The organism is Paucibacter sp. DJ2R-2 (assembly GCF_025717675.1).
Lineage (GTDB): Bacteria > Pseudomonadota > Gammaproteobacteria > Burkholderiales > Burkholderiaceae_C > Paucibacter_A.
In genome coordinates, this window is record NZ_JAJIRT010000008.1 from 168,710 (window position 1) to 226,380 (window position 57,671).

A 57,671-nucleotide genomic window follows, 5' to 3' on the forward strand; every position below is an offset into this window, starting at 1 on the left:
CCCAGGCCGGCGCGCCCAGGCGCCAGACCCGACCTTGGGCGTCCTGCGCCTGGAGGCCACGGCCGGGTGATTCCTGCACCTGCTGCCAGGCTGGCTCGCCCCCCACAATTTCATCCTCTGCGGCCGGCTGTGCTGACCCACTTTGCACCAAGGCGCGCGAAAAAGGATGCTGCGACTGCCGCGCCAAACTGCGCGCCGCCGCCAGCAAGGTGGCCTCGCCCGCGGGTTCGCTGGCCGCCTGCGCCAGCAAGGCCATGCGGTCCTCGGTCAAGGTGCCGGTCTTGTCCAGCACCACCGTGTCGACCTTGCACAAGGTTTCCAGCAGATCCATATTCACCAGCAGCAGACCACGCCGGGCCAAGGCCCCGGTGGCCGCCAGCCGCGCAGCCGGCGCAGCCAAGGACAAGGCACAGGGGCAGGTGACGATCAGCACCGAGACAGCCACCCAGACCGCACGGCCGGGCTCGATGACACTCCACACCATGGCCGCGGCGCCCGCGAGCAGCAGCACCGCCCACAGGAAATAGCCCGCCACCCGGTCGGCCAACTCGATGGAAGCGGGGCGCTGGCTCATGGCCTCACGCATCAGGCGTTGAATCGCCTCATGCCGCGTGTCCGCGCCCACCCGGCTGATGCGCACCAGCAAGGGCGCCTGCAGATTCAGACTGGCAGCGACCACCTCATCACCCGCGGCCTTCGCCACCGGCAGGGACTCGCCACTCAGCAAGGCCTCGTTGGCAGCGCTGCTGCCACCTTCCACTCGACCGTCGGCCGGAAAAGCCTGGCCAGCCAAGACCCGCACCAGATCACCGACGCGCAGACGCATGGGTGCGACGCGGCTGACCGAACCATCGGCCTCGATGCGCTCAACGGCATCGGGCAAGGCCGAGTTGGCCGCCTCCAGGCTCGCAGCCGCCCGGTGCCGCGCCCGCAGCTCCAGCCAGCGCCCGGCCAGCAAGAAGCTGACGAACATGGTCAGCGAGTCGAAGTAAACCTCATGGCCAAACACGCCGCCGGGCTCGAACAAGGCTCCGCTGCTGGCCACAAAGGTGACGGCCAAACCCAGCGCCACCGGCACGTCCATACCTAAGCGGCGGGCGCGCAGCTGAAGCCAAGCGCCGCGAAAGAAAGGCCCGGCCGAGAACAGCAGCACCGGCAGGCTGAGCACCCAGCTGGCCCACTGCAGCAGACGGGCCAGATCGGGACTCAGATCGCCGGGCTCGGCAAAATAGGCCGGCGCGGCCATCATCATGACCTGCATCATCAGAAAAGCCGCCACGAACAAGCGCCAGACCGCCTGACGCTGCTCGCGCTCGCGCAAAGCCCGGGCCGGGGCGGCGACATCGGGGGCGGCGCCATAGCCGCTGCGCTCGATGCTGGCCAGCAAGTCCGCCAAGCGCGTCTGCTCTGGGCGCCAGCGCAGCGTCAGGCGGGCACTGGCGGCATTGACCGTGGCACCGACAACACCAGGCTGCACTTGCAAGGCGCGCTCGATGATGCCGGCGCAGGCGGCACAGTGCAGGCCGGACAGCTGGAACTGCGATTCAGCCAGAGCCGGCGAGGCCTCGGCTGGCGCCGCGGGCAACCAACGCGTGAAGGGCGCCAGCAAGTCAGGGTCATCCAGCGCCTGCACTGCGGCGCTGATCGTGGGGAGGGAGGCGATGGCGGAAGTCATAGGGCGGCGGGATGAACGTAATCTAGGTCACGCCCGCCCCCATCGTCATGACATTTATCAAGCCCATGTCGCTTGCGTGCCGCACAGACCCCACGAAAAAGCCGGCACAAGGCCGGCTTTCAAGGGGTGGCGGTCAAGCCGCCAGACTTCATCTCAAGAGCTCAAGCGAAATTGGCCTGAGCGAAGTCCCAGTTGACCAAGCTGTTCAGGAAGGTCTCGACGAACTTGGGGCGCAGATTGCGGTAGTCGATGTAGTAAGCGTGCTCCCACACGTCGATGGTCAACAGAGCGGTGTCAGCGGTGGTCAGCGGCGTGCCGGCAGCGCCGGTGTTGACGATGTCCAGCGAACCGTCGGCCTTCTTCACCAGCCAGGTCCAGCCGGAACCGAAGTTGCCCACGGCGCTCTTGGTGAAGGCTTCCTTGAAGGCGTCCAGGCTGCCCCACTTGGCGTTGATGGCCTCGGCCAAAGCGCCGGTCGGTGCGCCGCCGCCATTGGGCTTCATGCAGTTCCAGAAGAAGGTGTGGTTCCAGATCTGGGCGGCGTTGTTGTAGATCGGGCCGCTGGACTTCTTGACGATCTCTTCCAGGCTCAGGGCTTCGAACTCGGTGCCCTTTTGCAGATTGTTCAGGTTGACCACATAAGCGTTGTGGTGCTTGCCATGGTGGAACTCCAGCGTCTCGGCGCTGTAGTGAGGGGCCAGGGCGTCCTTGGCATAGGGCAGTGCGGGCAACAGATGTTCCATATCAACTCCTCAGGGCAGTATTGAGAAAAGAAAAAGGCGGGGGTGAAACGACTTTGCGGGCGATTGTAGGCAGGCTGGCTGCCTTTGACGGTGCGGCAGCGATAACCCTTCAAACCACGGGTTTCGCCAGACCCTCACGAGCCACTCGCCGCGGCCTTCGGCTTGAGCTCCAGCACCTGCATCTGCGCCTCGCCGTCGGCCAGCACGGCATGAACCTGCTGCCCGGGCTCGAGTTGCTGCACGGAGATCAGCGCCCTGCCCTGGCCATCATCCAGCCAGGCATAGCCGCGCGCCAGCACCTGCTGCGGGTCCAGCGCCAAGAGCCGGGCCTGCAAGGCGTCCAGCCGCAAAGCTTGGGCACGCAGCAGCTGCGGTGCGGCGCGGCGATGGCGCTGGGCCAGGTGATCCAGGCGCTGGACCTCGGCCGCCTGCACCCGAGGCAAGGCCTGACCCCAACGCTGGGCCAGCAGTGCCAGGCGACGGCGCTGGCGCGTCAGCACCTCGGTCGGCCGGGCCAGGCGCAGGGCCGCGCGGTCCAGACGCTGGGCCAGTCCGTCCAGGCGCTGCTCCAGGCGCCGGCTCAAGGCGTCCGAGATGGCGGCCAGGCGTTCCAGATGCGCTTCACGTGAGGGCGCGGCCAGCTCGGCCGCTGCGGTCGGCGTCGGCGCCCGCAAATCAGCCGCCAGGTCGGCCAGGGTGACATCGGTCTCATGGCCGACACCGCAGATCAGCGGCAAGGCACTCAAGGCCACGGCCTGGACCACCCGTTCGTCATTGAAGGCCCACAAGTCTTCCAGCGAGCCGCCGCCGCGCACCAACAACAAGGCGTCCACCTCGTGCCGCTCATTGGCCAGCTCCAGCGCCCGCACGATCTGCGGCGGCGCCTGCTCGCCCTGCACCAAGCAGGGGTAGATCAGCACCTCCACATGAGGCGCGCGGCGGGCCAGCGCCGTCAGCACATCATGCAGCGCCGCACCCGCACGCGAGGTGACCACGCCCAAGCGGCGCGGAAAGGCCGGCAGCGGCCGCTTGCGGTCGGCATCGAAATAGCCCTGCGCCTCCAGCCGCGCCTTCAAGCGCAAGAACTGTTCATATAGAGCACCCGCACCGGCCCGGCGCATGCTTTCGACAATGAACTGCAACTCGCCGCGCGGCTCGTACAGGGTGACCTTGCCGCGCAACTCGACCAGCATGCCCTCCGCCGGCGAGAAGTCCAAGAGGCCAGCGGCACGGCGAAACATGGCGCAGCGCAGCAAGGCACCCGAACCGCCAGAGTCCTTGAGGCTGAAATAGCAATGGCCGCTGCCCGCGCGCGTGAAGCCCGAAACCTCACCGCCCACAACACAGACGGAGAAGCGTGCCGCGAGGCTGTCGCTGACCGCGGTCAGCAAGGCTTGCACCCCCCACACCAAGCGCGGCGGCGGTGTCACGGACCGCTCAAACATCAGCGCCCACCCGGGAGAACTCCACAGCCACGGCCATCATGGGCCGCCCGGCTGAAGCGCACGTCACGGTGCCGTCACAGACACACAAAGCCTTGTTTTTCAAGTGTTTTTTCTGCTCAAAAAAGAGGCAATTTATCTAAGCCCCTGATTTTTCGGGCCTTGGCGCCCCGAAAAATCAGCTTGCCCACAAAGTTATCCACAGATGAAGTGGATGGTTCCAAGACCCAGACTTCGGCCCAACAACGGTGTCCGCAATCTGCCTCGTCGACTCGGGTAGAGACTCTCTCGAATGGCGCGCGCTTCGGGCCATAATCGCCCGCAATCGCGAGCCACCCATACGGGCCGGAGCACGCGGCAGGTTTTCCAGCAATCGCAGCATTCAACGACAGGGGTTGTCTTTGTTTTCGATCATACAAGCCGCCGGCTGGCCGATTTGGCCCCTGCTGATCTGTTCCGTTATTGCCCTGGCCCTGGTCATCGAGCGCTTTTCCAGCCTTCGCCGCAGCCGCATCGTGCCGCCGCGCCTGCTGGATGAGGTGCTGGGCATCAGCAGCCAGACCTTGCCCACGCCCGAGATGGTCAACCGCCTGGCCGAGCATTCCCTGCTCGGTGAGTTGCTGGCCTCCGGCCTGCGCGCCGTGACGCTGGAGCCGCAGATGCAAGAGGCCAAGCTGCGCCAGGTCTTCGAGCTGGCGGGCCGCCGAGCCATCCACCAGTTGGAGCGCTACCTCAACACCCTGGGCACCATCGCCACGGCAGCCCCCTTGCTGGGCCTGCTTGGCACGGTGGTCGGCATGATCGAGATCTTCGGCAGCCAGGCGCCCGGCGGAGGCAACCCAGCGCAGATGGCGCACGGCATCTCCATCGCGCTCTACAACACCGCATTCGGCCTGATGGTGGCGATTCCCTCGCTGATGTTCTACCGCTACTTCCGTGGCCGCGTGGAAGAGTATGTGCTGGAGTTGGAGCAAAGCGGCGAGCGTCTCTTGAACCAACTGCAACGCTACACGGCCTGAGTCCGCGCCGGAGTTGCCACGATGAAATTCAGACAGCGCCGCAGCGAAGAGCCGGAGATCAATCTGATCCCCTTCATCGACGTCCTCTTGGTGGTCCTGATCTTTTTGATGCTGTCCACCACCTACTCGAAGTTCACCGAGCTGCAGATTGCCCTGCCGGTGGCCAATGCCGAGCAGCTGAAGGAGAGGCCGCAGGAAATCATCATCGCCGTCTCGGCCGATGGACGCTATGTGATCAATGGTCAGGCCGTGGAAGGTCGCACCGTTGACCTGCTGACCGCCGCTCTGACCCAGGCCAGCCAAGGCCGGGCTGAGACCATGGTGATTGTTTCGGCCGACGCCTCGGCCGCTCACCAGTCGGTGATCAATGTCATGGACGCCGCACGCCGCGCTGGGCTGTCCCGCCTGACCTTCGCCGCCCAGACCAACGGCCAGTGATGGCCGGGCCGCGCGACCCTGCCGCCCCGGCCCTGGCCCGGCGGCTTGAACGCGAGTGGCTCAGCGGCGGGGCACTGTCCACCTGCCTGCTGCCGCTCTCGGGTCTGTACCGCCTGCTCTGGGCCGTGCGCAAGCTGCTGTACCGATTGGGCCTGAAGCGCGCGGAAACACTGCCGGTGCCGGTGATCGTGGTCGGCAACTGGATCGTCGGAGGCGCCGGTAAAACCCCGACCACCCTGGCGCTGCTCAATCTGCTGCAAGGCTGGGGCATGGCGGCCGGCGTGATCTCGCGCGGCTACGGCCGCGACAGCGACGAGGTCGCCTTGGTGCGGCGCGACAGCCCGGCGCGCGCCGTCGGTGATGAACCGCTGCTGATCCATTTGCGCAGCGGCGTACCCGTGGCCGTGGGCCGCGACCGGGTGGCCGCCGCGCGCGCCCTGCTGCAAGCCCACCCGCAGTTGCAAATCCTGATCAGCGACGACGGCCTGCAGCATGGCCGCCTGCCGCGCGCCTTGTCGATCCTGGTGTTCGACAGCCGCGGCATCGGCAATGGCCATGTGCTGCCCGCCGGCCCGCTGCGCCAACCCTTTCAAGCCCGGCTGCCGGCCGACCATCTGGTGCTTTACAACGCCGCCCAAGCCAGCACCGCCCTGCCCGGGCATCTGGCAAAGCGCACGCTCGGCGGTGCGGTGTCGCTGCAGGACTGGTGGGACGGCCAGCCGGCAAGTCCGGCCAGCTTGCAAGCCTTGCGCGGCCACTCCCTGGTCGCGGCAGCCGGCATGGCCCAGCCGGCGCGTTTTTTTGACATGCTGGAGGCCTGCGGCCTCGAGATCACGGAGCGCCACGCCCTACCCGACCATTTCGACTACGCCACCCGCCCCTGGCGCGCGGACGCAGGAGACGTGCTGGTGACGGAGAAAGATGCCGTCAAGCTGCGCCCGACGCCCGGTAGCAAGCCCGGCGGGCCACGGATCTGGGTGGTGACGCTAGACTTCCGGCCCGAACACGCTTTTGAGCAGGCTTTGCATGCACGCCTGACAGTCATGGGCTGCCAGACACGCGAGCCTGCTCACCGAACCTAGATGGGGATGACGATGGATAACCGTTTGCTGGAAATATTGGTCTGCCCCTTGTGCAAAGGCCCTCTGGAACATCTGCGCGGACCCGATGGCGGTCGCGAGCTGATCTGCAATGCCGACCGCCTCGCCTTTCCCGTGCGCGACGGCATTCCCGTAATGCTGGAGAACGAGGCCCGCGCCTACGACCCGGAGGCAGAAGGCAGCAAGCCCGCTGCGCCATGAGCTTCACTGTCATCGTGCCGGCGCGCCTGGCCTCCACCCGCCTGCCCAACAAGCCCTTGGCCGAAATCGAAGGCCTGCCCATGATCGTGCGCGTGGCGCAAAGGGCGGCAGCGTCCAAGGCCACGCGTGTGGTGGTGGCCAGCGATGCAGCCACCGTCGTGCAAGCCTGTGCCGCGCATGGCATCGAAGCGGTGTTGACGCGCGCAGACCATGTCTCGGGCAGCGACCGCCTGGCCGAAGCCTGCGAGCTGCTGGGCTTGGACGGCCAGGATCTGGTCGTCAATGTGCAAGGCGACGAGCCCCTGATTGAGCCGGCCATGATCGACGCTTGCGCAGAATTGCTGTGCCAGCGCCCGGAATGCGTGATGAGCACGGTCGCCCACGTGCTGGACGACACCCCGGAAGGCCAGGCCGAGTTCGCCAACCCCAATGTCGTCAAGGTCGTGACCGACAAGAACGGCCTGGCGCTTTACTTCTCCCGCGCTCACATTCCCTTCTGGCGCGATGGCCAGGCGCAAAACCCAGGCCAGCCCCAGCCGGGCACGGCCTTGCGCCATGTCGGCCTCTACGGCTATCTGGCCGGCTTCCTGCGCAGCTTCCCGCGGCTGCAGGTCAGTCCGCTGGAGCAGATCGAATCGCTGGAGCAGCTGCGTGTGCTCTGGCATGGCGAGCGCATTGCTGTGCACGTGAGTGAACAGCGGCCGGGCCCAGGCGTGGACACCCTCGAGGACCTCGAACGCGTGCGCAGCGTGTTCCGCGCACGGGCCTTGGGCGGGCGCTGAGGGCATCCCTCGAACCCTGGGGTTACCCTGAGGCAAGAAGCGGGGCCTGCGTCAGTCTGACGTAGGTCAGCGCGTGCTATCCTCGCCCGCTGTTGAAGAGGGCCCTGCGCGCCTTCCCTGCTGCATCAAGGAGACCCATGCGACTGATTCTTCTGGGCGCCCCCGGCGCCGGCAAAGGCACCCAAGCTGCCTTCATCTGCCAAAAATTCGGCATCCCGCAAATTTCCACCGGCGACATGCTGCGTGCCGCCGTCAAGGCCGGCACCGAGATGGGCCTGGCCGCCAAGAAGGTCATGGATGCAGGTGGCCTGGTCAGCGATGACATCATCATCGGCCTGGTCAAGGAACGCATCACCCAGCCGGATTGCGCCAAGGGCTTTTTGTTCGACGGCTTCCCCCGCACCATCCCTCAAGCTGACGCCATGAAGGCGGCCGGCGTGAAGCTGGACTATGTGCTGGAAATCGACGTCCCCGACAGCGCCATCATCGAGCGCATGAGTGGCCGCCGCGTCCATGTGGCCTCGGGCCGCACCTACCACGTCAAGTTCAACCCTCCCAAGGTGGAAGGTCGCGACGACGGCACCGGTGAAGAGCTGATCCAGCGCGACGACGACAAGGAAGAAACCGTCAAGAAGCGCCTCGAGGTGTATCAGGCCCAGACCCGTCCTCTGGTGGCCTACTACTCAAACTGGGCCGCCAGCGGCGAAGCCGGCGCCCCCCAGTACCGCTGCATCGAAGGCATCGGCTCGGTCGATGACATCACCCAGCGCGCTCTGGCAGCCCTGAGCTGAACATTTTTCCTTCTCGAGCAAAGCCGCTTCAATGCGGCTTTCTTTTGACCAATAATTGACGTTTACGTCAACGTCAACCAACCCTTCTTTCAAAGGATTGAACATGGACATCGCAGGCAAGGTTTTCATTGTCACCGGCGGCGCTTCGGGCCTCGGCGAGGGCACGGCACGCATGCTGACAGCGCACGGTGCCAAGGTCGTGATCGCCGACTTGCAGGTCGAGCGCGGCGAGGCCGTGGCAGCTGAACTGGGTGGCGCTTTCGTCAAGGCAGACGTCAGCCAGGAAGCCGACGGCCAGGCCGTGGTCGCCAAGGCCCTGAGCCTGGGCAAACTTTTCGGCCTGGTCAACTGCGCTGGCATCGCCCCGGCTGCCAAGACCGTGGGCAAGGACGGCGCCCATGCACTGGCCCTGTTCAGCAAGACCATCACGGTCAACCTGATCGGCAGCTTCAATATGATCCGTCTGGCCGCCGAAGCCATGAGCAAGAACGACCCGGAGCCCACCGGTGAGCGAGGCGTGCTGATCTCGACCGCGTCTGTGGCGGCCTATGACGGTCAGATCGGCCAGGCAGCCTATGCCGCCTCCAAGGGCGGCGTGGTCGGCATGACCTTGCCGATCGCCCGCGATCTGGCCCGCAACGGCATCCGCAACATGACCATCGCCCCCGGCATTTTTGGCACGCCCATGCTCTTTGGCATGCCACAAGAGGTACAGGACGCCCTGGCTGCCGGCGTCCCCTTCCCTTCGCGTCTGGGCACTCCGGCCGACTACGCAAAGCTGGTGCATCAGATCGTCACCAACGAGATGCTGAACGGCGAAGTGATCCGCCTCGACGGCGCCATCCGCCTGGCGCCGAAGTAAGCACAAAGCAGATCCGGCAAAACAAAAGGGCCCTGGCTGCGCGCCAGGGCCCTTTTTCGTTCGGCTGCCATCGCCGACTCAGGCCCGACCGGAGTCAGACCTGAGCCGGCAAATGCAGGCGAATGCTCAGCGCTTGGCGCTGCGAGCGTGGATGCTCCACAGGCGAGCCAGATCGGCCGCACCGTCGTTGCCCTTGACCGAACGCCACGCGGCTTGCGCCTTGGACGCCTCGCCGGCCATGGAGTGAGCCAGGCCCAGATAGAGCTTAGCGTCTTCCGGACGGGTCAGGTTGTCCTTCTCGATCGCTTGCTCGATGTACTTGACGCCCTTGGCAGCATCGCCACGGAAGGCGTAAGCCAAGCCCAGCGCGACCAGGGCATTGCCGTCCTTGGCAGCCAGCGCAGCCTTTTCAGCCTCCGGCAGAGCCGCCTTTGCTTCTGCAATGCGCTTCACCATCAGGTCGTTCAGGCGCTTGTGACGCTCGCCTTCCTTGCCTTGGCCCAGAACATTGGCGGCAAAGCCCTTGTCCACGACCTGCTTGCCTTCTTCAGGGAAACCGGCCTGCGCAGCGAGTTGGGCCATTTCCATATAGTCGTTGGCATCCTTGAGGTTGCCGGTGGCCAGCTTGAGGCGATAGACGTCCAGCGAGAAACGATCCGAGAAGCCCTTCTTGGTCTGGATGCCCGACAGCACCTGCGTCCACAGCTCCTTGCGCGGGTAGTAGTTCAGCAACTTGGAGATGGCCAGTTGCTCGGCATTGCCATCCTTCTGACGGATGGCGGCGCTCAGCAACAGGTTCAGCTTGTCCTGAGAGGGCGTGCGGCCTGCCTTTTCGTCGGCAGCAATTTCGGCTTCGGTGTCCTTGATGATGGACCCCATATCACCGGAATTGAACTGTGCCGAAGTCAGGACCTGCTTCATGGTGGGGCTGTTGCCGCCTTCCTTGAAGTAGCGCTGGGCCCAGGTCAGGGCGCGAGCATTGTCCTTGTTGCGCAAATAGGTGCCCGAGATGGACTCCATATAGCGCAGCTGTTCGGCGCCCGACAACTTGCCGCTGGCCTTCAGAGCCTCAAAGGCCTTGACCATGGAATCGGTGTCGCTGGCACCCGAAGCGGCGGCCATGCGCATCGCTTCGATGTTGTAGTTCTCGGTGGCATTGCGGCCGCTGACGGCTTCCGCTTCATGCACCTTGGCCAGCGCGTCCTTGTACTTGCCGGACTTGATCAAGGCGACGGCGTCTTTCAAAGCCTTGCCCACCTGAGGACGCACACCTTCGGCCTGCGCCTGGGCTTGCGCAAAGCCCAGCTCGCCTTGGGGCGCGCTGCCAAACACAAACGCCATGGTGCCAATAGCGACCGAGGCCAATGTCCTGATCTTCATCGTCTTCTACCCTCTTTGCGAAAAAAAACGCGCCGTCCTTGACGGACGGCGCGCTGTTCGTTTGACGTCTCAGCTCACGGCTTGCGCCGTCTCACTTGACGTACTGTTCGTTGCCGACCATGCCCATCTTCTTGACACCCAGTCGCTGCGCAGATGCCATGACGGCAGCCACGGCGCCATACTCGGCCAGCTTGTTGGGCTTGATGTGCACTTCAGCTTGATCTGCCTCGGCAGCCACTTCAGCCAATTTGGCTTCCACGGCTTCGTGGTTGGGCAGCTCGTTCTCGTCCCAATAGACCTTGCCATCGAAGTCGATCAGCACCACGTGGACCACAGGGTCCTTCAGCGGCACCGAGTTGCTCGGGGGGGGCATGTCCAGATTCACCGAGTGCAGCTGGATCGGGATCGTGATGATCAGCATCACGATCAGCACCAACATCACGTCGATCAGCGGCGTGGTGTTGACGTCCATCATGACTTCCGGCTCTTCACTGCCGGAGGAGCTACCTACATTCATTCCCATGCTATTCGCTCCTCGCTTCAACCACCGCGCGCAGGCGGCTCGGTGACGAAGCTGACTTTCATGATGCCGGCGCGTTGGCAGGCATAAACCACACGGCCCACGGATTCGTAGCGCGACTTGTCGTCACCACGAACATGCACCTCAGGCTGCGGATTCAGCACCGCCACCTTGCCCAGTCGTTGCACCAAGGCATCGACATCAGGCACCAGCTGCGTGTTCCAGTAGATCTCGCCGCTCTTGGTGACCGAGATATCGATGTTCTCAGGCTTGGTCACGCGGACGACGTTGGTTTCCTTAGGAAGCTCAACCTTGACCGTGCTGACCACCGCCGGGATGGTGATGAGGAAAATGATCAACAGCACCAACATCACGTCCACGAGGGGCGTGGTGTTGATGGTTGAGACCACTTCATCATCGCCGGAAGAAGATCCGACGTTCATTCCCATGATGGGTTCTCCGGGTCAGCGCTGATTAGCGCTTGGTCACTTGACGGTTGCCCATCAGGACACCGTGCAGGTCGCCAGCGAAGGCGCGCACTTGGCCCATCACCGTCTTGTTGCGGTTCACCAGCCAGTTGTAACCCAGCACAGCAGGAACCGCGACGCCCAGACCGATGGCGGTCATGATCAGCGCTTCACCCACAGGGCCGGCCACCTTGTCGATGGAAGCCTGGCCGGCCACGCCGATGGCGGTCAGCGCTTGCAGAATACCCCACACGGTACCGAACAGGCCGATGAACGGCGAGGTCGAACCGACGGTAGCCAGGAAGCCCAGACCGGTTTGCACGCGGCCTTGCACTTCAGCAACCGAGCGCTCGATGTTGGTCGACACCCAGGTGTTGTGATCGATGTTCTCGGTCAGAGCGCCTTCGTGGTGCTCAGAAGCCTCGATCGCATTGGCTGCGATGTAGCGGAATGCGCTGGCTTCCTTCAGGCCCTTGATGCCTTCGGCCAGGCTGGCCTTCTTGAAGAAGGTGGCGCGCACTTCCTTGGCTTCGTTGGACAGCTTCTGGGTGTCCCACAGCTTGGTGATCAGGATGTACCAGCTGCCCATGGACATGATCAGCAGCAGGGCCAGAACGCCCTTGGACACCATGTCGCCGTGGGCGATCATGGCCTGCAGGCCGTAGGGGTTGTCGATCGGCTTGGCGGCGGCTTGCGCCACGGGAGCAGCGTCGGCAGCAGGAGCAACTGCCTCGGTGGGTGCAGCAGCGGAAGCAGCAGCTTCTTGAGCTTGCACAGGCGAAACAGCCATTGCCGCAGCAAAAGCGATGGCGGCGAACAGGCCGGAAATACGAGAAATCATGGAGTCAACTCCTGCGAATGAAATCGAAATCGGTTTGAGAGAAATGGGGCCGGGCGATGCCCTGCCCCAATGTTGGGGTCTTGAAGAACTCTAGCTTGTCGCGGCCTTACTCGATGCGGAACTGGAATTCCTGCTCGAACACGTGGTCACCTGGACATTCATAGGTCTCGCGCAGCGCTTCCTCGATGGCCGCAATGATGGCTCGCTGAGCCTTGCGATCCACGCCAGGACGCAAGCTCTGCACCTCAATGCTGGCCACGCGGCCGGACTTCACTGTCGCGGTCACCTTGTACAAGGCTTCACCACTCCAGTTCACCGAAGGCACTTCCGGCTTGCCCATCTTGGTGCAAACCATGCCGGCGGTCTTGGGACCCGTGCGAACCGGTGCCGGCGCAGGCGCTGCAGCCGCAGCTGGCGGAGGAGCCGGGCGAACGGGAGCGGCAGCAGGCGGAGCGACCTGGGTCGACTGGATAGCCGGCGCAGGAGGCGTGGGTGCCGTGACCTGGAATTCCGGGGGCGGAATGAATGGCGGCGGCGGAGCCTTCAAGTCCGGCGGCGGAGGCACGATCTTTTCCGGCTCCGGCGGCGGCTTGACCTTCTCTTCAATCACCTTGGTCTCGATGGGACCCTTGACCGCCTCAATGGCTTTCCGGGCCAGTCCACTTGCCAACGCCCACGCGATCAACACGTGGATCATCACCACGATGCCGATACCCGTAAAGCGTGACGAGCCTTGCTTATCCTGCGCAAAGTTCATGCGCGCTCCTTCTTAAGACTGCGAAATTCTTTCATCAAGACACGTGGGGTTCAGCCCCTGCGCAGCGCCCGTCTCGAACCTTTGAGTGCCGCATGGTACCGAACAGATGCATCTCATCAAACAGGGATGAAACACTGCTGGGATCGGCACCAACGACGACTCCTACAACAAAAATGCCCGTCAGCTTGCGACCACGGGCTTCGGCCTGGCTTCCACCCATTCGGCGAACCGAAACCGGGTAAATGCTCAAACGCCTGCGATCATAAACGAGTTCCAAAGACCGCCTGACATGGGGCTTACCCGAAGAACCGGGCTTGCGGCAAGTGCTGCAAAGCACCCCGAGGCTGGCCCGCCACGAAGGGTTCGATTCCTCACTGGTATTTTAGTGGTATCCAGGAACTCAAGCCACCAGCAAAGCCTAGGGTTTACGAGAATCAGCGCGAAACAAGCTCTGGCCCGACAGCAAAAAAAACGCGGCCACAAGGGCCGCGTTTTCATCCTCTCGCGAGGCGCATGAAACGATCAGTACGACAGGCTGGCGCGAACCAGCAGTGTGCGGCCGTAAGCGTCGGTCAGACGGGGGTCATAACCTTGCTGGAACACGGTGCCTTGGTTCGAGAACGGCGGCTTGGTGTCGAACAGGTTCTTCACGCCAACGGTGAACTTGGTGTGCTTGATGCCGCTCCAGGTCACCGACAGATCGGCCAGGGTGTAAGCCTTGACGTTGTTGAGGTACTTGTCCTCCACCGCGTTCTGGTCCACATAGCCCGACTTGTGGCTCAGACCGAAGTTGGTGCTGAAGTCACCCAGACGCCAGTTCACGGTCACCGCATGTTGCCAACGCAGCACCGGGCTCGAGTCGGTGTACTTGCCGACGTTCTGGATGAACGGATCACCCTTGTCACGCTGGTACTCATAACTACGAACATAGGTGGCTTCCCAGCCCAGCTGGAAGCGACCCATGGCATTGTTGAAGGCGTAACCTGCAGCGAAGTCGAAACCATCGGTATTGACATCGCCCAGGTTGTCGTTCAGCGCAACCACATAGCCCAGGGCATTGGAGTTCTTCCACTCAGGCGTATTGCAACGATCCAGAGTTGCTTGCATCTCCGAGCTCAAGTCCTTGCAACGCTTGTAGCGCGATGCGTACTTGGCCGGGTCACCGAAGATCGCCTGCTCGGACACGGCCGAGATGGAGTTGGTGATCTTGATGTTCCAGTAGTCGATCGAAGCCGTCAGGCCCTTGACCGGCTCGAAGGCCAGGCCCAGCGAGAAGGTCTTGGACTTTTCAGGCTTCAGCTCGGTGTTGCCACCGGACTGGATCTGACCTTGCTGACCGCAGTCGCGGGACTCAACGCCACCAGGCTGCACCACGCCGCCCTTGCACAGAACCGGATCGTCGTACGGATCGCCTGTGAAGCTGACGGCTTGCGGGCCATAGACCTCATCCAGGGAAGGTGCGCGGAAGCCCGTGTTGTAGGAGGCACGCACATTGACGTTCTTCACCGGGGTCCAGCGAATCGCGGCCTTGGGGTTGAAGGTCGAACCGAAGTCAGAGTACTTGTCGAAGCGACCGGCGAAGGTCAGCTCGATGTCCTTGCTGACCGGGAACAGCCACTCGGTGCTCAGCGCAGAGATCTTGCGATCGCCGCTCACGTGGTAAGGCGCCACGCCCAGGGAAGGCACGTTCTCCACGATGCTGTCGACAGTGTCATTGCGGTACTTGTCCTTGCGGAACTCGGCACCCACCGACACGCCGACCGGACCACCGGCCATGTCCCACAGCTGGGTCGAAGCATTGAAGTCCAAGCCTTGGCTGCTGCCCTTGGCGTTGGAGTAGACGCCCCTCATCTTGGCGGCTTCGATGATGGCCAGACCGGCTGCATCAGCTTCGCCGAAAGGGTTCAGCTTGCCGTCAGTCACACCCTTCTGGATCAGCGACTTGTTGACATAGCCGTTTTGAATGTCCTGAGCACCCTTGCTCTCGGCATTGAAGAAGCCGGCACGGTAATCCCAGTTGGCATAAGTGCCATCCAGGGAGACCACGGTGCGGTTGGCCTTGGTCGATGCTTGATTGGTACGCGCACCGCCAGGGATCATGCGCCAGCCCACCGTGATGGGCTTGGTCACATCAATACCCGGATAGGTCTTCGGGAAGAAGGGGCTGCTGGCAGGCATGCTCAGGCCAGTCACCGGATCCGGCGCAACGCGAGCGATATTGCTGTTGTCCGTCGCCATGTGCTCCAGCGACAGGTAGTTGCCACCAACCTTGGCCGATGCCTTCAGCAGGCCGGTCTTGGTTTCGGTGTCGGGGATGATGTCGATGAAGGCCGTGTAGTCAAAGCGGCAGGTCTTCGAAGAGATATCCGACAGGAACAGCGAGAACGGCGGTGCGCAGTTCGGCAGCGACGGGTTGCCGCTCAGGCTGCCTTGCGAGAAGTTGGCCGGGAAGGACGTACCCGAGGTCTTCAGCAGACCCTTGTCCGGGATCACGCCAGTGCGGGCGAAATCGCGGTCCACAGCGCGAACATTCTCATTGGTCTGCTTGTCGATCGAGGCCCAGACGTTGAAGCCATCGGCTTCCAGATTGCCGAAGCCACCACTGACGGCGACGCCCTTCTTGACGCCGCCCTCTTCCTTGGGCTTGGAGTAGTTCACCGAAGCGTCCACGCCACGGTAGTCGCGCTTGGTGATGAAGTTGATCACGCCGCCGATGGCGTCGGTACCGTAGATCGCCGAAGCGCCGTCACGCAGCACTTCGACGCGGTCGATCGCGGCGAAAGGGATGGAGTTCAGGTCAACAGAGGCCGAGCTGAAAGCGAAGGCAGCCACGCGGCGACCATTCAACAGGACCAGCGTCTTGTTGGAGCCGAGGCCACGCAGATTGGCGTAGGCGGCACCGCCTGTGCCCGAACCGATGGTCTGCGAGCTGCCAGTCATGGACTGGCTGGCGGCGATTTTGGCCAGAGCACCTTCGGCGGAATTAACACCGGTAGCGCGCAGATCGGCGGCCGAAATCACGGAAATGGGCAAGGCACTGTCGGTATCGACCATGCGCTTGATGGACGAACCGGTAACCTCGATGCGCTCGAGCGTTTGCTGAGCATGGGCGGGCACGGCAGACAGCACCAGACCACCGAGGGCGGTCCAGACAGCGGTGCTGATCTGGGATTTCTTGAACATGAGCTACTCCTGGGGGAAATTGCAAGGTCGATAGACACAGAGCATGGTCAGCACATGCAGGGCGATTGATGAAAGCCTCGATGCGCTGAACGCACGCTTGGCTACATTCTTCGAGTCTGGAAGCTTCCCGACAGCCTAGGGAAACTACGCGCGGCGTATTTTCGAAAGGTAGTTTTTCACACCCAAGCCCCGCCGCTAGGTGCTTGATTCCTCACGGAAATTGCAGCCCAGAAGGCCATGCAGAGCTAGCGTCACAAGGGCAACCCTGCCAAAAGTAAAGATGCGCGCTGTCGCCCAGGCGCAACGGGAAATGTACGCTCAGCGCCCTCATGTCACCCGGGCGACAAGCGCCCGACGGCAGGCAAAGCCGCCCCGGAACGTCATTCCTCGACGGGCGGCGGGCTTGAATGGGCGACAGAGCAAGCCAGCAGTTAGGCTGACTCGAAGGCTACAGGGCAAGCCCTCACGGGCTCGCCGACATGGCCAAGCGGTGGCCAATGAGATTCAGTGAGCGTGCTCGGAATGAGGCTCGGAGTGATCATGGCGATGCTGCGGATCACCCTGCCAGCCCATCATGACATCGCGCCCCTCCACCACCAGCTCGACCTTGGCACCCACGGGCAGGCAGACCTTGGTGTCGACGTGGCCGAAGGGGAGCCCGGTCAGGATGGGCGTTTTGGTGCGCGCGCGCACCGCTTCGATCGCATGCTTGAGCGTGTAACCGCGGTCCAGCGGCGACTTCTTCCAAGCGCTGAACTCGCCCAGCAGCACCGCCTTCTGCGCGTCCAGCACACCGGCCTGCTGCAGCTGCAGCAGCATGCGCTCGACGCGATAGGGATGCTCGCCCACATCCTCCAGGAAGAGCACCCCACCCTTGATGCGCGGGAAATGCGGTGTACCCAGCATGGAGGTCAACACGCAGAGATTGCCCCCCCAAAGCTGCCCCTTCAGGCCCAGGCCCTCAAAGCCTTTTTCGGTGCGGAAGCCCACGGCCTCCAGCAGTCCGTCCATGGCCTCGACGAAGCAGTCCTGGGTGACGTCATCGACGCCGCCTTCGTCCTTGCTGCGGCCGAAATCACCGCAGGCCAAAGGGCCGGCCCAGCTCTGTGCCTTGGCGTGGGCCAGCAAGCCCAGTTGCAAAGCGGTGATGTCGCTGTAGCCCACCCAGCGCGTGCCCTGCTCGACGCTGCGAGCGAGCAATTTCCAGTCGATCTGGTCCAGCAAGCGGGTCAGTCCGTAGCCGCCACGGGTGGCAAGGGCCACGCTGGGCGCGGCGGTGGCCACGCGGTGCAGAGCCGCCAGGCGAGTCGCGTCGTCACCGCCAAAGCGTTGGTGCCGAGCCAAGGCGTCCTCATCCACCGTGACGGCAAACCCCAGCTTCTCCAGGCGCTTGGCGGCGCGCTTGAGTGGCGCCGCATGGGCCAGCACGCCGGCCGGGGTGTAGAGGGTCAAGCTGTTGGAGGCGCTCATGGCAGGGTTTCCGATGGAGGTTCAGGGGAGAAATCGAGATGGGTCACATCACCGGTGGGGATGGCGTCGGGCAGTTCCGCAGCAGGGGCTTCGGCGCGCGCAGCCGCGCGGCGCTGCCGGGCAGCATCGCGCCGCTGGGCAAAAAACTCGCGCAGCAGTTGGGCCGAGGGCTCGGCCAGCACGCCGCCCTGGATGCAGGTGTGGTGGTTGAGCTGCGGCTGCTCAAACAGGTTGAGCACCGAACCGGCCACGCCGGTCTTGGGGTCGCGGGCGGCAAACACCACCCGCTTGAGGCGCGCATGCATCATGGCCATCGCGCACATGGCGCAGGGCTCCAGTGTCACGAACAGCTCACATTCCGGCAGGCGGTAATTGCCCAGCAGCGTGGCACCATGGCGCAGGGCTACGATCTCGGCATGGGCCGTGGGATCGTGCGTGGTGATGGGGCGGTTGTAGCCGGTGGCGATCACCTGGCCGGCGCGCATCAGCACGGCGCCGACCGGCACCTCCCCTGCAAGCCAGGCGTTATGGGCTTGGTCCAGCGCGATGCGCATGGCGAATTCATCGGCGGCCGAAGAGGCGGCCGAAATGGCGGCGACAGCGGGCTCGGGGGTGAGGATGCGGGTTTCAGACATGGTCGGCCCGGCGCAGTGTAGCAAGCCCCTCAGCGCACCCAGGGAAAGCCCTTAAGGCATTGCCTCTGAGGCACGCACCGCAGCTTGATCAAGCAGCTGCTGCACCTCTTGCCGCACGGCTTCGGGCCGCGTCGCCGTCGCGCTGGCGGCGCTGCCCGGCGCGGAGCTTGGAGCCGTGGTCGGCGCCAGCGTGCGCGCCTGCTGCTTGACCAGGAACAAGACCACGGCCAGGGCGATCACCAGGCCAAGAATGCTGAAAGCTGCGCGCATCGATTCGGCTCCGCTTCTGATTGACAAGCCGCCAGCCTACTCGAAGCCGCCGCCCTGCCCCGGTTCCAGACCCGCTTCTCGCATCTTCCGGTACAAGGTGTTGCGGCTGACGCCGAGGCGTCGCGCGGCTTCGCTGCGGTTGCCCTGGGCCAGCGCCAAGGCCTGCTGCACACAGCGACTCGACTGCAGACGCAGATCGAGCGCGCTGTCCACCGCCGGAGTCAATGGCGGCAGCGCGGGCGCCCGCGCCGCTTGAGCCGCAGCGTTCAAGTCCTCGGCGATATCGTCAGGCAGGTGGCTCCAATCGATCTGCGCCTCTGCGCCATCCAACAAGGCACAGCAGGTGCGCAGCACATTGGCCAGCTGGCGCAGATTGCCGGGCCATGGGTGAGCCCCCAGCGCCGCCAAGAGCTCGGGGGCCACACTGAGCTTGCGCGTCGGCTCTGCATCCTTGAGCAGGCGCTCCACCAGCGTCGCAAAGTCTCTGCGCTGACGCAAGGGCGGGATCAGCAGGCTGAGGCCATTAATTCGGTAGTACAGATCTTCACGAAAACGCTGCGACTCGACCTCATCGCGCAGGCGCCGGTGACTGGCGCAGATCAGGGCAAAGTCCACCGCTACCGCGGGCCCGCCGCCCAAGGGCGACACCAGACGCTCCTGCAGCACGCGCAAGAGCCGAGCCTGCAAGGCCAGAGGCATGTCACCGATCTCGTCAAGGAACAGCGTGCCCCCGTGGGCCTGCCGCAGCAGGCCCGGCGCCCCCTCCTTGAGCGCACCGGTGAAGGCGCCCGGGCGGTAGCCGAACAGCTCCGCCTCGATCAGTGACTCGGGCAGAGCCGCGCAATTGATGGCTACAAACGGTCCGCTGCGACGCGGCCCACTCTGGTGGCAGGCGCGCGCCAGCAGTTCCTTGCCGACACCAGACTCCCCCTGCAAGAGCAGCGCTATCGGCTTGCCCAAGACGCGCCGGGCCCGCGAGAGCAAGCCTTGCACGGCGGCATCGCCCGTATCCAGGGCGCTCAGCGCATCGGATGCCGGCACCGCCGTATCGGGCGGAGCAGATCGTGACGGCAATGCGGGCAGTGCCGAGACCGCCGGCGCAGAAACGGCCGCGCGCGCACGCAGCCGCGCGCCATCGAGTCGGCCATAGAGCAGGCTGCCATCCGCGCGCTGCAACTGCCGCGGCTGCGCCAGCAAGCCATCCCCCAGCAGCGTTTGCATGGACAAACCCAGCGCCGCCTCGACCGTGCAACGCCCCAGCGCAGCACTGTTCAGACCCAGCCACTCCAGGCCCAGCCCGTTGGCGCCCAAGATCATGCCGTCGTCAGCCAGCGCCAGCAGTCCCTCGGTGACCGTGTCCAGGCCTTCGGGGCGGGCATGCAGACGCAAGACCAAACCGCTGCCATGGCGAGCCTGGAACAGCTGATGCTCGATCATGCGCGCCGCCGATCGCGCAAGGCCCAGGGTGTGAGGGTGGTAGCCGCGACGGTCGCCAGAGATGTCCAGCACGCCCAGCAAGGCGCCGCTGGAGTCGGCAATCGGTGCAGCCGCGCAGGTCAGGAAACCATTGCGCTCCAGAAAATGCTCGGCGCCGTTGATGACCACAGGACGCCCGTCCGCCAAGGCCGTGCCGATGGCATTGCTGCCCCGCCATTGTTCCAGCCACACAGCGCCAGGACGCAGGGCCACGCGGGCGGCCTTGTCGGCGAAGCCATCATCACCCAGCGCATGCAAAAGCATGCCTTGCGGGTCGGCCAGGATGACCAGGCTGTCACTGGCCTTGACTTGTTCTGCCACGAATTCCATCACCGGCCGGGCCTGGGCCAGCAAGGCCCGCCTCTGCTCCAGCGAGCGTGCCAGCTGAGCGGCCGAGGCATGCGGCACACCTTGCGCACGGCCCTCCGGAGTCAGGCCAAAAGCCCGGCTGCGCAGCCAGCTGGCCTGCAGGCGGGGGTCCAGCAAGCCGTCGGCCAGCTCCCCGGTTTCCAGCAGCTGCCGGCGCGCCTGGCGCAAGCGGCTGGGCGCCGCCCGCAGGCTCATCAAAGCATTCGCAGTCATCTCACTTGTCTCCGTGGTCGGCCCTTGCATGGGCTCTGAATCGGATGCGGAGGTTCAACCGAGGCACGCCTTTGCGGCCTGCACCCGCCATCGCAGGGCGACCTTAACAGGCCGCAGGCCGCTGCCAAGCATTTGCACTCCTTTTGGCGGCTTCCCGTCGAATTCCACGGAAGTTGTGCCAAACGACGCCCAAGACTGTGCTGTTTCGTGACAGTGCGCCGTCACAAGTGTCGGCACCAGGGGGCCGGATTCCAAGCACGCCGCCCGGCTCGCGCAGAAAAGCCGGGGCTTCCTGTACAAGCCAGGCGCCTGGCACGCTCCCTGCAAGTCAGGCACCAGGTGTGCTTGAGGCGGCATCCATCCGCGGGTGGATCTGACGCAAGCCATGCCTCTGGAAAACAGGCCTGGAGACCAGGACTGCCCGCACAACAAATGGAGACCGACATGCTTTACGCCAGCCCCAACACCCCCGGCGCCACACTCGCCTACAAAGCCCAGTACGACAACTTCATCGGCGGCCGCTTCGTGCCACCGGTCAAGGGCGAGTACTTTGATGTCATCACCCCCATCAGCGGCCAGGTCTACACCCGCGCGGCTCGCTCCACCGCCGAGGACATCGAGCTGGCCCTCGATGCAGCCAATGCGGCCAGCGCCCAGTGGGGCGCGACCAATGCCGCCGCCCGCGCCAACATCCTGCTCAAGATCGCCGACCGCATCGACGCCAATCTCGAACTGCTGGCCTATGCCGAGACCGTCGACAACGGCAAGCCCATCCGCGAAACCCTGAATGCAGACATTCCGCTCGCCGCTGACCATTTCCGTTACTTCGCCGGATGCCTGCGCGCGCAGGAAGGCGCGCTGAGCCAGATCGACGACCACACCGTCGCCTATCACTTCCACGAACCCCTGGGCGTGGTCGGCCAGATCATCCCCTGGAACTTCCCCATCCTGATGGCGGCCTGGAAGCTGGCACCTGCCCTGGGCGCGGGCAACTGCGTGGTGCTCAAGCCCGCAGAGTCCACGCCGATCAGCATCCTGGTGCTGGCCGAGCTGATCGCCGACCTGCTACCGCCTGGCGTGCTCAACATCGTCAACGGCTATGGCCGCGAAGCCGGCATGCCACTGGCCACCAGCAAGCGCATCGCCAAGATCGCCTTCACCGGCTCCACCGCCACCGGCCGTGTGATCGCCCAGGCTGCTGCGACCAATCTGATTCCGGCGACCCTGGAGCTGGGCGGCAAGAGCCCGAATGTCTTCTTCGACGATGTAATGGCGCAGGACGACGCCTTCCTCGACAAAGCGATCGAAGGCCTGGTCCTGTTCGCCTTCAACCAGGGCGAGGTCTGCACCTGCCCGAGCCGGGCACTGATCCAGGAATCGATCTACGACCGTTTCATCGAACGCGCGCTCAAGCGCGTGGCCGCCATCAAGCAAGGCAGCCCGCTGGACACCGACACCATGATGGGGGCACAAGCATCCTCGCTGCAGATGGACAAGATCATGTCCTATCTGGAAGTGGGCAAACAGGAAGGCGCTCAGCTGCTGATCGGCGGCGGCCGCAAACAGCTGGGCGGCGAGCTGGCCGGTGGCTATTACATCGAGCCCACGCTGTTCAAGGGCACGAACAACATGCGCGTGTTCCGCGAGGAAATCTTCGGTCCCGTGCTGGCCGTGGCCACCTTCAAAGATGAAGCCGAAGCGCTGCAGATCGCCAATGACACGCCCTACGGCCTGGGCGCCGGTGTCTGGACGCGCGACGGCAGCCGCGCCTACCGCATGGGCCGCGCCATCCAGGCCGGCCGGGTCTGGACCAATTGCTACCACGCCTACCCGGCACATGCGGCCTTCGGCGGCTACAAGGAATCCGGCATCGGCCGCGAAACCCACAAGGCCATGCTGGACCACTACCAGCAGACCAAGAACCTGCTGGTCAGCTACTCGCCGAACGCCCTTGGGTTCTTCTGAGCCTCAAGCGTTGCTGAGCTGAAATAAAAAAAGCGGCCTTGCGGGCCGCCTCTTTACTCATGGCCTGAACATTGGGTTCAGGCAAGACAGATTACTCCCTCTCGATTGTCAACCGGCGGGACAAACGCCGAATGCATACATTAGTCGGCCGCAGCTTCATCGATCTGAGATGAACCGGACCGATGATGCGCAAGACGTCAACGAGTCCGGTGGCCGCATCGGTCACGAACTAGGTGATGGGGTTTCCCTGCAACTGCGCAAAGGTGGTTCCGCTGCCATCGCCGGTGAGCTCGATGCGGTCGCCGGCAGCGGCGCCATGGCCCGCGGCATCGACAGTAACGTCGCAGCCAGCCTCTCCACGACGCAGCTCGAAGACATCGCTGCCAGGTCCGCCGTACAGGCGGTCGTTGCCGCCCAGGCCCGACTGGACGTCGTCAACGGCAAAGCCGCGGAGCGGGTCGGCGCCAATGGTGCCCACGAGTGTGTCGTTTGCGATGATTCCTTCCACCGCATTGGACTTGCCAAACACGGCGACGTGAATCTCGCTGCCCGAGGTCCAGCTGACGGCCAGCCTGCCATTGCTCGCAGCCATCGAACTGTCAGACTGGCCGTCAGGCGTGTCCGTGTTGACGCGCAACTCGTCGCCCAGCACCACACCCGCAGGGGAATACTGTCGCAGGTAGATCGCCTGGCCCGCGCTGTCGCCCAGAGTACCCGACACGTCGGTCCAGGCCATGGCGAAGGTGCATCGGACAGCCTGGTCACAGAGGGGCGGTGCTGCCATTGGATCCAATGTTCCATCGGCGCCCCCCTATCGCTGAATATCCAAGAGCAATGAGCCTGCCGCAGGGCCGTCCAGTTGGAGGTCGATGTCAGCCACGATGTCGTCCACCGGGGTACCGGCCAGAGCCTGCAGGCGCATCCGCGCGAGCACCACGTCGTAGCGCGCCAGCATGAGATCGCGCCGCGCCTGGAAGAGACGGCGCACGCCTTCCAGCACGTCGGCCGGCACACGATAGCCTGCGGCAACGTTGCGTCGTGCGTCCTCCAGTGCCACGCCACTGGCCAGCAGCGCCTCGTGCAGCGCCTCGACCTTGGCGGTGCCGGTGTGCACAGCCTGGAATTGCCTGCGCACATCGAGTTCAAGCTGAGCGCGGTCCCCATCGAGCTGGGCCTCGATCCGGGACGCCTCGGCGATCGTCTGGTCAACGCCGGCTGACACGCTACCGCCCGAGAAGATCGGGATCGTCAGCTGCACGCCAGCGCTGTACAGACGGCTCTTCTGGTTGAGTGTGCTGATCGACTCGTTGCGACTGTCGCTGGCGCTGGCGACCAGCTCCACACGCGGCGCATGGCCGGCGCGGCTGCGCAGCACCTCAGCGCGCGCAGCTTCAAGCTGGGCGCGTCGCGAGGCCAGGTCGGCATTACTGGCAAGGGCCAGGTCCAGCCAAGCCTGCAGCTCATTCTGCGGCAGAGCGCGCGCCGCCGGCTCCGCAGGCAAGCCGCGCAGCATCAGTGCGCTATCGCCCGTGATGCGCGCCACGGCGCGACGGGCCTGTTCGCGCTGATCTTCAGCTTCGGCCTTCTGCACCCGCGCCAGGCTGAGGCTGGCAGCCGCCGCCACGAGCTCGGTGCGCGTGCCCTCGCCTGACTTGAAGCGCCGTTCGGCACCTTGCACCTGCGCCTGCATCGCCTCCACCTGCGCACTCTGCAGCGCCAGGTGCTCTTCGGCAAACAACGCCTGCACCCAGTTGCTGCCAAGGCGATCCAGCAGCTGCTGGCCACGGCTGATGAATTGCATTCGGCCAGCTTCGACCTGGGCACCCGCGGACTTGTAACGATGCCAGGCTTCCAGGTTGAACAAGGGCGTGCGCAACTGCAGCTGCAGGACCGGCGAGCGGTAGTCCAGCGACTGGGTGAGCTCCTGACCCAGCGCATTGGGCGTTGTGCGATCACCGCTCACCCGCGCATCGGACAAGGTGGCACCAATGATCGGCAGCAGGCCGGCACGCGCACCGGGCAACAGCGTCTCGCGTGAAGCCAGCTCGTAGCGTGCCGCGCGATAGTCAGGGTCGTTGCCAAGTGCCGCACTGAACGCGGCTGCGAACGCGCCTTCGCGCTGCATCTGCGCCAGCGCGCTGCCCATGGCGGACATACCCAACACGGCAGCCATGGCCCAGGCCACGCAAGGTCGCTGCATCACGGCTCGGTCAGCGCTCGGTTGAGCCGGTCGCGCAAGGGCTTCAACAGATAGTTCAGCAGCGTTCGCTCGCCGGTGCGCAGGAACACCTCGGCCGGCATGCCGGCGCGAATCTGGTGGTCGCGCAGCCGCTTCATCCCCTCCGGCGTGACCTCGATCACCGCCTTGAAGTACTGGGCGCCCTGCTTGGGTTCCACCAGCGCGTCGGCCGACACGGTGAGCAGGCGGCCCGGTATATGCGGTGTTGTCGCCTGCTGGAAGGCCGGAAACAGCACGTCCACCGCGAGGCCGGCGCGCACCTTGTCGATGTGAATAGGCGAGATCTGTGCCTCGATTTTCAGCGTCTCGCTGATGGGAACGATCTCCATCATCGGCGTACCGGCGGCCACCACGCCACCCACCGTATGCACCGACAGGCTGATGACGACGCCATCTGCAGGCGACCTGATCTCGGTGCTGGCCAGCTCGAACTCCAAGGCCTGCAGCCGGCTTGCCTGCGCGGCAACGTCACGCTGCACGTCGGCCAGCTGTGTATCCACTTCCAGCCGCTGCTGGCTCTCACGCATCACCATGCGGGCCTGCGTCTCCGCGATCTGCTGACGCACCCGGCCCAGATTGCCGGCGCCCTCGGCCAGGTCAGCCGCGATGGATGCCTGCAGTCTCTCCTGCTCAGACAAGCGGTTACGGGGCAGAAAACCGTCCTTCACGAGATCGCGCTGGCGCTCGATCTCTTCCATCAGCAGGCGCTGCTGTTCCCGGCGTGCGCGCAACGCCGCTTCCTGACCTTGCAACTGCGATTGCAGGCCGCGCACCTGCTCGCGCAGCGCACTCAGGTCATTCTCGACCGCACGGCGGCGCGTGGACAGCAATTCGGACTGCAACGCCATGGCCGCAGCTGCGCGTGGATCGGCGCGCTCATCGCGCAAGGCCGCAGGGAAGGCAATAGCGGACCGACCCGCGCTTTCGGCCTGCAGTCGCGCCGCAACTGCTTGGGCGCTGGACCACTGGCCGCGCACGATGTCCAACTGAGATCGCGCCTGTGTATCGTCCAGACGGACCAGCACCTGCCCGACCTTGACGACGTCGCCGTCGCGCGCACGCAGTTCGACGATCTTGCCGCCTGCCAGCGACTGCACGGCCTTGCGGCTGCCCGTGACAACCACGGTGCCAGGTGAAGACACACCGGAGTCCAGTGGAGCCAAGGCAGCCCAGGCAAGGAATCCGCAGAAGCCGAACAGCACCAAGGCCCAGCCCCAGCGGCGTGGGCGCGCCTCCGACATGGGGTGCGACGGGTCTTGGATCAAGTGGTCAGAGGTCATGCCGTCAACAGCTCGAGCTCGCAGGGGCGGCTGCCGCTGGGCGCCGCTGACTCGCAGCGCGCGCCTGCAGCGCCTTGAGAACCTCGTCGCGCGGGCCGTAAGCCGCCATCGCGCCATCGGCAAGCACCAGTAGCTTGTCAACGGCTGCCAGAGTGGATTGCCGGTGCGTGACGAGCACCACGGTCTTGCCACGCGCCCCGAGATCAGAGATGGCGTCGATCAAGGCCTTTTCGCCGGCGTCGTCGAGATTTGAATTGGGCTCATCCAGAACGACGAGGGCTGGGTCGCCGTACAGTGCGCGCGCCAGGCCCACACGCTGCCGCTGGCCGCCCGAGAGGTTGCTGCCCGCGCTGCCCAGCGGCGTGTCGTAGCCTTGGGGCAGGCGAAGAATCTGCTCGTGCATGTCGGCCCGTCGCGCGGCCAGCACCACCTGCTCTGCGTCGACATCACCAAAGCGCGCAATGTTCTCGGCCACCGTGCCATCAAACAGCTCGATGTCCTGAGGCAGATAGCCAATACTGGGGCCCAGCTCGTCCTTGCTCCATTGCGCGAGCGACGCGCCATCGAGCCGCACACTGCCAATGGTGGCCGGCCAGATGCCCACCAGAACCCGGGCCAGCGTGGACTTTCCTGAGGCGCTGGGGCCGATCACGCCCACCACATCGCCCGCGTTGACGGAAAAATTGAGGTTCTTCAGGATCTGCCGCTGCGTTCCCGGCACTGCCACCGAAGCTCCCTCGACGCTGATCTGCCCCAGCGGCCGAGGCAGGTCCATGCCGGACACGCGCGCCGGGTGCGTGGCCAGCAATTCGTTCAAGCGCCTATACGTCTGACTGCCGGTGACGATCTGCTTCCAGTTGCCCACCATCAGCTCCACCGGCGCCAGGGCGCGACCGACGAGGATGGACGCCGCAATCATCATGCCCGCGGTCATGCTGCCCTCCAGCACCAGCAGTGCCCCCATGCCGAGCACCAGCGATTGCATGCACATGCGCACGAACTTGGTGGCGCTGCCCAGCACCGCCGCCTGGTCGCTGGCCTTGGCCTGCAGCGACAGCTGTTGACGGTGCAACTGGTACCAGCGCCGCCGGATCTGCGGCAGCATGCCCATGGCCTCGATGACCTCGGCGTTGCGCAGGTGGTTGGTAAGCTTGCCGTGCGCCAGCATCGAGTACTTCTGCGCCTCGTCGAGCCGTGACTTGGAGACGCGTTCGTTGACAACGGCCAGCACCATCAACACCAGCGCACCCACCAGCGAAAACCAGCCGAGCGGCGGCGCCATCCAGAAGATCACCACCAGAAACACCGGCAGCCAGGGTGCATCGAAAAGCGCTAGCAGCGCCGGCCCGGTCAGCGTGCCGCGCAGGGTATTGAGGTCATGCACAGGCTGAGCGGTATTGCTACCGGGGTTGCGCAGGTTGCGCTCAAATGCCGCGTTGAAGACGCGCTCATTGAGCTCGGCATCCAGCCGCACACCCACCTGCACCAACAGCCAGGTGCGGATGGTTTCGAGCGCAGCGATAAGAAGGTAGACCCCGACAAGCAGGCCCGTCAGGACCAGCAAGGTGGTCTCATTGCGAGAGCCCAGCACCCGGTCGTAGACCTGCAACATATAGAGCGAGGGGGCCAGTGCCATCAGATTCAGGAACCCGCTGAACGCGCCCACCGTCAGCAGCGAATGGCGGACGGCCACCAGCGCCGTCCGCAGCTCGTGAGGGCCGAGAGCGGCAGCGAGACGGGGATTGAGGGCGGGCAGATTCATCGGCTGGATATCTCGGGGTGGCGGTTTGTATCACACCGATTGTGAGTGCTGCCGCACGGAGACGCGGGGATTGTCAGTTAGCATTCATCACTTGGACTAGAAAGCTTGCACATGGGCACCCTCAATCCCCTATCGTCGGAATTCAAGGTCGGCACGGGCTCGCGCGCTGACGTCACAGCGGTGAACGGAGGATTCGCGTTCGCGTGGGTTTCACCGCAAACCCAGGTTGGGTTCTCGTCCTTGGCCTCCATTCAGCTGGCCATGTTCCGGCCCGAAGGCTCTTCGCTGCTGGCGCAGACCACATTGCAAAGCGGCACATCGCGGTTTGGCGACTACTACAGCCCGCCGGCCATCGATGTACTGAGCGACGGCAGCGTCGTGGTGATCTGGGCCGCCAAAGCCCGGGACCAGACCAGCGGGTACAACGAGTCCTATCTGTACGGCAGCACGATCGACGTGAACGGCATTGTCCACAGCACCGAGCTGCTCTCCGTACCGCCTTTTTTTCCGTCAACCCGGCCGAATCCCCAGCTATCAACCGGGCTGAACGGCGCATTCACCGTCGTCTACGAACAGACCACCGGATTCGGCGGGGCATTCAACGGCTACGACGACATCCGGACCACCACGTTCAACCAGGGCAACGCGGTACTAACTGGCCCGCTCACCGTCAACACCACGCCCTCCAGCGGCTCTGAAAGCCAGGCCTCCATTGCCCGACTCAGCGACAACCGCCAGATCGCCGTGTGGTGGACCAACGGCAGCAGCGAGGTGCATGGGCGTTTTCTTGACGTCAGCGGCAATCCTGTCGGCGCTGAGATGGTGCTGGGCGCGGCGGTCGATCCCGCGCCCGGCTATCCCGCACTGGGCGACATCGGTGTTGCCGCGCTGGCCGACGGAGGCTTCGTGGCCACCTGGACCTCGGGCGTCAACAGCCAGGACGTAGTGGCCCGCATCTACGGCGGAGACGGTGTGGCTCGCACGGCGGTGTTCACGGTCAACGCCTCCAGCACCGGCTCCCAGAGCGACCCTTCTATTGCTGTCCTCTCTGACGGCAGCTTCGCCATTGCCTGGACCGACACTTCCGGCGCCCTCGGCGACAGCTCGGGCAGCGCGATCCACCTGCGCCATTTCACCGCCGGCGGCGTGATGCTGGACGAAGAAGTGCGCATCAACACTACCACCGAAGGCAACCAGACCGACAGTGCCCTGGCCGCCAGCAATGGCAGCCTGGTGGTCAGCTGGACCAACGGCAGCGAGATCGAGGCCCAGGTACTGGGCACGTTCAACAGCGTCGGTGGCACCATTGGCGATGACACGCTCATTGGCACGACTGGCCCCGACGTGCTGCAGGGTTTCGGCGGCAATGACATGCTGTCGGGCCTGGCCGGCGATGACCGACTCGAAGGCGGCGCAGGCAACGACACGCTGCTGGGCGGTGACGGCAACGATACGCTTAACCCCGGCAACGGCGCGGACTCGCTCGACGGCGGCACGGGCGTGGACACCGCCAGCTTCGAGTCCCTGACCGCCGCGGTGGTGGCCAGCCTGCTGGACGGCAAGAGCGTGTCCGGCAGCAACCAGGCCACGCTGATGAACCTGGAGAACATCACCGGCACGGCATTCGCCGACACCCTTACAGGAGACGCCGGCGCCAACCGCATCGAAGGTCGCGGCGGCAATGACAGGCTGGTGGGCGGCGACGGCAACGACGTACTGCTCGGCGGCGATGGCAACGACCTGATAGACCCGGGCCGCGGCATCGACACCGTGGACGGCGGCTCGGGCACCGACACGCTGGATCTGCGCTCCTCCAGCGGCGCCTATATCGTCGACCTGAACGTGCAGGTCACCTACGACTATGTGAACGCCGAGAACCTGGCCAGCATCGAAAGCGTGATCGGCACACGATTCAATGACGCGATCTATGGCTCGGAGACCACGGCCAACGTCATTGATGGCGGTGATGGTGGCGCCGACACGCTATACGGCGGCAACGATCTTGGCGACACGCTCTCCTACGCCAGCTCCGGCCGCGGCGTGATCATCGACCTCGGCGTGGGCAAGAGCTATGACGGTGTCGATCAGGACACCATCGGCGGTTTCGAGGCCGTCATCGGCTCGGCTTTCTCAGACAAGCTCTTCGCCACTTTCACCCAGACGGTGAACCCTGGCACCGGCGGCGCCGACACCATCGTCAATCCGGGGCTGCTCACTTACGACAGCAACCCGCGCAGCCTGATCATCGACCTCACCGCCGGCGCCGCCTACGACGGCGTGGACCTGGATACGCTAGTGGGTGTGAAGAGCGTGCGCGGTTCTGCCTTCGACGACCAGATCTTCGGTTCGGCGGGGAGCGACCGCATCGACGGTGGCACTGGCTTCGACCGGCTCTTCGGCGGTGCCGGCAACGACACCTTCGTGTTGCGCAAGGGTGAAGCCGATGGCGACATCCTGCTCGACTTCACCGGGAACGGCAACCAAGTTGGCGACACAATCGCGCTTTACGGCTACAGCCAGGGATCGACCTTCACGCAGCTGCCGGGCAACAGCACGGCCTGGCTGGTGACGGATGCAACAACCGGCGAAGTGGATGTTGTTCGCATCATTGGCGAGGTGTCTGCTAACGATGTGGCGTTTGTTTTTACTTGAATGCGGTTGCACCCGTACGCCAATCGCCCACCTAGAACATGTGCTTAGGGGTGAAAGCCGGGTCTGTGAGCGCACCGCGTTATGTCCGTGCGGCGAGCGCCTAACTGGCCATGCGCCAGCCATGCAACGCCGGTGACACCTGTCTGATCGACGGGAAGAACAGACCCGGCCCTGCTTCAGCCCAGCCAGCGCCCCTCCTAGCTCAAGGACTTCGAGGATTGCCACGCCGGAGCGCTCCATGTAACGTGCTCGCCAAAATCAAAGGCAGCAGCGAGGGAGCGCAGCAACATGGCCGACACAATTCCGGGCGATACCACCAGTACCCAGCAGTTGGGGATCGGTGCCAGTGCCACCAGTGCAATCGACTTTGTCGGCGATGTCGACTGGTGGCGCATGAGCCTTACCAAGGGCTACCAGTACCAGCTCTGGGTCGAAGGCCTCTCGTCAGGCAATGGCAGCCTAAGCAACCCCTACCTGGGCATCTACAACTCGGCAGGCGTTTTCCAGCTTGGCAACAACGACCTCAGCCTCTACGCGCAGGATTCCTACCTAACCGTCGTACCCAGCGGCAGCGGCACTTACTTTCTTAGCGCCGAGGCCTTCGGCAACAATGCCGTGGGCAGCTATCGCGTCACCCTCTGGCAAGACGAACTGAACTCCAGCGCCTCCGCCGCCACGCTAGGCGCGAATGCCTGGGTGGAGGAGCGCCTGGGCTGGCAGTCCGATACCTCCGACTGGTTCGGTATCACTCTCACCGCCGGTGTGAGCTACCAGTTCGACATGATTGGTTCGTCTGGCGACGGAGATCAGCTCGGGCTCAGCTTGGCCAATCCCTACCTTCGACTCAGAGATGTCAATGGCCTGTTGCTGCGCTCCGACGACGATTCGGGTCTGGGCGACAACGCGCGCTGCTTCTACACGCCCACGCAGACCGGCACCTACTTTCTGGACGCACAGTCCTCGGCCAGCTCGGGATACGGCACTTACCGCCTCATTGCCAACTCCAACCCCATCAGCGGCGCGTTGACCCTGGGCACCGCGCAGACGGGCACCATAGACTTCACGGGAGACACCGACCTGTACCGGGTGAACCTCACCGCTGGCGTCGAGTACACGTTCAGCCTCGATGGCGACACCCTCTCGGACCCCTTTCTGGAACTGATGAATGCCGACGGTGCGACGCTCAGCTCAGACGACGATGGCGGCAGCGGTGCCAACGCCACCCTGCGCTACACGCCCAGCAGCAGCGGCACTTTCTATGTTGGCGCCCGCGCGTCGGCCCACAATGCGACGGGCAGCTACACCTTGCGTGTGACGGAATTGCCCACGGTATCGGTGGCCAATGCGACCGTACTGGAAGGCAATGCAGGCAGCAAGGACCTGGTGTTCACGCTGACGCTGTCCGCTGCCAGCAATGTCCCAGTGTCAGTCGTTGCCAGCACCTCGGGCAGCGCCACGGCCAGCGTGGGCATTGACTACCAGGCAAATTCAGCCACCGTCTCGTTCGCGCCCGGCGCGACCACGGCGACCTTCACGGTGCGCGTGAATGGCGACACCCTGTTTGAACCTTCCGAGGTTCTGCATGTGCTGCTCAGCAGCCCGACTGGCGCTCGGCTGGGTGAAGGCAACGCCAACGGCTACATCGTTGACAACGACAGTCCCTACGAGCTGCCCAGCGACCCCTACGCCCAACTGCAGTGGTACCTGTACCCCACCATCGGCGTCAATGCCTTCCCGGTGTGGGCCGACTACACCGGTGCTGGTGTGCGCGTGGCCGTGTTCGACCAGGGCATCGACCCCAACCATCCGGATCTTGACGACAACCTGCTGGCCGCCCTGGGCCGCCGTGCCTCGGACCTCAAGCCTGGGGGCGCACCGGTGCTCAATGGCGACAACCATGGCACTGCTGTGGCCGGAACGATTGGCGCAGAACGCAACGGCGAAGGCACGGTGGGCGTGGCCTATGGAGCCAGCCTGGTCAGCATCTACACGCCGTTTGGTTCCGGTATGGGCAACTCCATCGAAAACGCCTATGCCTATGCGGCGAACTTTGACGTCATCAACGACAGTTGGGGCTTCGCGCCTCGTTCCGACAGCGATGCCAACTGGGCCTTCTTCGATAACTTCGGCACGCCAGCATTTGCAGCCGCCGGCAAGGCGCTCGCGCAGTTGGCAGCGACAGGCCGGAACGGACTGGGCACTGTGGTGGTTCAGTCGGCCGGCAATTCCTACAGCATCGGCGACGACACCAATCTGCATAGCTTCCAGAACAGCCAGTACATCATCACGGTAGCTGCCACCGACGCCCGTGGCAGCGTCACAAGCTACAGCTCACCTGGAGCATCGGTGCTCGTGGCAGCCCCTGGCGGTGGCGGCAGCGATGTCTACAGCAACATCATCACAACGGACCGTGTCGGCGATGCCGGGTATGACGCCGGCAACGTCACAGACATCACAGGCACTTCGTTCTCGGCACCCATCGTCTCCGGCGTCGTTGCCCTGATGCTGGAGGCCAATCCTGGCCTCGGCTATCGCGACGTCCAGGAGATCCTCGCCTACTCCGCCCGTGTGACCGGCGGTGCTGACCACACCTGGATGTACAACGGCGCCACCAACTGGAACGGTGGCGGGCTGCACTACGACGCGCTGGAGCACAACCTCGGCTTCGGCCTGGTCGACGCGCGTGCCGCCGTGCGCCTGGCCGAGACCTGGACCAGCACCGCGCACACGGCCGCCAACCGTCAGCAGATCGCGCAGACGCACAGTCCGGCCAAGGCGATTCCCGACGACTCGTACACCAGCGGGGCCCATGACGCCATCGTGGTGGATCAGTCCATCGATGTCGAGCGTGTCGAGGTTTCGTTGAAGGTCACACACCCCTACATCGGCGACCTGTCGGTGGTACTCACTTCACCCGGCGGCACGAGCAGCTTTCTGCTGTGGCGCCCGCAGCAGAACCCGCTGAGCGCGTTCGGCTCCAGCGCCGACAACATCGATTTCACGTTCAACACGGTGCTGGGCTGGGGCGAGAACTCGGCGGGCATCTGGCTGCTGAGCATCTTTGACGGCGAGGGCGGGAGCGTCGGCACCTTCGATTCCTGGACGCTGAACATCATCGGCAAGCCCGCGTCCGCCAACGACACATACATCTACACCGACGAGTTCGCAGAGTCCGTGGCGGACGAGGCCGCTCGTGCCACGCTCATCGACACCGGCGGCATCGACACACTCAACGCCGCGGCCTGTAACGCGGCGGTGACCTTGAACCTCGGCCCGGGCGGTTTGTGCATCATTGACAGCCGCAGCCTGCACATCGGCGCAGCAACAACCATCGAGAACGCCTATGGCGGGGACGGCAACGACCTCATCACCGGCAGCGGCATTGCCAACCTGCTTCAAGGCATGCGCGGCGACGACACGCTCGCAGGCGGCAAAGGCGACGACACGATAGACGGCGGCGCCGGCGCGGACACCGCAGTGTTCCTGGGTGCGCGACGCGACTACACCATCGCTTGGTCGGGCGCTAACGCCAGCTTCCGGGTCAGCTCGGCGCGCGAAGGCATCGACAAACTCATTGGCATCGAGAAACTGAAGTTCTCTGACGGCGAATTCTCCGCCGCCAGCTTCCAGCATGCAGCGTCCGACTTCGGGGGCGGCGGCGACTACAACGGCGATGGCAAGAGCGACATCCTCTGGCGCAACGACAGCGGCTACGTGGCTGAATGGCAGATGAACGGCCTGAGCATCGGGGCTGGCAGCGGCGTTGCGCCGCTGCCAGCAGACTGGCAGCTGGTCGACGGCGGCGGCGACTACAACGGTGACGGTAAGAGCGACATCCTCTGGCGCAACGACAGCGGCTACGTCGCAATCTGGCAGATGAATGGGTTCGACGTGGTAGGAGGCGCCGGCGTGGGATCGCTGCCCGCCAACTGGCACCTGTTCGATGGCAGCGGCGACTACAACGGAGATGGCAAGAGCGACATCCTATGGCGCAATGACAGCGGCTACGTCGCCATATGGCAAATGAATGGCGCGGCCATAGGAGCTGGCGGCGGTGTAGCGGCGCTGCCGGCCGACTGGCACATGATGGACGGCGGCGGCGACTACAACGGCGACGGCAAGAGCGACGTCCTGTGGCGCAATGACAGCGGCTACGTCGCCATATGGCAAATGGATGGCTTCAACGTCGTGGGCGGTGGCGGCGTCGCGTCGCTGCCCACCGACTGGCACCTGCTTGATGGTGCCGGCGACTACAACGGGGATGGCAAAAGCGACATCCTGTGGCAAAACGAAAGCGGTTATGTCGCGATGTGGCTGATGGACGGCGTCAACATCGTCGGCGGCGGCGGCGTGGCGTCACTGCCTGCCGACTGGCACATCCAGGACGGCACCGGCGACTACAACGGCGATGGCAAGAGCGACATCCTCTGGCGTAACGACAGCGGCTATGTGGCGCTGTGGCAAATGAACGGTGTGAACATCGTCGGCGCCGGAGGCGTGGGATCCCTGACCAACGACTGGCACGTCATGCCGTTGGCCTGAGCGCCGCAGCCTACGGCACCCTACGACAGAAGAAACTCGAAGTCCCCGATGCCGGCCTGCCCGACGAAACGTACTGCGTCGACCTGCCCCGGGGCAGCGTCGGTGACGAGCCAGGTTGTCGAGTTGCCAGCCAACTGCGCAACGGTGGATCCACCGATGTAGCCGTAGAGTGCAATGAATTCCCCGCCCGGCGCGGAGCCGTTGCCCGCAAAGTCCGGCAGCATGTCGCCGTCGGCCTCTCCCCGTCGCAATACGAAGGTGTCGCTGCCCCCCGCCCCCAAAAGACGGTCGAAGCCCGCGCCGCCGTCAATGCGGTCATCACCGGGTGAACCGAAGATGTGGTCATCGAAGGCCGAGCCACGCTCGTAAGTTCCCCAACCAGCGTCACGAAATCGGTGAAGGTTCAGTGAACCTCACTCACAGAAATTCCGACAGGCCCCGGCGCTGGGATCGTCCAAATCAAACAGTCCCAGTCGATCTCAATCCATGTAGGGTCGACGACCTCGCCCTTGCGCATCATGGTCAGCAACATGAACCGCAGCGCCAGGAGCAACGTGGGCGCGTCGGCCTTGACCGCACGTTTGAGTACCTCGGCCCTGGGCGGCGACTCGCCGGTCTCGATCTAGCGACTGGCCCGCCCGATTGAGCAGTGCGCGGGCGTCCTTGAGGGACACCGCGGCACCGTACTCGAGATCCATCAGTTCACCGTCAGTGCGGTTGACTGCATTGGTTTCGCGGCGCCCGCCGGCAAGCGTGTCGCGCTTGTCGTCCAGACAGCAGTCGAAGCGGAATGGCTTGCGGCCAGCGAGCGAGTCGACAACGTACATCCCGGCGCCGTTGGTGACCATGCAGGCCTTGCCTTGGGGCTTCAGTGCCATCAGTGCGCTGTCGGCAAGTGACCCCTTCGCGTGCGCTTTGGGCGCCTCAGCAGCGGTACTCGCTTCTTCAGTGGTGGTTATTGCAGGCTCCAGCTGCATCTCCAGTCCATTGTCTGCCGCCGCATACCGTCGGAAGAGCCTGACGGTATTTTCTCGGGCGGCTTCGAGGCACTGAGAATCTACTGTCTGCTTTACCGACAACCTAATTCTTCCGTTGATCGTTGCTCAACGATTTTGAGCGGTAAGTCCTTATCCCACCTCGGAAACGGTCGGCTTGCGGAACGCACTTAAACGGTGCAAACCGATCACGGATCATTCCCACTCAATGGTCGCAGGCGGCTTGGTCGAAACGTCGTAGGTGACGCGATTGATGCCGCGCACCTCATTGATGATGCGGCCCGAGACCTTGCGCAGCAGGCCGTAGGGCAGCTCAGCCCAATCGGCGGTCATGAAGTCGCTGGTGACCACCGCGCGCAGGGCCACGACATAGTCGTAGGTGCGGCCATCACCCATCACACCCACGCTCTTGACCGGCAGGAAGACGGTGAAGGCCTGGCTGGTCAAGTCGTACCAGTTCTTGCCGCTGGCCTCATCTTTCCAGCCGCGCAGTTCTTCGATGAAGATAGCGTCGGCACGGCGCAGCAGATCGGCGTATTCCTTCTTCACTTCGCCAAGGATGCGCACGCCCAAGCCGGGGCCTGGGAAGGGATGGCGGTAGACCATCTCGGGCGGCAAGCCGAGCTCCACACCCAGGGCACGAACTTCGTCCTTGAACAGCTCGCGCAGAGGCTCCAGCAGCTTCAGGCCCAGTTGCTCGGGTAGGCCACCGACGTTGTGATGGCTCTTGATGGTGGTGGCCTTCTTGGTCTTGGTGCCGCCGCTTTCCACCACATCGGGGTAGATGGTGCCTTGAGCCAGCCACTTGGCTCCTTTGGCTCCGGCGTCAGCCGCCTTGAGCTTGGCCGCCTCGGCCTTGAACACATCGACGAACAGGCCGCCGATGATCTTGCGCTTCTTCTCGGGGTCGGTCACACCGGCCAGCTGGCCCAGGAAGAGCTCGCTGGCGTCCACGCGGATCACCTTGGCGTGCAGCTTGCCGGCGAACATGTCCATGACCATATCGCCTTCGTTCAGACGCAGCAGGCCGTGGTCGACGAAGACGCAGGTCAGCTGGTCACCGATGGCGCGGTGGATCAGGGCCGCGGCGACCGAGGAATCGACGCCGCCCGACAAGCCCAGGATGACCTCTTCATCACCGACCTGCTCACGGATCTTGGCCACAGCTTCTTCGATGTAGTCGCCCATGATCCAGTCGCCCTTGCAGCCGGCGATCTCGCGCACGAAACGGGTCAACATGGCCTGGCCCTTGAGCGTGTGTGTCACCTCAGGGTGGAACTGGACGGCGTAGTAGCCCTTCTCCTCGTTGGCCATGCCAGCGATCGGGCAGCTGGGCGTCTCGGCCATCAGCTTGAAGCCGGGCGGCAGCATGGTGACCTTGTCGCCGTGGCTCATCCAGACCTTGAGCATGCCGTGACCTTCCAGGGTGGCGTGGTCTTGGATGCCGTCCAGCAGCTTGGTGTGGCCATGGGCACGCACCTCGGCGTAGCCGAACTCGCGGTGGTCACTCCACTCGACTTTGCCGCCCAACTGCACCGCCATGGTCTGCATGCCGTAGCAGATGCCCAGCACCGGCACGCCCAGGTCCCAGACGGCCTGCGGTGCGCGCAGCTCGTGGTCTTCGTAGGTGGAGGCGTGGCTGCCCGACAAGATGATGGCCTTGGGCGCGAAGCTGCGGATGAACTCGTCCGAGACATCGTTGGGGTGGATTTCGCAGAACACAGCGGCCTCGCGCACGCGGCGGGCGATCAGCTGGGTGACCTGGGAACCGAAATCAAGGATCAGGACTTTGTCATGCATGGTCGGGCTTTCACTCTCTGTCTGGATTTTCAATTCAGGGTCCGGCTGGGGCGGCAGGGGCGGCCTCCACGGGGGTCTCCTGCGGCACACGGGCAAAGTGCCGCCAGGCGAAGAACAGGGACAGCGCCTGCAGCGCGGCACAGAAGTAGAACGGGGCGCCAATGCGCCAGTCACCCTTGGGCAGCTCGCTGACCAAGTAGATCAGGCCCAAGCCCAGCACCGGCGCGATCACGGCCATCAGGCTGTTCAGCGAGGAGATGGCGCCCATGGTCTCGCCCTGGTTGCGGGCATCGGCGGCATTGGAAATCTGGCTTTGCAAAGCTGGGCCGGCGGCATAACTGAGCACGCCCACGCCAATGGCGGCGTACATCATCCAGCCGGCGCTGGACAGGCCCCAGATGGTGTTGGTCAGCACGGCCGAGGCCAGGCCCAGCAGCACCAGGCGCGCAGCCGACACGCGCTTGAGGATGTACTTGAGGAACACGCCCTGGACCAAGACCGCCATCACGCCGACGGCGAACAGGGACAGGCCGTTGTCCTTGGGACCCCAGCCGAATTTGTAGGTGGTGTACATGACCCAGCTGCTTTGCAGAATCATCTGCGCCAGGCCGCTGAGCGCCAGCACATAGACCAGCGGGCCCACGCCCTGAAGATCGCGCACGCGGCTCAGGGACTTGAATGGGTTGGCGCGGCGCCAGTCGAAGGCGCGGCGGTTCTCGGGCTGCAATGACTCGGGTAGCACGAAGAAGCCGTACATCCAGTTCAGCACCGCCATGCTGCCGGCCACATAGAAGGGGAGGTGTAGATTGATGTCGCCAAGCAAGCCACCCAGCACCGGGCCCAGGATAAAGCCCATGCCGAAAGCGGCGCCGAGCATGCCGAAGCGCTTGGCCCGCTCGGCCGGCGGCGTGATGTCGGCCACGTAGGCATTGGCCACGGCCGCATTGGCCTGCATGGCGCCCGAGAACAGACGAACCACGATCAGCATCCACAGCGCATCGGCCATGGCAGTGACGAAGAAGCTCAGCGCCAGACCCGAGAAGCCGATCAGCATGACGCGGCGGCGGCCATAGCGGTCCGACAGGCCACCCAGAATGGGCGAGCCAAAGAAATTGGCGATGCCGAAGGCAAAGGCCACGGCCAGCTGCGCCAGCGTGTGCTCGGATGGGCTCTGGGTGAAGGTGCCCACCAAGGGCGGCAGCACGGGAATGATCAAGCCGATCGAGATCATGTCGATCAGCACGGCAATCAAGATGAAGCCCATGCCGGCCGACCTGACTTTGCCGGCCTGCTGGCCACTGCCTTCTGTCACTCGCTCGCTCAAACGATTTCCTTGCTCTGACGGCATGAAGCCGCATACGAAGAAAAGAAAGAAGGGGCCAAAGCCCCTTTTCTGGAAGTTCCCCGATGCCCCGCCCTGCCCTGAGGCCTCAGCGCAGGCGGCGGGACTTCAGCCTCACTCGGAACGGTAGTTCGGTGCTTCCTTGGTGATCTGCACATCATGGACATGGCTTTCGCGCATGCCGGCCGAGGTGATCTCCACGAACTCAGCCTTGTTCTGCATGTCGGCAATCGTGGCACAACCGCAGTAGTGCATCGAAGCCTTCAAGCCGCCGGCCATCTGGAAGATGACCTGCACCACCGAACCCTTGTACGGAACCTGGCCTTCAATGCCTTCCGGCACCAGCTTGGAGGTGTTGGGATTGTTGGCCGAGGTGTCCTGGAAGTAGCGATCGGCCGAGCCCTTGGCCATCGCACCCATGGAACCCATGCCACGGTAGCTCTTGTAGGAGCGGCCTTGGTACAGGATCAGGTCGCCAGGGGCTTCCTCGGTGCCGGCAAAGGCGCCGCCCATCATCACGCAATCGGCGCCCGCAGCGATGGCCTTGGCCAAGTCGCCCGAGAAGCGCACGCCGCCATCGGCGATCACCGGCACGCCGGTACCGCGCAAGGCGGTGGCAACGTTGTCGATGGCGGTGATCTGGGGCACACCCACACCAGCGACGATGCGCGTGGTGCAAATGGAACCGGGGCCGATGCCGACCTTGACGCCGTCGGCGCCGGCTTCGACCAAGGCCAGAGCCGCCGCACCGGTGGCGATATTGCCGCCGATCACGTCCACGCCAGGGAAGTTCTGCTTGACCCAGCGCACGCGCTCCAGCACGCCAGCGCTGTGGCCGTGGGCGGTGTCGACGATCAGGGCATCCACGCCGGCCTTGACCAGCATGGCCACGCGCTCTTCGGTGTCATCGCCGAAACCGACGGCGGCACCGACGCGCAGCTTGCCTTGGGCATCGCGGGCGGCATTGGGGAAGCTGGTCTGCTTGGTGATGTCCTTGACGGTCATCAGGCCGCGCAACTCAAAGGCGTCATTGATGACGACCACGCGCTCCAGCTTGTGCTTGTGCATCAAGGCCTTGGCCTCTTCCAGCGAGGCGCCTTCCTTGACGGTGACCAGGGCGGAAGCCGGGGTCATCATCTCGCGCACGGCCAGGTCCATGCGGGTCTCGAAGCGCACATCACGGCCGGTGACGATGCCGACGACCTTCTTGCCTTCCAGCACCGGGAAGCCCGAGACGCCGTGCAGACGCTGCAACTCGACCACTTCGCGCACCGTGGTCGAAGGCGTGATGGTGAAGGGCTCCAGCACGATGCCCGACTCATAACGCTTGACGCGGGCGACCTCGATCGCCTGGCGCTCGGCCGAGAGGTTTTTGTGCACGATGCCGATGCCACCCTCTTGCGCGATGGCGATCGCCAGGCGCGCTTCTGTCACCGTATCCATGGCCGCAGAGACCAGGGGCAGGTTCAGACGGATATTGCGGGACAGCCGGGTGGCGAGAGAGGTGTCGCGAGGCAACACATGGGAGAACGCTGGCACCAACAACACGTCGTCGAAGGTGAGCGCTTTTCCTAAAAGGCGCATGAGGGAAGCTCCAGTCGCAAAGCGGCATTATACGGAGGACGGGGCCTGCTTTTCCCGCGCACGGCTGTGACACGCTGAATTTGCGCAAATTGACGCAGTTTGCGAGGCGACGTCAAGCAACCGGGGCCGCTACACTTTGCCCATGAAAATCAGCCTGTCTACGACTCATTCGGGCCAAGCTCCGACCGCCCTTCGCACCCAGCGCTGGGCAGCTTGGATGAGCCTAGCCCTCATGCTGTGCATCGCCCTGCCCGCACAGGCGCAGTGGAAATGGCGCGATGGCTCGGGTCGCCTGCAGATCAGCGACCTGCCGCCACCGCATGGCACGCCGGACAAGGACATCTTGCAGCGCCCGGCCGGCTACAAACCACCGCCGGTCTTCATCATTCCTTTCGGCAGCAAGGCCGATGCAGCGGCCAGCGCCGCTTCGGCCCCCAGCAGCAGCCCCAGCAAAGCCGAGCTGGACCGCCAAGCCCGCCAAAAGGAGCTGGAGAAACAGCAAGAGCGCGAGGCCCAAGAAAAGCAGAAGCAGGAAGACCGACGCTTCGCCGAACAAAAGCGCGAGAACTGCAGCCGCGCCCAGGAGAACCTGCGCATGTTGCAAGATGGCATGCGCATCAGCCGGCGCAATGAGCGCGGCGAGACCGTGGTCATCGACGACCGCCAGCGCGCCGAAGAAATTCAGCGCAGCCGGGCCGCGATCGCCAGCGAATGCCAATAAGCCCGGAGGCCTGCCAGCCGGCCGGCTTTCAGGCCTGACGGCTGGTCTTGCCAGCCAGCGGCCGGTGGCGCGAGACGATACGCTCGCCGCGGTCCTTGTAGCGCTGGCGTCGCGCCTCTTTGGGGTCGACAGTCAAAGGGCGATAAACCTCGATGCGGTCGCGGTCACGCAGCGTGGTCGCAAGCGGCTGCTGCCGCCCCCAGATGCCCAGCTTGAATTCGCTGAGCCGCGGCAGCACAGATGCGAACTCTGGACAGACCTGCAAGGCCTGCCCCAAGGTACTGCCCGAAGGCAGCTGCAGATCGACGCGGCACAACTCTCCCGCCTTCAAGCTCCAGACCAACTCGATGGAAAGGACAGCCGGCTCCAGATCAGCGCGGACCATAGACGCTTTCCGCGCGCTGCACAAAACGATCGACAAAGGTGTTGGCGATGCGATCGAAGACCGGGCTGACCACAGCCTCCAAGGCCACGCTGGAAAACGCGTAGCTGAGCTCGAACTCGATCTTGCAGGCCACCTCTTCCGCACTGTCGCTGCCCGGCTTGCTCAAAGGCAGGAAATTCCAGACGCCGTCCAATGAAGAGAAAGGTCCATCGACCAGGGCCATGCCGACACGGCGATCGCTGACATGGGTGTTGCGGGTGGTGAACGCGTGGCGCACTCCGGCGTAGGCCAAGGACAGGCGGGCGGTCACCGACTCGTCCTGACGATCGAGCACTTCCGCGCGTTCACACCAAGGCAGGAACTCGGGGTAGCGTTCGATCCCGACCACCAGCTCGTACATCTCGCGCGGCGAGTACCAGAGCAAAACAGACTTCCTAACGTGTTTCATAGCGCTTCATACAATGGGCGGATTGTATTGGCGCGCCAGGCCCACCCAAGCTGCCCCGAGCCGCCCACCCAGAATCGAGATTCATGTCCACTGCTGCCACCGCCCACAACCACGGCTCACGTCCGCCTCCAAAGGCCAAGGCCGCCGTGTCCACCGCCCCCATCGCCGAAAACCGACGCGCGCGCTTCGACTATTTCATCGAAGAACGGCATGAATGCGGCATCGTGCTGGAGGGCTGGGAGGTCAAGGCGATTCGTGCCGGCCAGGTGCAGCTGACCGATGGCTATGTGTTGATCAAAAACGGCGAGCTGTTCCTGATCGGCTGCCGTATCAACCCGCTGCGCACGGCGTCCACCCACGTCAGCCCGCTGGCCGATCGCACCCGCAAGCTCTTGATGAGCAAGGGCGACATCCGCCGTCTGATCGGCAAGGTCGAGCAGCGCGGCTTCACCCTGGTGCCTTTGAACCTGCACTACAAGGGCAGCTTCGTCAAAGCCGAGATCGGCCTGGCCAAAGGCAAGGCCGAACACGACAAGCGCGAGACCGAAAAGAAACGCGACTGGGAAAAAGAGAAGGGCCAGCTGATGCGTCACGCCACCAAGACGCGCAGCTGACACCGCTTCAGGTCTTGAGCAGGTCCAGGGCCTGCGCAAGATCGGCGCGCAGATCGGCCTCCGCCTCCAGGCCGATGGCAAATCGCACCAGATGCCCTTCACGGTAGGGCAGACCCAGGGAGCGGCTGCGGCTCATGTTGTAGGGCACGGCCAAGCTCATGGGGCCCGCCCAGGAGTAGCCGATGCCGAAGAACTGCAACGCATCGACAAACGCATCGACCTGGGCCGCGCTGTACTGCGGCTGGAACACCGCCGAGAACAAACAGGCCGCGCCGCCGCTGCTGACTTCGCGCCAATGCGCATGGCCCGGTGAGCCGGGCAAGGCCGGATGCAGCACCTGAGCCACGGCCGGCTGCGCCTGCATCCAGGCAGCCAGGGCCCGAGTCGTCGCGTCCTGGGCGCGGTAGCGCAGCTCCAGCGTCGGCAGGCTGCGCAGCACCAGCTCCACATCGTTTTGCCCCAGGCCGTAGCCCAGGTGCTCGTGCATGTAGTTCATGCGTTCGTGCAAGGCCAGGTCACGACTGCAGACCGAGCCCATCAGCACATCGGCACCACCCGAGGGGTATTTGGTCAGCGCGTGCATGGAGATGTCCACGCCGAAACCGGGTTCACTCTCAGGCAAGAGGTCGAAAGCCTTGAAAGCCACTCCGGCGCCCCAGGTGTTGTCCAGCGCCGTGGTGATGCCGCGCTCACGGCAGACCCGAAGCAGGCCGATCAGATCCGGGAACTCCAGCGTGATGGAGCCCGCCGCCTCCAGCCAGACCAGCTTGGTCTTCTCGTTGATCAGGGCGCTGAAACCGGCCACATCACGCGGGTCGTAAAAGCGATGCTGGATGCCGAACTGCGGCAGCAGCGATTCGCTCAAGTAACGGTTCTGTCCATAGACATTGTCCGGCACCAGCACCTCGTCACCCGGCCGCAGCAGGCTCAGCGACACCAGGGTCACCGCGGCCAAGCCGCTGGGCACCAGCAGGCAATGCTCGGCGCCCTCCAGGCTGGCGATGCGTGCGCCCAGGGTGTAACTGGTCGGCGTGCCATGCAGGCCGTAGCGGTAGCTTTTGCCGTCACGCGGGCGATACTGATGCAGATCGGCCGTGTTCTTGAACAGCACCGTCGAGGCCTTGTACACGCCGACCGGATGAGCCGCCCAGCCTTCAGGCGGCTGATAGGGATGGTGGATCTGCTGCGTGGCCAATGCGAGGTCTGGGGCTGGGGCGTGCTTGCTCACGATGGGGTCCTAGAAGGGCGCTGAAAAAACAAAGCGGGCCGAAGCCCGCTTTGATTCTGACTCAGTTCGAGGCCCGGTCAGAGCTTGAGAAGTTTTCGTAACGAGCGGCTGCCAAGCTAGGCGGACGGAGCGCAGGAACCGGAACGTACTTCCTGTACGTGAGGATTAAGAGCACCGGACCAACGACGCATGGCTGTCGTGCAGTAGAAAACTCCAAGCTCTCAGATCGGCATGCCGATCAAGTCATGACCCTCAACCGCGACGATGCGTGCTCGAGTGAACTCGCCCACCTTGAGCGTCTTGCTGGCTTTCTCGGGCGGCAACAGGCGCACCGTGCCGTCAATCTCGGGCGCGTCGGCGTAAGTACGGCCGACACCGCCCTTGCGGCCGAGAGCCGGCGCGGAATCGACCAGCACCTGCATGGTGGCGCCGACGCGGGCGCGCAGCTTGTCGATGGAAACGGCTTCGGCAATCTGCATGAAACGGGCGCGGCGCTCTTCACGCACCTCAACCGGCAGCGCACCCGGCAATTCATTGGCCGTGGCACCGGTCACCGGCGAGTAGGCAAAGCAGCCGGCGCGGTCGATGCGAGCCTCGCTCATGAAGTCCAGCAGGTACTGGAATTCCGCTTCGGTCTCGCCAGGGAAGCCGGCGATGAAGGTCGAGCGGATGACAATGTCCGGGCAGGTTTCGCGCCAGCGCAGGATGCGCTCCATATTTTTTTCGCCGCTGGCCGGGCGCTTCATGCGCTTGAGCACATCAGGGTGGGCATGCTGCAGCGGCACATCGAGGTAGGGCAGGATCAGGCCTTCGGCCATCAGCGGCAGCACTTCGTCCACATGCGGGTAGGGATAGACGTAGTGCAGGCGAACCCAGGCGCCGTGCTGCTTGGCTAACTCGCCCATTTGCGCGACCAGGTCCAGCATGCGGGTCTTGACCGGCTTGCCGTCCCAGAAGCCGGTGCGGTACTTGACGTCCACGCCGTAGGCGCTGGTGTCCTGGCTGACCACCAGCAACTCCTTCACGCCCGACTCGAACAACGCGCGTGCCTCGTTCAGCACATCGCCGACCGGGCGCGAGACCAGATCGCCGCGCATGCTTGGGATGATGCAGAAGGTACAGCGGTGGTTGCAGCCCTCGCTGATCTTCAGGTAGGCATAGTGCTTGGGCGTCAGCTTGATGCCGGCAATGCCGCGCGACTCGGGCACCAAGTCGATGAAGGGGTCGTGCGGCTTGGGCACATGGGTGTGCACCGCATCCATCACTTCTTGGGTGGCATGCGGGCCGGTCACGGCCAACACGCTGGGGTGCATTTCGCGCACCAGGCTGCCGGCATCGCTGCTGCTGGCGCCGGCCTTGGCACCCAGACAACCGGTGACGATGACCTTGCCGTTTTCGGCCAGGGCCTCGCCGATCGTGTCCAGGCTTTCCTTGACGGCGTCATCAATGAAGCCGCAGGTGTTGACGATCACCAGGTCGGCGCCGGCAAAGGTCTTGGAGGTTTCATAGCCCTCGGCCCGCAGCTGGGTGAGGATCAGCTCGGAATCGGTCAGGGCCTTGGGACAGCCCAAGGACACAAAGCCGATCTTGGGGGCGGCTGCGGCAGGCGCGGCGGCCGGGCTGGGGGTGATGGTTTCGCTCATCCCCCGATTTTGCCTGAGCCGGCCGCCGGCATCGGCCTGCGCCCTACTTCTTGCCGCCAAAGCCGGGCATTCCCGGCATCACCGGAAACATGGCACCGGCCTGCTTGATCTGCTCCTGCATCTGCTCAATCAGATTCTTGCTCTGCTCGACATAGCCGCCCATCAGGTTCTGCATCACCGGCGCCTGGGCGCCGAGAAACTGGGTCCAGAGCTCAGGACTGAAGGCCAGACCCTGGCTTTGCTCGGCAAACTTGCTTTGCAAAGCACCAAAGGTCTGAACATTCTTCTCCAGATAGTCGCCCATCACGCCCTGCATGGCATGGCCGTAAAAACGAATGATCTGTTCCAGCGAGGCGGTGCTGAACATGGGCACGCCGCCGGTTTCCTCTTCCAGAATGATCTGCAGCAGGATGCTGCGCGTCAGGTCTTCGCCCGTCTTGGCATCGCGCACCTCGAAGGTCTGGCCATCCAGCACCATCTTCTTGACATCGGCCAGCGTGATGTAGCTGCTGGTCTGGGTGTCATAGAGACGGCGGTTCGGGTACTTCTTGAGCACGCGCACGGCGGGCGCTTGTGCTTCATCACTGTCGCCAGCCGGGGATGACCCCATGCCTGCTGCCTTGCTGCCTCTGCGGGCCGTCACCATGGATGCTCCTTGTCCGACCGGCACAGAGTGTTGTGCAGGTGCAGCAATATTCTAGGAGCCCGGGCGCTGCAAACCGGCGGGGATTTCCCCCGGAAGCGGGCCGGCGGCGGCCACGGCCGCGAGATCGAGCCGGGCGCGACTCAGGCTGACCAGGGTCTGGTCGGCATCGGGCGCATGACAGGGCAAAGGCGCCAACAGGCGCAGGCTGAGGGCATGGGCCACGTCAATGCGGCAACCGACCCGCACCGGCAGATCCTGCCCTTTGGGCGCCGGCTGGCCGTCGACCAAGGTGACGCTGTCAGACAAGGCCCTCAGAACCATGCTCTGCGCCCCGCGGCGCAGCTCGAAATGCCAGCGGCTGATCTGCAAGGCTTGCATCGGATCAACATGGGAGAGCACCACATCATTGGCCGGCACACCCTCATGCTCGCGCAGTCGACCAAAGCTGATGATGTCCAGCAGTGGCAGGGCCTGCGGTTCCTTGGCGTCCCCGATCAAGACATGGGTAGGAAAAATGCTTCGATCGCGCCAATCAAAAGCCATCAGCTCGACCGCGCCGGCCACGTCCTTGAGCAGGGTCGGCGCCAGCGGCCGGCATTGCACGCGCCAGGCCGCGGGCAACTCCTGAAAGGCCTCACGACTCAGGCGCACCTCGCCCGGCTCTCCCGAAGCCAGCATCCGCGCACAAAAATTGACGGCCTCGCCGGACACCGACTGGCCGTCGCTGAGCACACGCCCCCAATGCAGGCCCATGCGCAGCTGCAACTGATGCGGCCGGGCACGGGCGAGATTGCGCTCACTGAGTTGCGCCTGCACCTGCTGCACCGCGGCCAAGGCCTGTGCGCTGTCGGAAAAGACCAGGAAGACGCCGTCCCCGGCGGTATCGACCACGCGCCCGCCATGCTGACTTGCGGCGGCCTGCAAGAGATCTTGGTGGATCTGCTGCAGCTGGCGCCCTGCCGCATCGCCAAAGCGCTGGAAATAGCTCGAGGAACCGACCATGTCGGAAAACAAAAGCGCCAGGCTGAGCTCAAAGCGACGCTTGAGCTCCTGCTCCAGCCGGGCCTGCCAACGCAGGATTTCCGTCATGCTCAGCTGATCCAGCTGGTCAAGGCGACTGGGGTGGTCCGCGGAAGTCATCGGGATACGGCGATAGAGGAGCAAGGGCAGTGAAGACACTGGGGCGGCGCCGCATTTGAGCACAGCTCGCCGCACATCTTCAGACCCAAGCCAGGCGACACGCAGATGCCGGGCCCGAAAAGCAAAAAACCCGGGAGATCTGGGATCTACCGGGCTTCTGCAACAACGTTACTTGAGAGTAACGCCTACCGTCTTACTTACGTATTTTGGTAGGCGCGATTGGACTCGAACCAACGACCCCCACCATGTCAAGGTGGTGCTCTAACCAGCTGAGCTACGCGCCTCAAGAGCTTCGCAGTATAGCCCACGTTTTTAAGGTCTGTCTAGTCTTTGCTGAAAAAACTTCTATTTTCTTCTCGCAACCCTCACGCCGCTGACCTGGGCGACGCTGCGCAGCACCTGGGCCAGGCGGCCGGAGTCGGCCACTTCGACCGTGAAATTCATCCAGGCGGTGTCGCTGCGCGCCGACTTGACCGACTGCGTGTTGACGGCAATGACGTTCATCTTCTCCTTGGCGAAGACTTCCAACACATCGCGCAGCAGGCCTTGGCGATCGTTGGACTCGACCACCACATCGACCGGGTACATGGCCGGCCCCTTGGCGCCGCTCCCGGCCGTTGCCGCCCCACCCCACTCGACTTCGATCACCCGCTCGCCGGCCTGCTGGGCCATCTGGCGGAAATTGCTGCAATCCAGGCGATGGATGGCCACGCCTTTGCCGCGGGTGACATAGCCGCCGATGGCATCCGGCGGCGCCGGCCGGCAGCAACGGGCCAAATTGGTCAGCAGCGAATCGACGCCCACCACCAGTACGCCGCCGCGCGGGCCGCCCCGCGTGGGCTTGGTGCGGCGCTGGGCCAGCAGCTCATCGTTGTCGGGCTCGGGCACGGGCGGGCGCAGCAGCAGCTCGATATTGCGCAACGAGTACTCGTCCTTGCCCACCACCTCGAACAGAGCGTCAGCGCTCTTGAAGCCCAGGCGCGCGGCCAAGTCTTCCAGCTTGACCGCCGTCTTTCCTTCGCGTTGCAGCAGCTTCTCCACCGCCTCGCGGCCGCGCGCCGCCGTCTGCGCCTGAGCCAGCACATTGAACCAGGCGCGCACCTTGGCCCGCGAACGCTGGCTTTGCAGGTAGCCGAGCTCGGCGTTGAGCCAGTCCAGCGAGGGGCCGCCCTCCTTGGCCGCGGTGATCTCCACGGTCTGTCCGCTTTGCAGCGGCGTGTTCAGTTGCACCATGGCGCCATCGACCTTGGCACCGCGGCAGCGGTGGCCCAGGTCGGTGTGCACGGCGTAGGCGAAATCCACCGGCGTGGCGCCGGCGCTCAGCTCGATGATGGTGGCCTGGGGCGTGAACACATAGATGCGCTCATCGAACAAAGCCTGCCCATCGCCGGCTTCAGGCCGCGCATCCTCCGGATGGCCTTCGACAAAGTCGCGCTCCCAGGCCAGCAGCTGACGCAGCACGGCCTTGCGCGCCTGCGCCACCTGGTCTTCGAACTCACCCGCAGCACTGACGCCGGCATAGCCGCGCGCACCCGCTTCCTTGTAAGCCCAGTGCGCCGCCACGCCATGCTCGGCATGCTCGTGCATGGCATGCGTGCGGATCTGCACCTCCATGGCCCGGCCATCGGCCGCCTGAACCACGGTGTGCAGGGATTGATAACCATTGGGCTTGGGGCGGGCGATGTAGTCGTCAAATTCTCCGGCGACGGGCGTGAACTGCTCATGCAAGCGACTCAGCACGGCATAGCAGTCGGCCACGGTCGGCACCACCACCCGCAGGGCGCGCAGATCGAAGACCCGCTCCAGCTGCAGACTCTTGCCCTGCATCTTCTTGTAGATGCTGTAGAGGTGCTTGGGCCGGCCCTGCACCAGGGCCTGCAAGCCATGGGCTTGCAGATCGGCCTGCAAGGCAGCGCGGGTGGCCTCGATGCCTTGCTCGCGCAGCACCCGGGTTTCGTCCAGAGCCCGCGCAATCTCACGGTAAGCCTCGGGCTGGGAAAAACGGAAGGACAAGTCCTCCAGCTCCCATTTGATCTGCCAGATGCCCAGGCGGTTGGCCAGGGGCGCGAAGACCTGCTGCGTTTCCTGGGCCAGATTGGCCGGGCAAGGCCGCTTGGAGGCGGCAAAGTAGCGCAGAGTTTGCAGGCGCGAAGCCAAGCGCAAGAGCACCACGCGCAGATCGCGCGAGAAGGCCAGCAGCATTTTTCGCACGCGCTCGGTCTGCTCGCCGCGGCGCTCATCCTCCACCCGCGCCTCGCGCGCCGCGCGCTGGATCTGTACCAGACGCCGGGTGTGCAGCACCAGGCTGGCGTAAGACTCGCCGAAAGCCTTGGCGACGATTTCCTCGGGCTTCTGCAGATACTCGCCGGCATAGACCAAGTAGGAGGCCGCCTGCATGGTCGGCGCCGCACCGATGCCGGCCAGGATGGCGGCCACGCCATCGGCATGGGCCAGGGCGTCCTCGCCGGTGTCCAAGGGCTGGCCGGCCAGCAAGGGCTCAGCAAACGCCCGGGCGCGGGCAAAGGGCAAGGCCTCGGAGGGCAGACCGCTCACGGGCGTGTCCAGCAATGCCACGATGGGCGCCGCCTGATCCAGGGCCGGCGCCTGGCTGGTCAAACCTGTTTTCATGCCGCCTCGAGAAATGCCCGCACGAGTGCAATCTGATCGGGCTGCACCAGGGTCGGCGCATGCCCGACGCCGGCGATTTCACGCAACTGGGCGCGCGGGCCACGCTGCGTCATGGCCTGCGCCGTCTCGGTGCTGAGCAGGTCCGACTCGGCGCCGCGCAGCAAGAGCGTCGGGCAGCGCAGCGCGTCAAAGGCATACCAAAGCGCCGCCGAGCCGGCCTGGGCCAAGTCGGGCGTCACGGCATGGAAGGCCTGGGCGATCTGCGGGTCGTAGTGCAGCTTGAAGCCCTCACCCTCGGGCTTGAACATGGGCGCAGACAAAGCCGCCCATTGTTCGGCCGTGTGCGGGCCGAAGCTCGCGGAGATGCTCAACAGGTAGTCCGAGCCCTCCGCCACGCTGGCGAAATGCCGCGGTTGGCCCAGATAGCGGCCGATGCGCTGCAAGGCGTCGAACTGGATGGTCGGCCCCACATCGTTGAGCACCAAACGGCGCACCGGGCTGCCCGGCAAGGCGGCCAGGCCCATGCCAATCAAACCACCCATGGAGGTACCTACCCAATCGACCTGCTCCACATCGAGCCTGGCCAGCAAGGTCACCATATCGGCCACATAGGCCGGCACCTGGTAGCCGGCCGGCTGTGCCAGCCAGTCCGAGCGGCCGCGGCCGACCACATCGGGGCAGATGACGCGGTAGCGCTCGCTCAGGGCTTGCGCCAACTCATCAAAGTCCCGCCCCTGGCGCGACAGGCCGTGCACACAGACCAGCACCGGCGCCTTCTCACCCACCGGCAGGGCAGCGCGGCAGGGCCACTCCCAATAGGCCATGCGGTGCAGTCCGCCCTGCCCCAGGCATTTCACGAAATTCAGTTGTGGTTCGGCCATGATTGAGATCCAAAAAAAGAGGACTTGCGAAAAGCCGTGCCAGCTAGGCATGACGCCGCCGGCAGTACGTCGGTACGAGAAGGCGTCGGATCGACGCTGGAACGGTTTTTCGCAAGTCCCACTACAGTCCATCCTAGCAACCCTCGAAAGGATTCCTGATGCTTCAAGGCAAATGCGCCGTGATTACTGGCTCAACCAGCGGTATTGGTTTGGGCATGGCGCTGGTACTGGCACGCCAGGGCGCGAACATCGTGCTGAACGGATTTGGCGACCATGAAGGCCCGCGCGCCGAGGTGCTGGCCGCCGGCCAGGCTCACGGCATTCGTGTCGGCTACCACGGCGCCGACATGAGCAAGCCCGCGGAGATCGAGGCCATGATGGCCTATGCGCAGAGCGAATTCGGCGGCTGCGACATCCTGGTCAACAACGCCGGCATCCAGCATGTGGCGCCGGTCGAGAGCTTTCCGGTCGAGCGCTGGGACGCCATCATCGCCATCAATCTGAGCTCGGCCTTTCACACCACCCGCCTGGCCCTGCCCGGCATGAAGAGCAAGGGCTGGGGCCGCATCATCAATGTGGCCTCGGTGCATGGCCTGGTGGCCTCGGCGCAGAAATCTGCCTATGTGGCAGCCAAGCATGGCCTGGTCGGCTTCACCAAGTCGGTGGCCCTGGAAATCGCCACCAGCGGCGTCACCGCCAATGCCATCTGCCCCGGCTGGGTGTTGACCCCCTTGGTGCAAAAACAGGTGGATGCCCGCGCAGTGGCGGATGGCGTGGACGGCGAAGAAGCCAAGCGCCGCCTGCTGGCCGAAAAGCAGCCCTCGCTGCAGTTCACCACGCCCGAGCAACTGGGCGAGCTGGCCGCTTTCCTGTGCTCCGGCGCGGCCAGCAATGTGCAGGGTCAGGCCTGGAGCCTGGACGGCGGCTGGACGGCGCAATAAATCCGGCGCGCCCGGCCCGGGCGAGGTTTCAGCGTGAAATCGCCTCGCGCACCAGCAAGACCGAGCCATTGACCGTGGCACTGACCGTGGCCTGGCCGGCTTCCACTGGCAGGGCCATCTCAGCCGAAGCGCCCATGGCCTTGTAGCGGACCTGCGGTGCCGCCATGGGCTGGGCCGCGTTGTCGCCGGTGTTGACGCTGACCTCGCCGATCTGAAAACCCGGGTAGCCGAACTGCTTGGCGTAGTCGGCCGCTCGGGTCTTGTAGAGCGCGATGGCCTGGGCCACCACATCGGCCTCGACCTTTTCGCGCTGGGCCTTGGACAGGCTGTAGCCGACGCGGGCGATGCTCATGCTGCCGATGCGACCGGTCAGCTGAGCGATGGCGGCGCTGTCACGCCCCTCGACCACCAGCTCGGCGCTGCCCTGCCAGCCATTGATGCCGCCCTTGGCCGCATAGCGCGGGTAGAGCGAGAAGTTGCCGGTCTGCACCTCGACCTGGCCCGGCTTGGCGATCTTGCGCGCCTCGGCCAGGGCGCTGTCCAGCGCCTGCTTCAGCGCTTGCTGCACGGCGCCGGCGTCGCTGCCCTCTTTGCTGGTGCTGAAGACCACGCCCAGCACATCGCGGGTCACCTCGACACTGGCCGTGGCCGAGAGATTGAGTCGGTCGCGCGGCAACTGGTCGCCGGGGGCCGCCTGGGCGCCGGCCTGCAGCAGCAAGCCGCCGAGGGCGGCGGCGAGGATCTTGCGGGTCTTGTGCTTCTTCATGATGCGGGTTCTCCTTGTGGGGCATGGCAAGCCGGAACAGCTTAGCTGGTCACAACGCTCAAGCTTGCAAGGCCGATGGCCGGAAAATTGTTAACGAGCTGTAACGCTGGTCACCGCCGAGCTGCAAGTGCGAAAAACCGGCTGACAATGGCTCTGTTACAAATTCAAAGCACTCAGGACCCGGCCATGACCAGCACCAGCAACCCCAGGCCCAACCGCATCTTGGTCGTCGACGATGACGCCCGCATCCGTGAACTGCTGCGCCGCTACCTGACCCAGGAAGGTTTCGAGGTGCTGCTGGCCGAAGACAGCCGCGCCCTCAACAAGCACCTGACCCGCGAAACCGTGGACCTGATCGTGCTCGACCTGATGCTGCCCGGCGAAGACGGCCTGACCATCTGCCGACGCCTGCGCGCGGCCAGCGACAACACCCCCATCATCATGCTGACCGCCAAGGTCGAAGAGGTGGACCGCATCGTCGGCCTGGAAGTTGGCGCCGACGACTACCTGGCCAAGCCCTTCAACCCGCGCGAGCTGCTGGCCCGGATCAATGCCGTGCTGCGTCGCCGTCCGGCCCTGGAGGCGCCCGGCGCACCGTCCAAGGAACCGATGACGGTGACCTTCGGCCCCTTCGAGTTCGATCTCGCGCAGCGTCGCCTGGCCCGAGGCGGCGAGGTGCTGCCCCTGACCACCGGGGAATTCTCCATGCTCAAGGCCCTGGTGCGGCACCCGCGCCAGCCACTGTCGCGCGACAAGCTGGCCCAGTTGGCGCGCGGCCGCGATTTCGAGCCTTTTGACCGCAGTCTGGACGTGCAGATCTCGCGCCTGCGCAAGCTGCTAGAAACCGACCCGACCCAACCCCGCTACATCCAGACCGTCTGGGGCGTCGGTTATGTGTTTGTGCCTGACGAAGCCAGCTGAGTGCCGATCGCCTCCGCTTCCATGCCAAGGCCGGAGTTCGCACTGAACCTGTTCTGGCGCACCTTCGCCCTGCTGGCCCTGCTGCTGGCCGGCGGCGTGCTGGCTTGGCAGCAGACCTTCAAGGTGCTGGAGGCCGAGCCCCGGGCTTTGCAGGCCGCCCAGCAGCTGGCCGGCTTGGTCAATCTGAGCCGGGTGGCGCTGGAAGGCAGCGACGCCATCAACCGCGTCACCACACTCAAGTCCCTGGCGCGCAGCAACACCGTCAAGGTGCGGGTGGCGGAGGAGACCGACCGCTGGCTGGCCTATGACATCAACACCTTCGCCACGCGCCTGGCCGCCGAGCTGCGCCAGAGCCTGGGGCCAAACACCGTGGTGGCACGCAGCGTCAACGACGAAGCCGGCCTGTGGGTTCGCTTCAGCATCGGCCCGGATGCCTACTGGCTGCAGACCAGCGCGGCGCCGGTCTCGGTCAGCCTCTCGGGCAAGGGCTGGTGGCTGGTGATCGCATTGATCGCCAGCGTGCTTGGTTCTGCTGCCATCACCCGCTTGATCAACCAGCCCCTGCGCGCGCTCAGCGAGGCGGCCCACCGCATCCGCGAGGGCGAGTACGACTCCCGCCTGGACGAAACCACCCGCACCAGCGAGATCCGCGACGTCAACACCGGCTTCAACCGCATGGCGCGCGAGCTGGCCAAGGTCGAGGAAGACCGCGCCGTGATGCTGGCCGGCATCTCGCACGACCTGCGCACACCCCTGGCCCGGCTGCGCCTGGAGGCCGAGATGAGCGTGCCCGACGAGCAAGCGCGCCAATTCATGGCCCAGGACATCGACCAGCTCGATGCCATCATTCACAAATTCATGGACTACGCCCGGCCCAACGAGCTGCGGCGCGAGCCCCTGGAGCTGGCCGCCCTGGTCGAGCGCGAAGCCCAGGCTTTCCGCTGGCCGGAGCAGATCCGAATCGCCGTGGCCCTGCCCTCGGGCACCAAGGTCTGGGCCGACGAAACGGAGTTGGCCCGGGTGCTGCTCAACCTGTTCGAGAACGCCCGACGCTACGGCCACGCCCCCGATGTGGCGGCCTTGGTGGAGGTGACTTGCACCCAGAGCGGCCCCTGGGTCACGCTGCAGGTACGTGACCACGGCCCGGGCGTGCCGGCCGAGATGCTGACCCGCCTGACCACACCCTTCTTCCGGGGCGACGCGGCACGCACGGCCGCCAATGGCGCCGGCCTGGGTCTGGCCATCGTCGAGAAATCGGTGCTGCGCCTGGGCGGGCAATTGCGCATCGGCAATGCCGTCGACGGCGGCCTGCAGACCCTGATTAGGCTCCAGCGCGCGAACTGAAGCCCCTTCAGGCCAGGGCCATCAGCAGACAGACCGCCCGCGTCTCGATCGCCTTGCCCTCGCCCACCGGGCCCATTTTCTCGGCCGTCTTGGCCTTCACATTGACCCGTGCAACCTCGATGCCCAGCACCTCGGCCAGGCGGCTGCGCATGGCCAGGATGTGCGGGGCCATCTTGGGCGCCTGCGCGACGATGGTGCTGTCCAGGTTGACGATCTGCCAGCCGGCGGCCTTCACCTGTCGGTAGGCTTCGGCCAGCAGCACCATGGAATCGGCGCCCTTGAATTCCACCGCAGTGTCCGGGAAGAGCTTGCCGATATCGCCCAGAGCGGCAGCGCCCAGCAAGGCGTCGGTGATGGCATGCGCCAGGGCGTCAGCATCCGAATGGCCGAGCAGGCCGTGGCTGTGTGGAATGGTCACACCGCCCAGCACCAAGGGCCGGCCTTCGACCAGGGCATGGGTGTCCCAACCCTCGCCGATGCGCAGCGCTGGCCAAGGGTTTGAAGGAGCGGGGGCGGGGTCGTTCAGGGGCATGACGAGTGGGCGCAGTGGCGGCCAGGAGTTCCAATGCGGCGCAGCTTAGCGTATCGCCAGCCTCGAACGCGCTATCGTGGCGACCTGTCCGCCTGCTCTGCCTCGCCACTTTTGCACCGCTGCCCATGCCCTTGCTCCCCCGTTTGCTCCGCCGTTTGCTCCGCCTGAACTTGGCATCCGGTTGCGCCTTCCTGTGCGTCCTCCTGAGCGGCGGTGGCGCCTGGGCCCAGACCGTGCTACCCGGCGACCCGCAGCAGCCCAGCTTGCTGGTGAACGCCGACGGCCAACGGCCCAAGATCGGCCTGGTGCTCTCGGGCGGCGGCGTGCGCGGCCTGGCCCATATCGGCGTGCTCAAGGTGCTGAAGCAGCTCAAGATCCCGGTCGACCTGGTGGTCGGCACCAGCATGGGCGCCGTGGTCGGCGGCGCCTATGCCTCGGGCCGCAGCATTGAAGAGCTGGAGGAGTTCGTCCAGCACACCGACTGGCCCGCCGTGCTGGCCGACCGGCCGCCACGCCAGAACCTCAGCTACCGGCGCCGTGAAGAGGATCAGTTGATTCCGTCCCGCCTAGAACTCGGCGTTGACCCGCGCGGCGGTCGCACCACCTTGCCCCCATCCGCGGCGGGCAACAGCGCGCTGGAAGCCGCATTGGAAAGCCTGGTGCGCGGCGAGCAGGCCGAAACCCCCATCAATCGCCTGCGCCTGCCCTTCCGCGCCCTGGCCACCGACCTGCTCAATGGCGACCTGGTCGAGATGGTGGACACGCCGCTGTTCCTGGCTCTGCGCGCTTCCATGGCCGTGCCCGGCGTGTTCTCGCCGGTGCGGGTCAATGGCCGCGCGGTGGTGGACGGAGGCTTGGTGCGCAATCTGGGCGTGGACATCGCCCGCAAAATGGGGGCGGAACTGATCATTGCCGTCAACGTCGGCTCGCCCCTGCTGGAGGAGCGCGAGATCACGAGCGCTGTTGGCGTGGCCAACCAGATGCTGCAGATTCTGACCAACCAGAACGTGGCCCATTCCCTGCGCGAACTCAAGAGCGTGGATGTGCTGATCGACCCCGATCTCGGCAATATCGGCTTCATGGACTTCGACCGTTTTAGCGAAGCCATGGCCTCGGGCCAGCGCTCGGCCCTGGCCGCCCAGGAGCGCCTGCTCGGCTTGGCCGTGGACGACGCGCAGTACGCCAGCTTCGAGCGCCTGCGCCTGCGCGAACCCGAACCCCTGTCGCAGATGGCCCTGCCCCTGGCCAGCCTGAAGATCGAAGGCACACAGCGCAGCAACCCCAAGGCCTTGCGCGAAGAGCTGGGCCTCCAGCTTGGCAAGCTCACCGGCCCCGAGGACATCAAGCGCGCCACGGCCGCCCTTTACGGTCTGGGCGATTTCGAGCGCATCGACGCCCAGATCAGCGACCAAGGCGACCAGCGCCACCTGACCCTGCATGTGCAAGAAGCTGAATGGGCCCACAACCGCCTGCGCTTCGGCCTGGCCCTGCAAAGCAATTTCGGTGACACCAACCGCTTCAGCATCAGCGCCATGCATGTCAGCACCTGGCTCAACCGCTGGGGTGCCGAATTGCGCAGCTATGCCAGTCTTGGCGAGGATCGCGGCCTGTCGCTGGACTTGATCCAGCCCCTGGGCGCCGGCTCGCCTTGGTATGTCGACATGAGTGTGGAGCTGGGCGCGAGCAATGGAGACCTGCACGACATCAATGGCAGGCGCCGCATGCGGATCAGCAACGAGCAGACGCAATCCCAGATCGCCTTTGGCCGGCGCCTGTCCAACTGGGGCGATGTGCGCTTCGGCGTGGCACGGGTCTCCGGCAGCAGCAAGGTGCTGATCCCTGAGCCGGACGAACGGACCCTCGAGCGAAACGGCTTCCGCGCCAGCTTCCTGCAGCTGCGAGCCGACACCCTCGATTCCCTGGCATTTCCGAGCCGCGGCTACCTGCTCGGCACACGCGCCCAGTACGTCAGGTCCGACAGCGGCAGCGACTATCTGAATTTCGACGCCATCGGCATGGCCGCCTTCCGCGCCGGCCG

Annotated in this window: 48 protein-coding genes, 1 tRNA gene and 1 pseudogene (2 of these 50 running past the window's edge); 16 read left to right on the forward strand and 34 right to left on the reverse strand. The window is 64.7% G+C overall.

Annotated elements, in window-relative coordinates; translation table 11 throughout:
• The 3 genes from LNV28_RS18375 to xseA all read right to left on the reverse strand — a co-directional run.
• Positions 1-1,675, reverse strand: partial view of a heavy metal translocating P-type ATPase gene (locus tag LNV28_RS18375; protein WP_263519268.1) — the 5' portion only. Its footprint begins 644 nt before the window's first position; only the first 1,675 of its 2,319 coding nucleotides appear in the window; it begins with the start codon at positions 1,673-1,675; its stop codon lies off the left edge, out of view.
• A 161-nt stretch (positions 1,676-1,836) separates the two neighbouring features.
• Complete coding sequence (locus LNV28_RS18380; protein WP_263519267.1) at positions 1,837-2,418, reverse strand: superoxide dismutase; 582 nt, start codon at positions 2,416-2,418, stop codon at positions 1,837-1,839.
• Between the two features lie 134 nt (positions 2,419-2,552).
• A complete protein-coding gene (gene xseA, locus LNV28_RS18385; RefSeq protein WP_263519266.1) occupies positions 2,553-3,863 on the reverse strand; it encodes an exodeoxyribonuclease VII large subunit in 1,311 nt (436 codons plus the stop codon).
• A gap of 398 nt (positions 3,864-4,261) precedes the next feature.
• On the opposite strand from xseA, the gene LNV28_RS18390 reads away from it, so the two are divergent.
• From LNV28_RS18390 to LNV28_RS18420, 7 genes are all read left to right on the forward strand, one after another.
• Positions 4,262-4,879, forward strand: a complete 618-nt coding sequence (locus LNV28_RS18390; RefSeq protein ID WP_263519265.1) for a MotA/TolQ/ExbB proton channel family protein — start codon at positions 4,262-4,264, stop codon at positions 4,877-4,879.
• 21 nt (positions 4,880-4,900) lie between these two features.
• A complete protein-coding gene (locus tag LNV28_RS18395) occupies positions 4,901-5,317 on the forward strand; it encodes an ExbD/TolR family protein (RefSeq protein ID WP_263519264.1) in 417 nt (138 codons plus the stop codon).
• Complete coding sequence (gene lpxK / locus LNV28_RS18400; protein WP_263519263.1) at positions 5,317-6,399, forward strand: tetraacyldisaccharide 4'-kinase; 1,083 nt, start codon at positions 5,317-5,319, stop codon at positions 6,397-6,399. The genes LNV28_RS18395 and lpxK overlap by 1 nt, the downstream gene beginning before the upstream one ends.
• A gap of 12 nt (positions 6,400-6,411) precedes the next feature.
• Positions 6,412-6,618: a Trm112 family protein gene (locus LNV28_RS18405; RefSeq protein ID WP_263519262.1), complete on the forward strand. Its 207-nt coding sequence runs from the start codon at positions 6,412-6,414 to the stop codon at positions 6,616-6,618.
• Entirely contained in the window at positions 6,615-7,400 is a 786-nt protein-coding gene (gene kdsB / locus LNV28_RS18410; RefSeq protein ID WP_263519261.1) for a 3-deoxy-manno-octulosonate cytidylyltransferase, read from the forward strand. The genes LNV28_RS18405 and kdsB overlap by 4 nt, the downstream gene beginning before the upstream one ends.
• A gap of 137 nt (positions 7,401-7,537) precedes the next feature.
• Positions 7,538-8,191, forward strand: a complete 654-nt coding sequence (gene adk, locus LNV28_RS18415) for an adenylate kinase (RefSeq protein ID WP_263519260.1) — start codon at positions 7,538-7,540, stop codon at positions 8,189-8,191.
• A 103-nt stretch (positions 8,192-8,294) separates the two neighbouring features.
• The gene (locus LNV28_RS18420) at positions 8,295-9,053 is read left to right on the forward strand and encodes a 3-hydroxyacyl-CoA dehydrogenase (RefSeq protein WP_263519259.1); all 759 of its coding nucleotides are present in this window, start codon (positions 8,295-8,297) and stop codon (positions 9,051-9,053) included.
• A gap of 126 nt (positions 9,054-9,179) precedes the next feature.
• Here the strand turns inward: LNV28_RS18420 and LNV28_RS18425 are convergent, their stop codons facing one another.
• From LNV28_RS18425 to LNV28_RS18470, 10 genes are all read right to left on the reverse strand, one after another.
• Entirely contained in the window at positions 9,180-10,433 is a 1,254-nt protein-coding gene (locus LNV28_RS18425; RefSeq protein ID WP_263519258.1) for a tetratricopeptide repeat protein, read from the reverse strand.
• 91 nt (positions 10,434-10,524) lie between these two features.
• The gene (locus tag LNV28_RS18430) at positions 10,525-10,956 is read right to left on the reverse strand and encodes an ExbD/TolR family protein (protein WP_263519257.1); all 432 of its coding nucleotides are present in this window, start codon (positions 10,954-10,956) and stop codon (positions 10,525-10,527) included.
• A gap of 17 nt (positions 10,957-10,973) precedes the next feature.
• Complete coding sequence (locus LNV28_RS18435; RefSeq protein WP_263519256.1) at positions 10,974-11,402, reverse strand: ExbD/TolR family protein; 429 nt, start codon at positions 11,400-11,402, stop codon at positions 10,974-10,976.
• Positions 11,403-11,427: 25 nt separating this feature from the next.
• Entirely contained in the window at positions 11,428-12,261 is an 834-nt protein-coding gene (locus LNV28_RS18440; protein WP_411969992.1) for a MotA/TolQ/ExbB proton channel family protein, read from the reverse strand.
• Between the two features lie 106 nt (positions 12,262-12,367).
• Complete coding sequence (locus tag LNV28_RS18445; RefSeq protein WP_263519255.1) at positions 12,368-13,018, reverse strand: energy transducer TonB; 651 nt, start codon at positions 13,016-13,018, stop codon at positions 12,368-12,370.
• A 522-nt stretch (positions 13,019-13,540) separates the two neighbouring features.
• Positions 13,541-16,201, reverse strand: coding sequence for a TonB-dependent receptor (locus tag LNV28_RS18450; RefSeq protein WP_263519254.1), 2,661 nt, complete (start codon positions 16,199-16,201; stop codon positions 13,541-13,543).
• Between the two features lie 504 nt (positions 16,202-16,705).
• Positions 16,706-17,671, reverse strand: a complete 966-nt coding sequence (locus LNV28_RS18455; RefSeq protein WP_263519253.1) for an LD-carboxypeptidase — start codon at positions 17,669-17,671, stop codon at positions 16,706-16,708.
• Entirely contained in the window at positions 17,668-18,306 is a 639-nt protein-coding gene (tadA, locus tag LNV28_RS18460; protein WP_263519252.1) for a tRNA adenosine(34) deaminase TadA, read from the reverse strand. The genes LNV28_RS18455 and tadA overlap by 4 nt, the downstream gene beginning before the upstream one ends.
• Positions 18,307-18,357: 51 nt before the next feature.
• Positions 18,358-18,576, reverse strand: a complete 219-nt coding sequence (locus tag LNV28_RS18465; protein ID WP_263519251.1) for a hypothetical protein — start codon at positions 18,574-18,576, stop codon at positions 18,358-18,360.
• A gap of 36 nt (positions 18,577-18,612) precedes the next feature.
• Positions 18,613-20,634: a sigma-54-dependent Fis family transcriptional regulator gene (locus LNV28_RS18470; RefSeq protein WP_263519250.1), complete on the reverse strand. Its 2,022-nt coding sequence runs from the start codon at positions 20,632-20,634 to the stop codon at positions 18,613-18,615.
• A 444-nt stretch (positions 20,635-21,078) separates the two neighbouring features.
• On the opposite strand from LNV28_RS18470, the gene exaC reads away from it, so the two are divergent.
• Complete coding sequence (gene exaC / locus LNV28_RS18475) at positions 21,079-22,599, forward strand: acetaldehyde dehydrogenase ExaC (protein ID WP_263519249.1); 1,521 nt, start codon at positions 21,079-21,081, stop codon at positions 22,597-22,599.
• 229 nt (positions 22,600-22,828) lie between these two features.
• On the opposite strand, the gene LNV28_RS18480 is transcribed toward exaC, so the two are convergent.
• The 4 genes from LNV28_RS18480 to LNV28_RS18495 form a co-directional block, all read right to left on the reverse strand.
• Complete coding sequence (locus tag LNV28_RS18480; protein ID WP_263519248.1) at positions 22,829-23,335, reverse strand: calcium-binding protein; 507 nt, start codon at positions 23,333-23,335, stop codon at positions 22,829-22,831.
• A 75-nt stretch (positions 23,336-23,410) separates the two neighbouring features.
• The gene (locus tag LNV28_RS18485; RefSeq protein ID WP_263519247.1) at positions 23,411-24,799 is read right to left on the reverse strand and encodes a TolC family outer membrane protein; all 1,389 of its coding nucleotides are present in this window, start codon (positions 24,797-24,799) and stop codon (positions 23,411-23,413) included.
• Positions 24,799-26,079: an HlyD family type I secretion periplasmic adaptor subunit gene (locus LNV28_RS18490; RefSeq protein WP_263569026.1), complete on the reverse strand. Its 1,281-nt coding sequence runs from the start codon at positions 26,077-26,079 to the stop codon at positions 24,799-24,801. Before LNV28_RS18490 ends, LNV28_RS18485 begins: the two co-directional genes overlap by 1 nt.
• A gap of 43 nt (positions 26,080-26,122) precedes the next feature.
• On the reverse strand, positions 26,123-27,880 hold the full coding sequence (locus tag LNV28_RS18495; protein WP_263519245.1) for a type I secretion system permease/ATPase: 1,758 nt from the start codon (positions 27,878-27,880) through the stop codon (positions 26,123-26,125).
• Positions 27,881-27,991: 111 nt separating this feature from the next.
• On the opposite strand from LNV28_RS18495, the gene LNV28_RS18500 reads away from it, so the two are divergent.
• Together LNV28_RS18500 and LNV28_RS18505 are read left to right on the forward strand one after the other, a co-directional pair.
• Positions 27,992-30,532, forward strand: coding sequence for a calcium-binding protein (locus tag LNV28_RS18500; RefSeq protein WP_263519244.1), 2,541 nt, complete (start codon positions 27,992-27,994; stop codon positions 30,530-30,532).
• Between the two features lie 288 nt (positions 30,533-30,820).
• Complete coding sequence (locus tag LNV28_RS18505; RefSeq protein WP_263519243.1) at positions 30,821-35,074, forward strand: S8 family serine peptidase; 4,254 nt, start codon at positions 30,821-30,823, stop codon at positions 35,072-35,074.
• A 20-nt stretch (positions 35,075-35,094) separates the two neighbouring features.
• Here the strand turns inward: LNV28_RS18505 and LNV28_RS18510 are convergent, their stop codons facing one another.
• From LNV28_RS18510 to guaB, 6 genes and pseudogenes are all read right to left on the reverse strand, one after another.
• A complete protein-coding gene (locus tag LNV28_RS18510; RefSeq protein ID WP_263519242.1) occupies positions 35,095-35,298 on the reverse strand; it encodes a hypothetical protein in 204 nt (67 codons plus the stop codon).
• Between the two features lie 45 nt (positions 35,299-35,343).
• Positions 35,344-35,481 (reverse strand): annotated as a pseudogene (locus tag LNV28_RS25235) (hypothetical protein); the annotation flags it as partial.
• Between the two features lie 72 nt (positions 35,482-35,553).
• Entirely contained in the window at positions 35,554-36,051 is a 498-nt protein-coding gene (locus tag LNV28_RS18515) for a hypothetical protein (RefSeq protein ID WP_263519241.1), read from the reverse strand.
• 213 nt (positions 36,052-36,264) lie between these two features.
• A complete protein-coding gene (gene guaA / locus LNV28_RS18520; protein ID WP_263519240.1) occupies positions 36,265-37,869 on the reverse strand; it encodes a glutamine-hydrolyzing GMP synthase in 1,605 nt (534 codons plus the stop codon).
• Between the two features lie 34 nt (positions 37,870-37,903).
• Positions 37,904-39,181 (reverse strand): MFS transporter, encoded by a 1,278-nt coding sequence (locus LNV28_RS18525; protein ID WP_318013876.1) that lies wholly within the window; start codon positions 39,179-39,181, stop codon positions 37,904-37,906.
• 144 nt (positions 39,182-39,325) lie between these two features.
• Complete coding sequence (gene guaB, locus LNV28_RS18530) at positions 39,326-40,795, reverse strand: IMP dehydrogenase (RefSeq protein ID WP_263519239.1); 1,470 nt, start codon at positions 40,793-40,795, stop codon at positions 39,326-39,328.
• Positions 40,796-41,012: 217 nt separating this feature from the next.
• Here guaB and LNV28_RS18535 point away from each other — a divergent pair, with 217 nt between their 5' ends.
• Positions 41,013-41,516 carry a DUF4124 domain-containing protein gene (locus LNV28_RS18535; RefSeq protein ID WP_263519238.1) on the forward strand — a complete coding sequence of 168 codons (504 nt, stop codon included), beginning with the start codon at positions 41,013-41,015 and terminating at the stop codon, positions 41,514-41,516.
• Positions 41,517-41,544: 28 nt separating this feature from the next.
• Here the strand turns inward: LNV28_RS18535 and LNV28_RS18540 are convergent, their stop codons facing one another.
• Together LNV28_RS18540 and LNV28_RS18545 are read right to left on the reverse strand one after the other, a co-directional pair.
• Positions 41,545-41,901, reverse strand: a complete 357-nt coding sequence (locus LNV28_RS18540) for an RnfH family protein (protein WP_263519237.1) — start codon at positions 41,899-41,901, stop codon at positions 41,545-41,547.
• The gene (locus LNV28_RS18545; RefSeq protein WP_263519236.1) at positions 41,888-42,349 is read right to left on the reverse strand and encodes a type II toxin-antitoxin system RatA family toxin; all 462 of its coding nucleotides are present in this window, start codon (positions 42,347-42,349) and stop codon (positions 41,888-41,890) included. The genes LNV28_RS18540 and LNV28_RS18545 overlap by 14 nt, the downstream gene beginning before the upstream one ends.
• 83 nt (positions 42,350-42,432) lie before the next feature.
• Between LNV28_RS18545 and smpB the strand changes: the two genes are divergently transcribed.
• Entirely contained in the window at positions 42,433-42,963 is a 531-nt protein-coding gene (gene smpB / locus LNV28_RS18550; RefSeq protein ID WP_263519235.1) for an SsrA-binding protein SmpB, read from the forward strand.
• Between the two features lie 7 nt (positions 42,964-42,970).
• On the opposite strand, the gene LNV28_RS18555 is transcribed toward smpB, so the two are convergent.
• The 7 genes from LNV28_RS18555 to LNV28_RS18585 form a co-directional block, all read right to left on the reverse strand.
• Positions 42,971-44,191 carry a PLP-dependent transferase gene (locus LNV28_RS18555; RefSeq protein WP_263519234.1) on the reverse strand — a complete coding sequence of 407 codons (1,221 nt, stop codon included), beginning with the start codon at positions 44,189-44,191 and terminating at the stop codon, positions 42,971-42,973.
• 221 nt (positions 44,192-44,412) lie between these two features.
• On the reverse strand, positions 44,413-45,834 hold the full coding sequence (rimO, locus tag LNV28_RS18560; RefSeq protein WP_263519233.1) for a 30S ribosomal protein S12 methylthiotransferase RimO: 1,422 nt from the start codon (positions 45,832-45,834) through the stop codon (positions 44,413-44,415).
• A 43-nt stretch (positions 45,835-45,877) separates the two neighbouring features.
• Positions 45,878-46,444, reverse strand: coding sequence for a polyhydroxyalkanoate synthesis repressor PhaR (gene phaR / locus LNV28_RS18565; RefSeq protein WP_263519232.1), 567 nt, complete (start codon positions 46,442-46,444; stop codon positions 45,878-45,880).
• Positions 46,445-46,531: 87 nt separating this feature from the next.
• Positions 46,532-47,620, reverse strand: coding sequence for an adenylate/guanylate cyclase domain-containing protein (locus tag LNV28_RS18570; RefSeq protein WP_263569027.1), 1,089 nt, complete (start codon positions 47,618-47,620; stop codon positions 46,532-46,534).
• A 207-nt stretch (positions 47,621-47,827) separates the two neighbouring features.
• Positions 47,828-47,904 (reverse strand) — tRNA-Val (locus tag LNV28_RS18575).
• A 61-nt stretch (positions 47,905-47,965) separates the two neighbouring features.
• Positions 47,966-50,248, reverse strand: a complete 2,283-nt coding sequence (locus LNV28_RS18580) for a RelA/SpoT family protein (protein WP_263519230.1) — start codon at positions 50,246-50,248, stop codon at positions 47,966-47,968.
• Positions 50,245-51,129, reverse strand: coding sequence for an alpha/beta fold hydrolase (locus LNV28_RS18585; RefSeq protein ID WP_263519229.1), 885 nt, complete (start codon positions 51,127-51,129; stop codon positions 50,245-50,247). Before LNV28_RS18585 ends, LNV28_RS18580 begins: the two co-directional genes overlap by 4 nt.
• Positions 51,130-51,287: 158 nt before the next feature.
• On the opposite strand from LNV28_RS18585, the gene LNV28_RS18590 reads away from it, so the two are divergent.
• Positions 51,288-52,070 carry a 3-hydroxybutyrate dehydrogenase gene (locus LNV28_RS18590; protein ID WP_318013877.1) on the forward strand — a complete coding sequence of 261 codons (783 nt, stop codon included), beginning with the start codon at positions 51,288-51,290 and terminating at the stop codon, positions 52,068-52,070.
• Positions 52,071-52,098: 28 nt separating this feature from the next.
• Here the strand turns inward: LNV28_RS18590 and LNV28_RS18595 are convergent, their stop codons facing one another.
• Positions 52,099-52,836: an SIMPL domain-containing protein gene (locus tag LNV28_RS18595; protein ID WP_263519228.1), complete on the reverse strand. Its 738-nt coding sequence runs from the start codon at positions 52,834-52,836 to the stop codon at positions 52,099-52,101.
• A 186-nt stretch (positions 52,837-53,022) separates the two neighbouring features.
• On the opposite strand from LNV28_RS18595, the gene ompR reads away from it, so the two are divergent.
• Positions 53,023-53,757 (forward strand): osmolarity response regulator transcription factor OmpR, encoded by a 735-nt coding sequence (gene ompR, locus LNV28_RS18600; protein ID WP_263519227.1) that lies wholly within the window; start codon positions 53,023-53,025, stop codon positions 53,755-53,757.
• Positions 53,758-55,101, forward strand: coding sequence for an ATP-binding protein (locus LNV28_RS18605; RefSeq protein ID WP_263519226.1), 1,344 nt, complete (start codon positions 53,758-53,760; stop codon positions 55,099-55,101).
• A gap of 7 nt (positions 55,102-55,108) precedes the next feature.
• On the opposite strand, the gene ispF is transcribed toward LNV28_RS18605, so the two are convergent.
• Positions 55,109-55,633: a 2-C-methyl-D-erythritol 2,4-cyclodiphosphate synthase gene (ispF, locus tag LNV28_RS18610; RefSeq protein ID WP_263519225.1), complete on the reverse strand. Its 525-nt coding sequence runs from the start codon at positions 55,631-55,633 to the stop codon at positions 55,109-55,111.
• A gap of 125 nt (positions 55,634-55,758) precedes the next feature.
• Between ispF and LNV28_RS18615 the strand changes: the two genes are divergently transcribed.
• Positions 55,759-57,671: the 5' portion of a patatin-like phospholipase family protein gene (locus LNV28_RS18615; protein ID WP_263519224.1), read on the forward strand. 376 nt of this gene lie beyond the right edge of the window; only the first 1,913 of its 2,289 coding nucleotides appear in the window; its start codon is at positions 55,759-55,761; its stop codon lies off the right edge, out of view.

Coding starts and splice junctions, on each gene's coding strand:
- LNV28_RS18380 (WP_263519267.1), bottom strand. CDS start 2,418: ATGGAACATCTGTTGCCCGCACTGCCCTATGCCAAGGACGCCCTGGCC.
- xseA (WP_263519266.1), bottom strand. CDS start 3,863: ATGTTTGAGCGGTCCGTGACACCGCCGCCGCGCTTGGTGTGGGGGGTG.
- LNV28_RS18395 (WP_263519264.1), top strand. CDS start 4,901: ATGAAATTCAGACAGCGCCGCAGCGAAGAGCCGGAGATCAATCTGATC.
- lpxK (WP_263519263.1), top strand. CDS start 5,317: ATGGCCGGGCCGCGCGACCCTGCCGCCCCGGCCCTGGCCCGGCGGCTT.
- LNV28_RS18405 (WP_263519262.1), top strand. CDS start 6,412: ATGGATAACCGTTTGCTGGAAATATTGGTCTGCCCCTTGTGCAAAGGC.
- kdsB (WP_263519261.1), top strand. CDS start 6,615: ATGAGCTTCACTGTCATCGTGCCGGCGCGCCTGGCCTCCACCCGCCTG.
- adk (WP_263519260.1), top strand. CDS start 7,538: ATGCGACTGATTCTTCTGGGCGCCCCCGGCGCCGGCAAAGGCACCCAA.
- LNV28_RS18420 (WP_263519259.1), top strand. CDS start 8,295: ATGGACATCGCAGGCAAGGTTTTCATTGTCACCGGCGGCGCTTCGGGC.
- LNV28_RS18425 (WP_263519258.1), bottom strand. CDS start 10,433: ATGAAGATCAGGACATTGGCCTCGGTCGCTATTGGCACCATGGCGTTT.
- LNV28_RS18430 (WP_263519257.1), bottom strand. CDS start 10,956: ATGGGAATGAATGTAGGTAGCTCCTCCGGCAGTGAAGAGCCGGAAGTC.
- LNV28_RS18435 (WP_263519256.1), bottom strand. CDS start 11,402: ATGGGAATGAACGTCGGATCTTCTTCCGGCGATGATGAAGTGGTCTCA.
- LNV28_RS18440 (WP_411969992.1), bottom strand. CDS start 12,261: ATGATTTCTCGTATTTCCGGCCTGTTCGCCGCCATCGCTTTTGCTGCG.
- LNV28_RS18445 (WP_263519255.1), bottom strand. CDS start 13,018: ATGAACTTTGCGCAGGATAAGCAAGGCTCGTCACGCTTTACGGGTATC.
- LNV28_RS18450 (WP_263519254.1), bottom strand. CDS start 16,201: ATGTTCAAGAAATCCCAGATCAGCACCGCTGTCTGGACCGCCCTCGGT.
- LNV28_RS18455 (WP_263519253.1), bottom strand. CDS start 17,671: ATGAGCGCCTCCAACAGCTTGACCCTCTACACCCCGGCCGGCGTGCTG.
- tadA (WP_263519252.1), bottom strand. CDS start 18,306: ATGTCTGAAACCCGCATCCTCACCCCCGAGCCCGCTGTCGCCGCCATT.
- LNV28_RS18465 (WP_263519251.1), bottom strand. CDS start 18,576: ATGCGCGCAGCTTTCAGCATTCTTGGCCTGGTGATCGCCCTGGCCGTG.
- LNV28_RS18470 (WP_263519250.1), bottom strand. CDS start 20,634: ATGACTGCGAATGCTTTGATGAGCCTGCGGGCGGCGCCCAGCCGCTTG.
- exaC (WP_263519249.1), top strand. CDS start 21,079: ATGCTTTACGCCAGCCCCAACACCCCCGGCGCCACACTCGCCTACAAA.
- LNV28_RS18480 (WP_263519248.1), bottom strand. CDS start 23,335: ATGGCCTGGACCGACGTGTCGGGTACTCTGGGCGACAGCGCGGGCCAG.
- LNV28_RS18485 (WP_263519247.1), bottom strand. CDS start 24,799: ATGCAGCGACCTTGCGTGGCCTGGGCCATGGCTGCCGTGTTGGGTATG.
- LNV28_RS18490 (WP_263569026.1), bottom strand. CDS start 26,079: ATGTCGGAGGCGCGCCCACGCCGCTGGGGCTGGGCCTTGGTGCTGTTC.
- LNV28_RS18495 (WP_263519245.1), bottom strand. CDS start 27,880: ATGAATCTGCCCGCCCTCAATCCCCGTCTCGCTGCCGCTCTCGGCCCT.
- LNV28_RS18500 (WP_263519244.1), top strand. CDS start 27,992: ATGGGCACCCTCAATCCCCTATCGTCGGAATTCAAGGTCGGCACGGGC.
- LNV28_RS18505 (WP_263519243.1), top strand. CDS start 30,821: ATGGCCGACACAATTCCGGGCGATACCACCAGTACCCAGCAGTTGGGG.
- LNV28_RS18510 (WP_263519242.1), bottom strand. CDS start 35,298: ATGCTGCCGGACTTTGCGGGCAACGGCTCCGCGCCGGGCGGGGAATTC.
- LNV28_RS18515 (WP_263519241.1), bottom strand. CDS start 36,051: ATGCAGCTGGAGCCTGCAATAACCACCACTGAAGAAGCGAGTACCGCT.
- guaA (WP_263519240.1), bottom strand. CDS start 37,869: ATGCATGACAAAGTCCTGATCCTTGATTTCGGTTCCCAGGTCACCCAG.
- guaB (WP_263519239.1), bottom strand. CDS start 40,795: ATGCGCCTTTTAGGAAAAGCGCTCACCTTCGACGACGTGTTGTTGGTG.
- LNV28_RS18535 (WP_263519238.1), top strand. CDS start 41,013: ATGAGCCTAGCCCTCATGCTGTGCATCGCCCTGCCCGCACAGGCGCAG.
- LNV28_RS18540 (WP_263519237.1), bottom strand. CDS start 41,901: ATGGTCCGCGCTGATCTGGAGCCGGCTGTCCTTTCCATCGAGTTGGTC.
- LNV28_RS18545 (WP_263519236.1), bottom strand. CDS start 42,349: ATGAAACACGTTAGGAAGTCTGTTTTGCTCTGGTACTCGCCGCGCGAG.
- smpB (WP_263519235.1), top strand. CDS start 42,433: ATGTCCACTGCTGCCACCGCCCACAACCACGGCTCACGTCCGCCTCCA.
- rimO (WP_263519233.1), bottom strand. CDS start 45,834: ATGAGCGAAACCATCACCCCCAGCCCGGCCGCCGCGCCTGCCGCAGCC.
- phaR (WP_263519232.1), bottom strand. CDS start 46,444: ATGGGGTCATCCCCGGCTGGCGACAGTGATGAAGCACAAGCGCCCGCC.
- LNV28_RS18570 (WP_263569027.1), bottom strand. CDS start 47,620: ATGACTTCCGCGGACCACCCCAGTCGCCTTGACCAGCTGGATCAGCTG.
- LNV28_RS18580 (WP_263519230.1), bottom strand. CDS start 50,248: ATGAAAACAGGTTTGACCAGCCAGGCGCCGGCCCTGGATCAGGCGGCG.
- LNV28_RS18585 (WP_263519229.1), bottom strand. CDS start 51,129: ATGGCCGAACCACAACTGAATTTCGTGAAATGCCTGGGGCAGGGCGGA.
- LNV28_RS18590 (WP_318013877.1), top strand. CDS start 51,288: ATGCTTCAAGGCAAATGCGCCGTGATTACTGGCTCAACCAGCGGTATT.
- LNV28_RS18595 (WP_263519228.1), bottom strand. CDS start 52,836: ATGAAGAAGCACAAGACCCGCAAGATCCTCGCCGCCGCCCTCGGCGGC.
- ompR (WP_263519227.1), top strand. CDS start 53,023: ATGACCAGCACCAGCAACCCCAGGCCCAACCGCATCTTGGTCGTCGAC.
- ispF (WP_263519225.1), bottom strand. CDS start 55,633: ATGCCCCTGAACGACCCCGCCCCCGCTCCTTCAAACCCTTGGCCAGCG.